The 57671-nt window shown below is 61.7% G+C and carries 49 protein-coding genes (1 of these 49 running past the window's edge); 23 read left to right on the plus strand and 26 right to left on the minus strand.

Going from position 1 to position 57671, the window contains the following annotated elements; genetic code table 11:
• Positions 1–85: 85 nt before the first annotated feature.
• The 8 genes from AC3WRD_RS18410 to AC3WRD_RS18445 form a co-directional block, all read right to left on the minus strand.
• On the minus strand, positions 86–1615 hold the full coding sequence (locus AC3WRD_RS18410; protein ID WP_096822287.1) for a DHA2 family efflux MFS transporter permease subunit: 1530 nt from the start codon (positions 1613–1615) through the stop codon (positions 86–88).
• An 81-nt stretch (positions 1616–1696) separates the two neighbouring features.
• The gene (locus AC3WRD_RS18415) at positions 1697–2899 is read right to left on the minus strand and encodes an HlyD family secretion protein (protein WP_102621752.1); all 1203 of its coding nucleotides are present in this window, start codon (positions 2897–2899) and stop codon (positions 1697–1699) included.
• A gap of 15 nt (positions 2900–2914) precedes the next feature.
• Complete coding sequence (locus tag AC3WRD_RS18420) at positions 2915–4384, minus strand: efflux transporter outer membrane subunit (protein WP_102621751.1); 1470 nt, start codon at positions 4382–4384, stop codon at positions 2915–2917.
• The gene (locus tag AC3WRD_RS18425; protein WP_096822290.1) at positions 4374–4856 is read right to left on the minus strand and encodes a MarR family winged helix-turn-helix transcriptional regulator; all 483 of its coding nucleotides are present in this window, start codon (positions 4854–4856) and stop codon (positions 4374–4376) included. The genes AC3WRD_RS18420 and AC3WRD_RS18425 overlap by 11 nt, the downstream gene beginning before the upstream one ends.
• Before the next feature lie 155 nt (positions 4857–5011).
• Complete coding sequence (locus tag AC3WRD_RS18430) at positions 5012–6334, minus strand: hypothetical protein (RefSeq protein ID WP_102621750.1); 1323 nt, start codon at positions 6332–6334, stop codon at positions 5012–5014.
• Between the two features lie 118 nt (positions 6335–6452).
• On the minus strand, positions 6453–10127 hold the full coding sequence (locus AC3WRD_RS18435; protein WP_102621749.1) for a translocation/assembly module TamB domain-containing protein: 3675 nt from the start codon (positions 10125–10127) through the stop codon (positions 6453–6455).
• On the minus strand, positions 10124–11851 hold the full coding sequence (locus AC3WRD_RS18440) for an autotransporter assembly complex protein TamA (protein ID WP_096822293.1): 1728 nt from the start codon (positions 11849–11851) through the stop codon (positions 10124–10126). Before AC3WRD_RS18440 ends, AC3WRD_RS18435 begins: the two co-directional genes overlap by 4 nt.
• 66 nt (positions 11852–11917) lie before the next feature.
• Positions 11918–12568, minus strand: a complete 651-nt coding sequence (locus AC3WRD_RS18445) for a GNAT family N-acetyltransferase (RefSeq protein WP_085732178.1) — start codon at positions 12566–12568, stop codon at positions 11918–11920.
• A 174-nt stretch (positions 12569–12742) separates the two neighbouring features.
• Between AC3WRD_RS18445 and xthA the strand changes: the two genes are divergently transcribed.
• Both xthA and AC3WRD_RS18455 read left to right on the plus strand, forming a co-directional pair.
• A complete protein-coding gene (gene xthA, locus AC3WRD_RS18450) occupies positions 12743–13555 on the plus strand; it encodes an exodeoxyribonuclease III (protein ID WP_096822294.1) in 813 nt (270 codons plus the stop codon).
• Between the two features lie 115 nt (positions 13556–13670).
• Positions 13671–15005: a substrate-binding domain-containing protein gene (locus AC3WRD_RS18455; RefSeq protein WP_102621758.1), complete on the plus strand. Its 1335-nt coding sequence runs from the start codon at positions 13671–13673 to the stop codon at positions 15003–15005.
• Between the two features lie 165 nt (positions 15006–15170).
• On the opposite strand, the gene AC3WRD_RS18460 is transcribed toward AC3WRD_RS18455, so the two are convergent.
• On the minus strand, positions 15171–16400 hold the full coding sequence (locus tag AC3WRD_RS18460; RefSeq protein ID WP_102621748.1) for an acyl-CoA dehydrogenase: 1230 nt from the start codon (positions 16398–16400) through the stop codon (positions 15171–15173).
• A gap of 176 nt (positions 16401–16576) precedes the next feature.
• On the opposite strand from AC3WRD_RS18460, the gene AC3WRD_RS18465 reads away from it, so the two are divergent.
• The 5 genes from AC3WRD_RS18465 to AC3WRD_RS18485 all read left to right on the plus strand — a co-directional run bounded on the left by AC3WRD_RS18465 (position 16577) and on the right by AC3WRD_RS18485 (position 20792).
• Positions 16577–17521, plus strand: a complete 945-nt coding sequence (locus AC3WRD_RS18465) for a LysR family transcriptional regulator (protein ID WP_102621747.1) — start codon at positions 16577–16579, stop codon at positions 17519–17521.
• Between the two features lie 55 nt (positions 17522–17576).
• Positions 17577–17978 (plus strand): MerR family transcriptional regulator, encoded by a 402-nt coding sequence (locus tag AC3WRD_RS18470; RefSeq protein ID WP_007951507.1) that lies wholly within the window; start codon positions 17577–17579, stop codon positions 17976–17978.
• Positions 17979–18007: 29 nt separating this feature from the next.
• The gene (locus tag AC3WRD_RS18475; RefSeq protein WP_007951509.1) at positions 18008–18907 is read left to right on the plus strand and encodes a hydroxymethylglutaryl-CoA lyase; all 900 of its coding nucleotides are present in this window, start codon (positions 18008–18010) and stop codon (positions 18905–18907) included.
• Between the two features lie 1071 nt (positions 18908–19978).
• Positions 19979–20344: a DUF6124 family protein gene (locus AC3WRD_RS18480; RefSeq protein WP_096822297.1), complete on the plus strand. Its 366-nt coding sequence runs from the start codon at positions 19979–19981 to the stop codon at positions 20342–20344.
• Positions 20345–20432: 88 nt separating this feature from the next.
• The gene (locus AC3WRD_RS18485; protein WP_102621746.1) at positions 20433–20792 is read left to right on the plus strand and encodes a DUF6124 family protein; all 360 of its coding nucleotides are present in this window, start codon (positions 20433–20435) and stop codon (positions 20790–20792) included.
• Positions 20793–20891: 99 nt separating this feature from the next.
• On the opposite strand, the gene AC3WRD_RS18490 is transcribed toward AC3WRD_RS18485, so the two are convergent.
• Positions 20892–22589 carry an AMP-binding protein gene (locus AC3WRD_RS18490; RefSeq protein WP_102621745.1) on the minus strand — a complete coding sequence of 566 codons (1698 nt, stop codon included), beginning with the start codon at positions 22587–22589 and terminating at the stop codon, positions 20892–20894.
• Between the two features lie 201 nt (positions 22590–22790).
• Between AC3WRD_RS18490 and AC3WRD_RS18495 the strand changes: the two genes are divergently transcribed.
• From AC3WRD_RS18495 to AC3WRD_RS18510, 4 genes are read left to right on the plus strand one after another with little or no spacing between them, the layout of a single operon-like run.
• Positions 22791–23954, plus strand: a complete 1164-nt coding sequence (locus tag AC3WRD_RS18495; protein ID WP_102621744.1) for an isovaleryl-CoA dehydrogenase — start codon at positions 22791–22793, stop codon at positions 23952–23954.
• Positions 23955–23966: 12 nt separating this feature from the next.
• Positions 23967–25574, plus strand: a complete 1608-nt coding sequence (locus AC3WRD_RS18500) for a carboxyl transferase domain-containing protein (protein ID WP_074689008.1) — start codon at positions 23967–23969, stop codon at positions 25572–25574.
• A gap of 13 nt (positions 25575–25587) precedes the next feature.
• Complete coding sequence (locus AC3WRD_RS18505) at positions 25588–26403, plus strand: gamma-carboxygeranoyl-CoA hydratase (protein WP_096822302.1); 816 nt, start codon at positions 25588–25590, stop codon at positions 26401–26403.
• Complete coding sequence (locus AC3WRD_RS18510) at positions 26403–28352, plus strand: acetyl/propionyl/methylcrotonyl-CoA carboxylase subunit alpha (protein ID WP_102621743.1); 1950 nt, start codon at positions 26403–26405, stop codon at positions 28350–28352. The genes AC3WRD_RS18505 and AC3WRD_RS18510 overlap by 1 nt, the downstream gene beginning before the upstream one ends.
• A gap of 39 nt (positions 28353–28391) precedes the next feature.
• Here AC3WRD_RS18510 and AC3WRD_RS18515 read toward each other — a convergent pair whose 3' ends face one another.
• Positions 28392–29048: a LexA family protein gene (locus tag AC3WRD_RS18515; protein WP_102621757.1), complete on the minus strand. Its 657-nt coding sequence runs from the start codon at positions 29046–29048 to the stop codon at positions 28392–28394.
• Between the two features lie 129 nt (positions 29049–29177).
• On the opposite strand from AC3WRD_RS18515, the gene AC3WRD_RS18520 reads away from it, so the two are divergent.
• The 3 genes from AC3WRD_RS18520 to AC3WRD_RS18530 all read left to right on the plus strand — a co-directional run bounded on the left by AC3WRD_RS18520 (position 29178) and on the right by AC3WRD_RS18530 (position 32492).
• Positions 29178–29516, plus strand: a complete 339-nt coding sequence (locus tag AC3WRD_RS18520; protein ID WP_096822304.1) for a DUF6124 family protein — start codon at positions 29178–29180, stop codon at positions 29514–29516.
• A 467-nt stretch (positions 29517–29983) separates the two neighbouring features.
• Positions 29984–31135: a M14 family metallopeptidase gene (locus AC3WRD_RS18525; RefSeq protein WP_096822305.1), complete on the plus strand. Its 1152-nt coding sequence runs from the start codon at positions 29984–29986 to the stop codon at positions 31133–31135.
• A 148-nt stretch (positions 31136–31283) separates the two neighbouring features.
• Positions 31284–32492: an MFS transporter gene (locus AC3WRD_RS18530; RefSeq protein WP_102621742.1), complete on the plus strand. Its 1209-nt coding sequence runs from the start codon at positions 31284–31286 to the stop codon at positions 32490–32492.
• Positions 32493–32501: 9 nt separating this feature from the next.
• On the opposite strand, the gene AC3WRD_RS18535 is transcribed toward AC3WRD_RS18530, so the two are convergent.
• On the minus strand, positions 32502–33047 hold the full coding sequence (locus AC3WRD_RS18535) for a cytochrome b (protein ID WP_096822307.1): 546 nt from the start codon (positions 33045–33047) through the stop codon (positions 32502–32504).
• Entirely contained in the window at positions 33044–34138 is a 1095-nt protein-coding gene (locus AC3WRD_RS18540) for a catalase family peroxidase (RefSeq protein ID WP_102621741.1), read from the minus strand. The genes AC3WRD_RS18535 and AC3WRD_RS18540 overlap by 4 nt, the downstream gene beginning before the upstream one ends.
• A gap of 157 nt (positions 34139–34295) precedes the next feature.
• Here AC3WRD_RS18540 and AC3WRD_RS18545 point away from each other — a divergent pair, with 157 nt between their 5' ends.
• Both AC3WRD_RS18545 and AC3WRD_RS18550 read left to right on the plus strand, forming a co-directional pair.
• Positions 34296–34802, plus strand: coding sequence for an RNA polymerase sigma factor (locus AC3WRD_RS18545; RefSeq protein ID WP_102621740.1), 507 nt, complete (start codon positions 34296–34298; stop codon positions 34800–34802).
• On the plus strand, positions 34799–35551 hold the full coding sequence (locus AC3WRD_RS18550; protein WP_102621739.1) for an anti-sigma factor family protein: 753 nt from the start codon (positions 34799–34801) through the stop codon (positions 35549–35551). The genes AC3WRD_RS18545 and AC3WRD_RS18550 overlap by 4 nt, the downstream gene beginning before the upstream one ends.
• 5 nt (positions 35552–35556) lie before the next feature.
• On the opposite strand, the gene AC3WRD_RS18555 is transcribed toward AC3WRD_RS18550, so the two are convergent.
• The 7 genes from AC3WRD_RS18555 to AC3WRD_RS18585 form a co-directional block, all read right to left on the minus strand.
• The gene (locus AC3WRD_RS18555; RefSeq protein ID WP_096822311.1) at positions 35557–36528 is read right to left on the minus strand and encodes a Csu type fimbrial protein; all 972 of its coding nucleotides are present in this window, start codon (positions 36526–36528) and stop codon (positions 35557–35559) included.
• Entirely contained in the window at positions 36525–38882 is a 2358-nt protein-coding gene (locus AC3WRD_RS18560; RefSeq protein ID WP_102621738.1) for a fimbria/pilus outer membrane usher protein, read from the minus strand. Before AC3WRD_RS18560 ends, AC3WRD_RS18555 begins: the two co-directional genes overlap by 4 nt.
• Before the next feature lie 108 nt (positions 38883–38990).
• A complete protein-coding gene (locus AC3WRD_RS18565; protein ID WP_102621737.1) occupies positions 38991–39773 on the minus strand; it encodes a fimbrial biogenesis chaperone in 783 nt (260 codons plus the stop codon).
• A gap of 23 nt (positions 39774–39796) precedes the next feature.
• Positions 39797–40297, minus strand: a complete 501-nt coding sequence (locus tag AC3WRD_RS18570) for a Csu type fimbrial protein (RefSeq protein ID WP_102621736.1) — start codon at positions 40295–40297, stop codon at positions 39797–39799.
• A 4-nt stretch (positions 40298–40301) separates the two neighbouring features.
• On the minus strand, positions 40302–40838 hold the full coding sequence (locus tag AC3WRD_RS18575; RefSeq protein WP_102621735.1) for a Csu type fimbrial protein: 537 nt from the start codon (positions 40836–40838) through the stop codon (positions 40302–40304).
• A 19-nt stretch (positions 40839–40857) separates the two neighbouring features.
• Complete coding sequence (locus tag AC3WRD_RS18580; protein WP_102621734.1) at positions 40858–41391, minus strand: Csu type fimbrial protein; 534 nt, start codon at positions 41389–41391, stop codon at positions 40858–40860.
• Between the two features lie 86 nt (positions 41392–41477).
• The gene (locus AC3WRD_RS18585; protein ID WP_102621733.1) at positions 41478–41987 is read right to left on the minus strand and encodes a Csu type fimbrial protein; all 510 of its coding nucleotides are present in this window, start codon (positions 41985–41987) and stop codon (positions 41478–41480) included.
• Between the two features lie 297 nt (positions 41988–42284).
• Between AC3WRD_RS18585 and zapE the strand changes: the two genes are divergently transcribed.
• Positions 42285–43415, plus strand: a complete 1131-nt coding sequence (zapE, locus tag AC3WRD_RS18590; protein ID WP_102621732.1) for a cell division protein ZapE — start codon at positions 42285–42287, stop codon at positions 43413–43415.
• A gap of 63 nt (positions 43416–43478) precedes the next feature.
• Positions 43479–44792 (plus strand): protein kinase, encoded by a 1314-nt coding sequence (locus AC3WRD_RS18595; protein ID WP_102621731.1) that lies wholly within the window; start codon positions 43479–43481, stop codon positions 44790–44792.
• A gap of 56 nt (positions 44793–44848) precedes the next feature.
• On the opposite strand, the gene AC3WRD_RS18600 is transcribed toward AC3WRD_RS18595, so the two are convergent.
• A complete protein-coding gene (locus AC3WRD_RS18600; protein WP_007951538.1) occupies positions 44849–45553 on the minus strand; it encodes a YebC/PmpR family DNA-binding transcriptional regulator in 705 nt (234 codons plus the stop codon).
• 219 nt (positions 45554–45772) lie between these two features.
• Here AC3WRD_RS18600 and AC3WRD_RS18605 point away from each other — a divergent pair, with 219 nt between their 5' ends.
• Positions 45773–47179 carry a type VI secretion system Vgr family protein gene (locus tag AC3WRD_RS18605; RefSeq protein ID WP_102621730.1) on the plus strand — a complete coding sequence of 469 codons (1407 nt, stop codon included), beginning with the start codon at positions 45773–45775 and terminating at the stop codon, positions 47177–47179.
• A gap of 3 nt (positions 47180–47182) precedes the next feature.
• On the opposite strand, the gene AC3WRD_RS18610 is transcribed toward AC3WRD_RS18605, so the two are convergent.
• Together AC3WRD_RS18610 and AC3WRD_RS18615 are read right to left on the minus strand one after the other, a co-directional pair.
• Positions 47183–48574 carry an FAD-dependent oxidoreductase gene (locus AC3WRD_RS18610; RefSeq protein ID WP_102621729.1) on the minus strand — a complete coding sequence of 464 codons (1392 nt, stop codon included), beginning with the start codon at positions 48572–48574 and terminating at the stop codon, positions 47183–47185.
• Between the two features lie 73 nt (positions 48575–48647).
• Positions 48648–49973: an MFS transporter gene (locus AC3WRD_RS18615; RefSeq protein WP_102621728.1), complete on the minus strand. Its 1326-nt coding sequence runs from the start codon at positions 49971–49973 to the stop codon at positions 48648–48650.
• Between the two features lie 270 nt (positions 49974–50243).
• Between AC3WRD_RS18615 and AC3WRD_RS18620 the strand changes: the two genes are divergently transcribed.
• The gene (locus AC3WRD_RS18620) at positions 50244–51143 is read left to right on the plus strand and encodes a LysR family transcriptional regulator (RefSeq protein ID WP_102621727.1); all 900 of its coding nucleotides are present in this window, start codon (positions 50244–50246) and stop codon (positions 51141–51143) included.
• Here AC3WRD_RS18620 and AC3WRD_RS18625 read toward each other — a convergent pair.
• Positions 51113–51973, minus strand: a complete 861-nt coding sequence (locus tag AC3WRD_RS18625) for a LysR substrate-binding domain-containing protein (protein ID WP_102621726.1) — start codon at positions 51971–51973, stop codon at positions 51113–51115. The two genes, AC3WRD_RS18620 and AC3WRD_RS18625, sit on opposite strands and share 31 nt — an antisense overlap.
• 113 nt (positions 51974–52086) lie before the next feature.
• Between AC3WRD_RS18625 and AC3WRD_RS18630 the strand changes: the two genes are divergently transcribed.
• From AC3WRD_RS18630 to AC3WRD_RS18640, 3 genes are all read left to right on the plus strand, one after another.
• Positions 52087–53196 (plus strand): 2-aminoethylphosphonate--pyruvate transaminase, encoded by a 1110-nt coding sequence (locus AC3WRD_RS18630; protein ID WP_096822325.1) that lies wholly within the window; start codon positions 52087–52089, stop codon positions 53194–53196.
• A 57-nt stretch (positions 53197–53253) separates the two neighbouring features.
• On the plus strand, positions 53254–54081 hold the full coding sequence (gene phnX / locus AC3WRD_RS18635) for a phosphonoacetaldehyde hydrolase (protein WP_102621725.1): 828 nt from the start codon (positions 53254–53256) through the stop codon (positions 54079–54081).
• Positions 54082–54271: 190 nt separating this feature from the next.
• Complete coding sequence (locus AC3WRD_RS18640) at positions 54272–54826, plus strand: cytochrome b (protein WP_096822327.1); 555 nt, start codon at positions 54272–54274, stop codon at positions 54824–54826.
• Here the strand turns inward: AC3WRD_RS18640 and AC3WRD_RS18645 are convergent.
• Positions 54823–55731 (minus strand): 1-aminocyclopropane-1-carboxylate deaminase/D-cysteine desulfhydrase, encoded by a 909-nt coding sequence (locus AC3WRD_RS18645; protein ID WP_102621724.1) that lies wholly within the window; start codon positions 55729–55731, stop codon positions 54823–54825. The genes AC3WRD_RS18640 and AC3WRD_RS18645 overlap by 4 nt on opposite strands.
• Before the next feature lie 41 nt (positions 55732–55772).
• Positions 55773–57671, minus strand: the 3' portion of a protein-coding gene (locus AC3WRD_RS18650; RefSeq protein WP_102621723.1) for an oxidoreductase. 138 nt of this gene lie beyond the right edge of the window; 1899 of the gene's 2037 nt are visible here — the last part of the coding sequence; its start codon lies beyond the right edge, outside the window; the stop codon is at positions 55773–55775.

Raw genomic sequence — 57671 nt, forward strand, 5'->3', positions numbered from 1 at the left:
TGGACGCTCCGCGTCCGCTTCGGCATGGGACGCGGAGCGTCCCGGGCTGCATTCCCACGCAGAGCGTGGGAACGATCTCGCCGACTCAGTGACCGCTGGCCGCCGGGCCTGCCTTGGCAGCAAATGGCGGCTTCGCCAGCCAAACAATCAAGATCAACCCCATGAACCCCCACCCCAGCAGCGTGAAGTAATCCACGGTGGAGAGCATGTACGCCTGACTCGTCAGCACATGATCAAGCTGCGCATACGCCGGATTGCCCGCCCCGCCCAGATTGTTCAGCGCTTCCCGGGTCGCCGGCTCATAGGTGCTGATGCTTTCACTCATGTAGGCATGATGCTGATCCGCCCGGCGAATCCAGATCCAGGTCGTCAGCGACGCTGCAAAGCTACCGCCCAGTGTCCGCAGGAACGTCGCGAGACCGGCGCCATCGGCAATCTGGCTTGGCGGCAGATCCGACATCAGGATGCTCAGGGTCGGCATGAAGAACAGCGCCACGCCGATGCCCATGAACAGTTGCACCAGCGCGATGTGCTGGAAGTCCACTTCGTTGGTGAATTCGGCGCGCATGAAGCAGCTCAGGCCGATCGCCAGGAACGCCAGCCCGGCCAGCAGGCGCAGGTCGAACTTGTGCGCGTACTTGCCGACAAACGGTGACAGCACCACCGGCAGAATACCGATCGGCGCTACCGCCAGCCCGGCCCAGGTCGCGGTGTAGCCCATCTGGGTCTGCAACCATTGCGGCAGGATCAGGTTGATGCCGAAGAAACCGGCGTAACCCAGCACCAGCACCAGCGTGCCGATGCGGAAGTTGCGGTGGGCGAACAGGCGCAGATTGACCACCGGATGCTGGTCGGTCATCTCCCAGATCACGAACACCGCCAGCGCAATCACCGAAATGGCCGCGCCAATGATGATGAAGTTCGATTCGAACCAGTCCAGGTCGTTGCCCTTATCGAGGATCACCTGCAAGGCACCGACGCCGATGATCAGCGTGATCAGCCCGACGTAATCCATCGGCTGACGGCTGGTGACCACCGGGCGTTTCGCCAGTTGCGAACGCACCACCATCACCGCGAACACGCCAATCGGCACGTTGATGAAGAAGATCCACGGCCAGCTGTAACTGTCGGTGATCCAGCCGCCGAGAATCGGACCGGCAATCGGCGCCACCACCGTGACCATCGCCAGTAACGCCAGGGCCATGCCGCGCCTGGCGGGCGGATAGACCGCGATCAGCAGCGTCTGGGTCATCGGGTACAACGGCCCTGCCACCAGCCCTTGCAGGACACGGAAGCCGATCAGTTCAGGCATCGAGGTGGAAATACCGCAGAGGAACGAGGCCAGCACAAACAGCATGGTGGCCCAGAGAAACAGCTTCACCTCGCCGAAACGCCGGCTCAGCCAGCCGGTGAGCGGCAGCGCGATGGCGTTGCTCACGGCGAACGAGGTAATGACCCAGGTGCCCTGCTCCGAACTCACGCCAAGGTTGCCGGAGATGGTCGGCAGCGCCACGTTGGCGATGGTGGTGTCGAGCACTTGCATGAAGGTCGCCAGCGACAGGCCGATGGTGCTGAGCAACAGGCTGGGCGGCGAAAAAGAGGCGTTATTGCTCATCGCGAATCCTTTGGAGCTGAATTTTTTGGAGCGAGGGCAGGCGCCGCGCCCGTCAGGGAGCGCGGCGAAAGGATTGGCGAATCAGCGTTGCGCGGTCTTGCTGACCGCAGCGCTGTTGTCGTGGATCAGTTGCGCGATCATCGCGTCGGCTTCACCCAGTTGGCGGTCGTAGACGCTGGTGCTGAACGAAGCCTGTTGCGGCGGCTGCTGGGCCAGTACCGGGCCGCTCTGGTCATGCAGGTTGACCTCGACATTGGTCGACAGACCGACGCGCAGCGGGTGCTTGGCCAGTTCTTCGGCATTGACGTGAATCCGCACCGGTACTCGCTGCACGATCTTGATCCAGTTACCGGTGGCGTTCTGCGCCGGCAACAGGGCGAAGGCGCTGCCGGTGCCCGCACCGAGGCTGTCCACGGTGCCGCTGAATTTCACGTCGCTGCCGTAGATGTCGGATTCGATGTCCACCGGTTGGCCGATGCGCATGTCACGCAGCTGGGTTTCCTTGAAGTTGGCGTCGATCCACAGCTGATCCAGCGGAATCACTGCCATCAGCGCGGTGCCCGGCTGCACGCGCTGGCCGAGTTGCACGGTGCGTTTGGCAACGTAACCGGTAACCGGCGCGATCAGCGTGCTGCGAGCGTTGGTCAGGTAAGCCTGACGCAGATCGGCAGCGGCCGACATCACGTCCGGGTGCGACGACACCACGGTGTCATCGACCAGTGCGCTGGTGGTTTTCAGTTGCTGCTGGGCGTTGGCCAGGGCGTTTTGCGCCGAGGTCAGGTCGTCGCGAGCGTGGGACAGTTCTTCCTGGGAAATCGCGCCGCCGGCGGCGAGGTTTTTCCGGCGGTTGTAGTTGTCCTGGGCTTTCTGCACGTTCGCCTGTTGCGCGTTGACCTGGGCTTTCATGCCGTCAACGTTGCTGTACAGGCCGCGAACCTGACGCACGGTGCGCGCCAGTTTGGCCTGGGCACTTTGCAGACCGACTTCGGCGTCGTTCGGGTCGAAGTTGATCAGCACCTGACCTTCGTGAACCAGATCGCCGTCGTCAGCACCAATGCTGACCACGGTGCCGGTCACCAAAGGGGTGATTTCAACGACGTTGCCGTTGACGTAGGCGTCATCGGTGCTTTCGTTCCAGCGCCCGACGAATTCGTGATACGCCCAGACGCCGGCACCGGCGAGGGCAACCACAACGGCCAACACCACCAGCATCACTTTGCGTTTGCGCGGATTGCCGGTGTCGGGGGTGTTGTCTTGAGCTTGAGTGTTTTCGGCAGTGGCCATGACAAATACCTTGAATTAGTTGTGCGTGGTGGCTGGGCTGGCGTTGGCGGTGGTCAGGGTTTGCCCCTGAAAGCCGCCACCCAGCGCTTGCATCAGTTGAATCGACAGGTCGATCTGCTCGGCATTCAGGTTGGCCAGCTGACGCTGGGCCTGCAGCAATTGCTGCTCGATGCTGAGCACGTCCAGGTAGTTGCCGATGCCGGAACCGTAACGCTGGACCACGGTGTTGTAAGAATCCTGGGCAATGTCGGTCGCGTGCTGCTGGGCGCCGATCTGCCGGCCGATGTCACGCAACTGGTTGATCGTGTCGCTGACATCGCCCAAGGCTTTCACCAGGCTTTTGTTGTACTGCGCCACGGCCAGGTCGTAGTCGGCGTCGCGTGCATCGAGGTTGGCGCGCAAGCGTCCACCGTCGAAGATCGGCAGCGAAATGGTCGGAGCGATGTTGAAGAAGCGGCTGGCGGACCCGAACATCGCGTCACCCAATAACGATTCGGCACCGGCGGACGCCGTAAGGTTCAGGTTGGGATAGAAGCGGGTCTTGGCCGAGTCGATGTCCTTGCTCGCGGCCTCGACACGCCAGCGCGCGGCGACCAGATCCGGGCGACGACCCAGCAGTTCCGCCGGCAGAACAGACGGCAGCGCTACGGCACTGGCTTGCAGGACTTTCGGTCGGGCGATTTCGTTGCCGCGATCCGGGCCTTTGCCGAGCAACACGGCCAGAGCGATTTTGGCACTGTTCAGGCGCTTTTCGGCGTCGATCAGGCTGGCTTCGGAGCTGGCTTCCAGGCTTTGGGTCTGCTGGAACTGGTACTGGCTGTCGATCCCGGAGCTCAAACGGCGCTGGCTCAGATCGAGCATCTGCTTGGTGCGCTTGAGATCTTCGGTCGCCAGGTCATAAACGATGTGCGCCTGACCCAGATCGCTGTAGGCCCGGGCCACGTCGGCGGCGAGGGTCAGTTGCGCGGCCTGACGGTCGACTTCAGCCGCGCGAGCCTGGCCGAGTGCGGCTTCCCAGGCGTCACGCTGACCGCCCCAGAGGTCGAAGTTGTAATTGAAGCCGGCGCTGATATTGCGCGTAGTGGCGTAGGCGTCGCCCTGCCCTCGCGGGTCCTGATCCTTGGCCAGGCGCGAGCGCGTAATGCCGGCGCTGGCGTCGAGGGTCGGGTAGCGCTCGGCATCGGCGGCATATGCAGCGGCGCTGGCCTGATGGGCGCGGGCGTCGGCGATCTGCATGTCCGGGCTGTCGTGCAGGGCTTCGCGGATCAGACCGTCGAGCTGCGGATCGCCGAGGCTGGTCCACCAGTCGCTCTTCGGCCAAGCGGCCTGGGACAGAGTGACGCCATTGAGCGATTGCCCGGTTTTCAGGGTTTTCGCATCGAGGCTGGCGCCTTGGGTATCGAGGCCACTGTAGTTGGCGCAACCGGCGAGGATCATCGCCGACAGCACCAGTGTCAGGCTGCTGCGCAAGGTTTTACCGCTCATTGTGTTCACCTAACCGCTGGATGGTGATCGGGTCACCGGCCGCCAGCAAAATTTTCTTGAGGATGTATTCCAGGGTTTTCAACTCGTCCGGGGTCACGGCGCCGGCCAGTTCGTTCATGGCGTCGGCACCGATGTGCGGCAGGCGATCGGCCAGTTGCTGGCCTTGTTCGGTGAGTTTCAGTTGCACCTGACGGCGATCGCCTTCGCTGCGTTGGCGAATCAGGAAACCTTTCTGTTCCAGGCGGTCGAGCATGCGGGTCATCGAACCGCTGTCCAGCGACAGGTGCCGGCACAGCTCGGCCGGGGTATCGACGCCGAACTGGGCCATGATGATCAACACCTTGAACTGCGCGGCAGTGATGCCGTGGGGTTCCATGTGGGTGTCGATGATCTTGTCCTTGAGCAAGGCCGCACGGCCGAGCAACAGGCCGAGATGGCAATGCTTGAATTCGTCGGGGGTGAAATGCTTCATGTGCTCACCTAATAACTGCCTAGGCAGTGAATGTATGTCGAGATGTTACTGCCTAGGCAGCGAATGTCAACGTAATAGTTAGGTTGCTTTGTAATTGGCGGATAAATGGCTGGGCGAGCGTGGCTGAACTAGGGCGCATTGCACGCCGATTACGCTCAAGATTTGTCAGTGGGATGATTCATCGATGGCGGCTGAACGGGATGAACTTCGCGCCCACGCAACGCGGTCGCCACATACCCGCAGGCGCGCCTGGCTCCCGCGTAAATGCCGTGCCAGCCCGGCGGCGCCGGCTCGATGGCGGCATGCAATGCCAGCGCATAATCGAGCACCAGCCCGGGCGTCCAGGCCATCGCCTCGGCGCGCTTGCGCACCTGGGCCGCGACCCAGAATTCCGGGCTGATGATGACCCGGGCAAAATCCAGCATGCTCGAATGGCCCCGGTTCATCGCGCCTTCCAGCGCCGCTTCCAGGCTATGCGCGACGGCACTCGAACAATTGCGGCTGGTGAGGTTGTAGGTGGTGTCCTGCCGATAATCCGCCCAGAACGCCTGAAGCCGTGCGGCATCGTAGTGCCCGAAGCTGACCTGAACCGAGGACGGACACCAGTCGGCAACCTCGCTCGCATAATCCTGCAGAAACCTGCCTGGGACATCGTTGTTCGGTGTGGCCCGCAGCAACCGCACGAAATCCCCCGCCGAACGATCGATGTCGTCCAGCGGGTAATGGCTGATGTAAAGGTCCGGCCCACATTCCAGTGCCGCGTGGCCGGCGGAGATGACGCCGTTGATGTCGACTGCGGCGATATAACGGTTGAGCAGCCGGTTGCGCACCAGGGTGTCGTCAACGGTGCCGCTGGGGGTCCAGACATGGATGACCAACGCGTCACCGTAGGCCGGTTTGCACACCGGGGACGGCGTCACCGGCGTATGCCCGTTCTTGAACCGCAATGCCTGCTGCAACAAGGCACAGCCCGAGAGAAAGATGCTCATGCCAATGCAGAACGGCACCGTCCCCTTGTAAAGCGTCGGGTACGGTTCGAGGAGGAACAACGCGAAGCCAATCTCGAACAGCGCCACCAGCAGTGACACCTGCCAACCGACAAAGCGCACCACCACCGCAGCCGCCAGACGAAAACCGCCGTCGAGCAGAAAAGCCACACCGAACAGCACCGCGAGAATCACCCCAGCGACATGTTGCCGGTCGACGATCAGCAGCCCCAGCAGCAGAAAAGCCAGACCCCGCGCCCTGCGCAAAACCGCCGCGGTGCCAGCTTGCGGGGCCGGCACCAGCAGAATGATCAGGGCTTCGAGCAACAACAGATAGCCGAACACATGCAGCGGGAAATACAGAACGCCGTCCAGCGCATCGATGAAAATGGCCACGCCGGCCGCGCCCCAGACAACGCCGGTCAGCGCCAGTGCTGACCAGCGCCGGCGGACAAAGTCGTTACCGAGCAAGACCATACTCAAACGGACCATAGGCGCCCCCGGGGCGTTTCGGGCAGCCGCACTTTGCAGCCATCAAGCTGAGGTCAGTCTAATACATCAAAAAAGAGCCGGATCGTGGTGACACGATCCGGCTCTGTAGGAATGCGGTCTAGAAGTCCCGCTTGTAGAAGATATCCAGCGAACTGGCCACGCCGCTGGCGGCTTCCAGGTAGACCTTTTTGCTCAGCTTGTAGCGCAAGGCGATGGTGTTGGCCGGTTCGAACACGCCGACGCCGTAACGCAAGCTGAGCTTCTCCGAAATATTGCCGCTGGCCACCACGCTGGTGGTGTTGCCGCTGCCCTGGGTGTCGAGCTGGAAATCCTGAATCCCCAGGTCCTTGGCCAGACCGCTGGTGACCCCGGAACTGCCCATCAGGCCCAGACCGAGCGCCGCTTGCGCGAGCATGTTGTTGTCCTCGCCGGTGGTGCTCAGCGGACGCCCCAGCACCAGATAGGACAACGCCTGCTCCTGGCTCATCGCCGGCTCGGAGAAGATCTGCGTGGTCGGCTGCTCGGCGCTGCCGCTCAGGCGAATACCGGCGATCACGTCGTCGGTCTGGCGGATCGCTTCGATGTCCAGATACGGCTGATCGATCGGCCCGGCAAACAGCAGACGCGCGCGGCGTACCGTCAGGCGCTGGCCGTAGGCGCGGTATTTGCCGTCGTTGAGCCACAGCTCGCCGCGGGTGTCCAGGTTGTCGCCGATGTGCACATGACCTTGCAGGTTGGCGGTCAGGCCGAATCCGGCGAAGCTCAGCTTGTCCTCACCGACCACCACATCGATGTCCATCTTCATGGCCATCGGCGGTTTGCCCTCTTCGGTCTGCGCACCGACGATGATCGTGTCATCGGAGACTTTCACCGTCGATGGCGGCAGTTCGCGCACGGTGATTTCGCCTCTGGGCACCAGCACCTTGCCGGCAATCGCCAGCTCGTCGCCGGCCATGGAAATTTTCAGGTCCGGCGCCACTTCAAGCTTGGCGTAGGGTTCGACAGTGACCGGCAATTGCGTGCCCTTGAGCGCCAGATCCACCACCAGCGCCTGACCCCAGGCGACGTTGCCGCTGAGGCTGCCCTGCCCGGCCTTGCCGCTTTTCCAGCCGCCGTTCAATTGCACGGTTTCCCCGGCGATCACCGCTTGCAGTTGCAGTGCCTGCAATTCCAGCGGCAGTTCCGGGCCGGACACTTCGCCGTCACTGAGTTGCACAGTGCCGTTGACCAGCGGCGCAAGCAATCCGCCGGAAATCGTGCCGCTGCCGTTCAGGCGTCCGGTGAGTTTCTCGACCATCGGCACAAACGGCCGCGCCACCGACAGGTCCAGCCCGCTGAGGCGGAACGAGCCATTCAGCGGTTTGTTCTTCGGCAGCGGATTGAGCTGCGCCTGCACCATCAGTTCACCGAGCTTGCCACCGACGAAGTTGAGGTCGGTGTCGATGCGTTTCGGCGTGAGTTTGCTGGTGAGCTTGAGGGTCTGGTACGGGAAGTCCAGCCACTGATCCTTTTCCTTCATGCGCAAGGTGCCGCCGCTGGCATCGACGCTGATCTGGCCGTTCGGGCCGCTGGCCGGCAGGTCCAGTTGCAGGTCGGCATTGAGCTTGCCCTGCCAGGCGAAATCCTTGGGCAGCCACTGCGCCAGGCTTTCGATCGGGAATTGCTTGAGGTGGTAACGCAGCTTCGGTTCCGGCATCAACCGCTGGTCTTCGCCGCACAGGCTGGCATTGCCGGACATCCAGCAATGGGCGCCGAAGTTGATTTTGCCGTCGGCCAGACGTTCAAGTTTGGCCGGGTTTTGCAGCTTCCAGTCCTGACCGCCGGCCTGAATGTCGCCACTGGCCAGACGCCCGCGCCAGTTGCCTTTGTCCAGATTGCCGTCCAGGCCCAGCGCGAGTTTCAGCTTCGGCCCGAGCAGGTCGAGAGTGAGTTTCTGGCTTTTGATATCGCCCTGAGCGCTGGCGGTCAGGGTGCCCAGCGACGTGTCGCCGGCCTGAATGCCGCTGCCCTTCAAGTCGATTTTCGCCCGTTGCGCGCTGTCGAGGGTGGCGTCGAGGTTGAGGCTTTGCAGGCGATTGTCCTGGAACACCAGTTGCGAACCCTGCAGGTCGAGCTTGCCTTGCGGTGCTTTCAGGGTGCCGGCGACATCGACCCGACCGTTGATCTGCCCGCGCAGCTGCGGCCAGAGCTGGGCCAGACGCGGCAACTTGATGTCGATCTGCCCCGTGAGCTTCTGTTGCAGGCTGCCCTTGCCATTGATGCTGTTGTCGCCGAGGCGGATTTGCAGGGCATTCAGATTCCACTGTTCGCCCGCGCCGTCAGCCTTGGCTTGCAGCACCGCCGGTTGCCCGCGCAGTTTGCCTTTGAGGTCGAGGTCAGCGTTGAGGCTCAGGCGCTCGTTCTTCATTTCGCCCGTGCTTTTCAGTGGCCCGGCCAAGGTGCCCGGCAGCTCCGCCATCCAGTACGCCGGGTTGAGCGCGGACAACTCCAGCGCAGTGTCCCAGGCAATGCCGTCGGCGAACTGCACGTTCACATGCCCTTCAGCTTTGCCCTGCCCCGCTTCGAGTTTGAATTGCGGCAGGAAGATCTGTTTGAGATTGCCGCTGAACGGGCTGCTCAGGCTGAACGCCCCCGCCGGGCCATCCAGCGCGGCGGCGAAATTGCCGAGGTATTGGCCGTCGGTGTAGGAGACTTCGCCGGTGAACGTGCGCAAGGCGACTTGCGGCTCGTCGATCTCGGAATAGAGCCGATGCCACGGGAAATCCTGCCAATTGATGTTGGCCTGGGCGCTGAGGCCTTTGCTCCAATCGACATTGCCAGTGAGCTTGAGGCTTTGCTTGTCATTGGCCGTCAGGTCGAGGCCGGCGATTTGCGCACCCTTGGCGTCAACCTTGCCTTTGAGCAACAGCGCTACCGGGCCTTTATCGGCAGGCAACGTCGCATTGCCGAGCAATTGGTAACCGTTTTTCAGGTCGCCTTCGCCGGTCAATACCAGTTGATTGAGTTGCAGAGTGTCCGGCAGGTCGGCGCTCGGTTTGAACGCTTCCGAAGTGATGCGCACCTTGGCCGGCAGGTTTTCCGCCAGCGGTTGCAGCTCGCCAGTCAACTGGCCGTCGAGGTAGCCACGGCTGTCGGCGTGCAGGTTCAGGGTCTTGAGCAGATCGCCGTCGACTTTGAGTGCCAGCATCCATGGGCCGGTGCCCGGTGACGGCAGGGTCAGATCACCGGCGATGTTTAGCGGCCAGTTACCGGTGGGCTGCAACAGGCCGGACAGATTCAGGCTCAGGTCGTCGCGTTGCAGTTTCACGCTGTCGATCTGCATGCCCTTGGCAGTCCAGTGCGCCGCGAGTTGCAGGCCTTTGAGCTGTTCGCTGCCATTGAACAACAGGCTGCCGACCTGCACGTCACCCAGCTCGATGGCCACGGGCAATTGCAGATCCGGCAGTTTGATCGGACCGCTGTCGGTGGTTTCTTCACCGGGCGGGAATTGCAGGCTGACCTGATCGGCCTTGAGCTGTTCGATGCACAGCGTCATGCGCGTCAGGCACAGCGGTGACCATTCGAAGATCGGTTTGCTCAGCTCGACGCGGCTGCCGTCCTGCTGCCAGAGCAAATGATCGGCGCTCCACTGCCCTCCCAGGCGACCCTGAAAGTTGTCGACACTCAAACCCGGAACCAGCCCCAGCACCCACCGACTGCCGGCCTGCGTTCCGAGCACAGCGGTGATGCTCAATACAATCAGCAGCACCAGCGACAACAGCGCCAGAGCGGAAATCTTCAAACCACGCTTCACAGCTCAGGCCCCATGGAAAAGTGCAGCCGGATGCCGCCATCGTCGTCCAGCGCGTGAGCCAGGTCGAGGCGGATCGGCCCCACCGGCGAAACCCAGCGCACACCTATACCGACCCCGGTCTTGAGGTTCGGCAGTTCGAGTTTGTTGAAGGAGTTGCCTTGGTCGACGAAGGTCGCGATCCGCCATTTTTCAGCGATCGAGTATTGATATTCGACGCTGCCGGCAATCATGTAACGCCCGCCGATGCGGTCGCCCTCGGCGTTTTCCGGGGACAGGCTCTGATAGTCGTAACCGCGCACGCTCTGATCGCCACCGGCGAAGAAGCGCAGCGACGGTGGTACGGATTTATAACCGTTGGTGGCGCTGCCGCCGACCTGCACCCGCCCGAGGAAGCGGTGATTGTCGAACACCGTGGTCAGGCCTTTGATCAATGCGGTGCCATATAAAAGGTTGGTGTCCGAAGCCAGACCTTCCTTGGCCACCTTGGATTCAAACGTCAGGCGATAACCATTGTGCGGGTCGATGCGGTTGTCGCTCTTGAGGTAGGAATAGCTGACGCCGGGCATCAACAGGTTGCTGAGACCGGAGTCGTCGCCCAGTTGATATTCCTCACGCTGCCATTTCAGCGAAATCACCCGCTGCCAGCCGCTGGGCAACTTGCTGTGCCATTCCGGGCCGAAGGTCAGCAGTTTGCTCAGGGTGTCGGAACCGTCGATGTTTTCGTACTGATAACCACCGGCCCAGCGCAGTTTGTCGGTCAGCGGCGGGTCCAGCGGAATGTCATAGAACAGTCCGACGTTCTGCCGTGGCGCCGAGAGTTCGGCTTCCCAGCCGTAACTGTCGCCTTGCGGGTTGACCCAATGGCGAGTCCAGTTGGCCTTGATGCGCGGGCCAACGTCGGTGGAATAACCGAGACCCAGGCCCATGGTGCGCGGCTTGCGGGTTTCGAGTTTGACGTCCACCGGGATCACGTCGTTTTTCGCGGCGGTCGGTGCGGCGTCGACCCGCACGCCTTCGAAATAACCGCTCGATTGCAGGTCTCGATTGAGTTCGGCGATCAGCTCCGAGTCATACGGTTCGCCGGCCTTGAACGGCACCATGCGTTGCAGCAGGTCTTCGTCGAACGGCGTGTCGCCCGCGAAGCTGACTTTGCCCAGCGCATAACGCGGGCCGCTTTCATAGATCAATTCAACATCGGCGACCCCGGCGCGGGGATCGACCATCAATTTCTGGCTGGTGAAACGGCCACTGAAGAAGCCATAGCGCGACGCTTGATTCTGGATCAAGCGCTTGGCGTCTTCGTAACGACCATGGTTGAGCACGGCGCCGGGCTTGAGCACGTCGCTTTTCGGTACACGAAAGGCTTTGAGGGCGGCAGCGGGTCCGTCGACACGCACGGTGACATTGCGCAGGCGAATCGGCTCGCCGGGATCGATGTTCAGCACCAGGCGCGGTTTTTCGCCGCCCTTCACGTCACTCTCGATGTGCGGCTGGTAGTAGCCCAAAGCCTGGGCGGCCTTGCGCGCCTGCTCTTCGGCGCCGCGACTGAAGCGCTGCAAGGCTTCTTCGTCACGATCGCCGAGGCTGCCGATATAGCCTTCTATATTGGCTTTGAGTTCATCGTTGGACGGTTTGATCCGCACATCCAATTCACTTTGCGCCAGCGCCGCGCAGCTGGTTAACAGCATGAGCACGCCACTGGTAAATCTTCCTGGAAACTTCATAGGCGCGGATGCTATCACGGGCTTGGGAGCGTGATAGAACAGGAAATTTCCCAAAAAGTTCGATGGTTATCCCGTTGCAGTTTGTAACACCTGCGGGTTGGCGTGGAAAAACACGTGCTCGCGCACCGGTCCGACGGCGACTTCGCCGATTTCCTCATAGCCCTGACGCTTGTAAAACTCCAGGTAGCGCGGGTTGCCGGTATCGAGGATCACCCCTTGGGAGCTTTCGTCCACCGCGCACCAGTTGTGCACCGCTTGCAGCAGTTGTTCGCCGAAGTGTTTGCCCTGAAATTGTGGATGCACACCCAGCAGCGGCAGCATGTGCACCGAATCGGTCGGCACGCAGGCTTCAACGGCGGCGTGATATTCCAGATAACGCCGGGTGCAGCGGAAACCGGTGCTCAACACCATGCGCAGACGCCAGGCCCAACTCTCGGTGACACCCAGACGTCGTTGCGGCGGTGCGATCAGGGCGATGCCGATCAAGCGATCATTGACCAACAGGCCGATGGCCGGCAGATCCTGCAGGAAATGCTGTTTGACCAGTTCCCGCACCGTGGCGCGCACCCGTTGTTCGTAGCCCGGGCGCTCGGCCTCGAACAGATAAGCGAAGGTCGGCTCATGACGGTAAGCCTGATACAGCAAGGATCGCGCTTCACGGGAATAGCCGCGGTCGAGCATGTGGATGTCGGCGATGGCGGTCGAGGTTTCAGGCATGACGGTGATTCTCCCTGGACGGGACTCAACAGGCCCCGTTCTTGTTATACGAGCCTTGGGCTGAAGGGATCGTTCCCACACCCGAAAGACATTAGCAGCGCATATGGACTACCGCCACGCTGGCCCAGATCCTACATGTCAGCTAGCATCGCCCTTTTGCCAGGACTGCCGACCATGAAGATCGTTTCCTTCAACATCAACGGACTGCGGGCCCGCCCGCATCAGCTGGCGGCGCTGATCGAAAAGCATCAGCCGGACGTCATCGGCCTGCAGGAAACCAAGGTCCACGACGACCAGTTCCCGCTGGAAGAAGTGCGGGCCCTGGGTTATCACGTGTATTTCCACGGCCAGAAAGGCCATTACGGCGTTGCCCTGCTCTCGCGCCAGGAGCCGATTGCCGTGCACAAAGGCTTCGCCACCGATGAAGAAGACGCGCAGCGGCGCTTTATCTGGGGCACGTTCGCCGACGCCAACGGCGTGCCGGTGACGATCATGAACGGCTATTTCCCACAGGGCGAAAGTCGCGACCATCCGACCAAATTCCCCGCCAAGCAACGCTTCTACAGCGATCTGCAAGCGCTGCTGGAAAGCCAGTTCAACAATGAGCAGCCTCTGGTGGTGATGGGCGACGTGAACATTTCCCCGGAAGACTGCGACATCGGCATCGGCCCGGACAACATGAAGCGCTGGCTGAAAACCGGCAAATGCAGCTTCCTGCCGGAAGAGCGCGAGTGGATGGCCCGCCTGAAGAACTGGGGCCTGACCGACAGCTTCCGTCATCTGAACCCAGATGTTACTGACACCTTCAGCTGGTTCGACTATCGCAGCCGTGGTTTTGAAGACGAGCCGAAGCGTGGTCTACGCATCGACGTGATCCTGGCGTCCCATGGCTTGCTGCCACGGGTGAAAGCGGCCGGCGTGGACTATGAACTGCGCGGGATGGAAAAGCCTTCGGACCATGCGCCGATCTGGCTTGAATTGAGCTGACCAGCCTGAAGCAGAAGATCACAGCCAGCGGTTGTGATCTTCTGCCTTGTCATCTTTCAGAAACCTCACTGACTTAATCTCCCCGGCAATCCCCTTGGCTGCATTCGGTGCCGGCATGACCCTGCGCGTTCTGTTCGTCTTTCTCCTGAGTGCCTGGCTGCAGGTTTCGGCCGCTGCATTGCCCATTCCCGAGAACGGCCCGGTCCTGCGTATCCAGGGTTCCAACACCATCGGCGCGGCCCTCGGCCCGGCACTGGTGGAAGGCCTGCTCAAAGAACAGGGACTGTCAAAAGTCCACAGCGAAACCCCGGACACCGCCAACGAACAGCGAGTCGTCGGCCTGACGGCTCAAGGTAAACGGATCGTGGTGGAAATCGCCGCCCATGGCTCCAGCACCGGTTTCACGGCACTCAAAAGCAACAGCGCCGATCTGGCCGCCTCTTCTCGTCCGATCAAGGACAGCGAACTCGCCAGCCTGCAACCCCTCGGCGACCTGAAAAGCCCCGGCGCCGAGCAAGTCATCGCCATCGATGGCCTGGCGATCATCCTTCACCCCGCCAATCCGCTGAACCAATTGAATACCGAACAACTGGCGCGCATCTTCAGCGGCGAGGCGAAGACGTGGGAAGAACTCGGCGGCAAGGGTGGGACGATTCATCTGTATGCGCGGGATGATCAGTCCGGCACCTACGACACGTTCAAGGAACTTGTCCTCAGTCGTCGTGGGAAAACTCTGAATAATTCGGCGAAACGTTTCGAGTCGAGCGAGCAATTGTCCGACGCGGTCAGTGCCGATCCGCAAGCCATCGGTTTTATCGGCCTGCCCTATGTGCGCCAGGCCAAAGCCGTGGCGATTGTCGATGGACAGTCCCTGGCGATGTTGCCGCTGGCCAGCCTGATCGCCACCGAAGACTATCCACTGTCACGACGGTTGTTCTTCTATTTGCCACCCGACAGCCTGAACCCGTGGGCCCGGGCGTTGGTGGATTTTGCGCAAAGCCGTCAGGGCCAGGCGATTGTTGCGGCCAATGGCTTTATCGCCCAAACCGTGCACGCCATCTCGGTTACGCCGAATGCGCTGATGCCCGAGGGGTATCAATCCCTCAGCCGGCACGCCCAGCGTCTGACCGTGAACTTCCGCTTCGAAGAAGGCAGCGCCAGCCTCGACAACAAGGCCCGCCAGGATCTGGCCCGGGTGTTCGACTATATAAAGCACCACGAGAAGACCGACCGTGCAGTGACATTGGTGGGGTTCGGCGACGCCAAGGACGATCCGGCGCGGGCGGATTTGCTGTCGAAGCTGCGGGCGATGGCGGTACGCCGGGAGCTGGTGAAGAACGGCGTGGTGTTGCGCGAAGTGCGCGGATTTGGCGCGCTGATGCCGGTGGCGACCAACAGCGGGGATGAAGGCAGGATCAAGAATCGGCGGGTCGAGGTGTGGGTTTACTGAGCGTCGAACCAGTGATCGTTCCCACGCTCTGCGTGGTAACGCAGCCATGGACGCTCCGCGTCCACTGTGACGCGGAGCGTCACGGTATGCATTCCCACGCAGAGCGTGGGAACGATCACCGGCTTGACGCCTAGACGTGGGAACGATCAGGGGTGAAGTGCTGGATCAGCGCTCGCTACGCAGCATTTCCTTCGGCACGTACTTGCCGATCTCGAACTTGCCGATCGCCGCGCGGTGCACTTCGTCCGGGCCGTCGGCCAGGCGCAGGGTGCGCTGCATGGCGTACATGTAGGCCAGCGGGAAATCGTTCGACACCCCAGCCCCGCCATGGATCTGGATCGCCCGGTCGATCACCCGCAACGCGACGTTCGGTGCGACGACCTTGATCTGCGCGATCTCGCTCTTGGCAACCTTGTTACCCACGGTGTCCATCATGTACGCCGCCTTCAGGGTCAGCAGACGTGCCATGTCGATTTCCATCCGCGAGTCGGCGATCTTGTCGACGTTACCGCCCAGGCGCGCCAGCGGTTTGCCGAATGCAGTACGGCTCACCGAACGTTTGCACATCAGTTCCAGTGCGCGCTCGGCCATGCCGATCGAACGCATGCAGTGGTGAATCCGGCCTGGGCCAAGGCGACCTTGAGCAATTTCGAAGCCGCGTCCTTCACCGAGCAGGACGTTTTCGTACGGCACTCGCACGTTGTCGAACAGCACTTCGGCGTGGCCGTGGGGTGCGTCGTCGTAACCGAACACCGGCAGCGGACGGACGATCTTCACGCCGGGGGTGTCGACCGGCACCAAAATCATCGAGTGCTGGGCGTGGCGCGGAGCGTCAGGGTTGCTCAGGCCCATGAAGATCAGGATCTTGCAGCGCGGATCGCAGGCGCCGGAGGTCCACCATTTCTTGCCGTTGATCACCCACTCATCGCCATCACGCACGGCACGAGCAGCCATGTTGGTGGCGTCGGAGGATGCGACGTCCGGTTCGGTCATCGCAAACGCCGAGCGAATCTCGCCGCGCAGCAGCGGTTCGAGCCAGCGCTGTTTCTGCTCTTCGTTGGCGTAACGCACCAGCACTTCCATGTTGCCGGTGTCCGGTGCCGAGCAGTTGAACGGCTCGGGACCGAGCAGCGAACGGCCCATGATTTCCGCCAATGGCGCGTATTCGAGGTTGGTCAGGCCGGCGCCGAGCTCCGACTCAGGCAGAAACAAATTCCACAGTCCTTCAGCCTTGGCCTTGAGTTTGAGTTCTTCCATGATCGCGGTCGGCTGCCAGCGGTCGCCCTCGGCAACCTGCCGTTCGAACACGGCTTCGGCCGGGTAAACGTAAGTGTCCATGAACGCGGTCACGCGCTCACGCAGTTCTTGCACCTTGGGCGAATAAGCGAAATCCATGAGCAATTACCTTTTTTCGGCAGGTTGTTTAAGTCATGCAATCGATGCTAGAACAGCGTTGATAATTTACCTAGCCTATTCTCGGCGTGTATAAACATTCATCACCGATATATGATTGGTTGATTTTCCGGGCAGCCCTGACCTGTACCCTCCACCTATAACAAGAGAGCCGCGTAATGAATCTGAGCAAGGTCGACCTCAACCTTTTCATCGTCTTCGACGCGATCTACACCGAAGCCAACCTGACCCGCGCCGGGCAGATTGTCGGCATCACCCAGCCAGCGGTGTCCAACGCCTTGGCGCGGTTGCGCGAGACCTTCAACGACCCGCTCTTCGTACGCACGGCCCAGGGCATGGTGCCGACGCCCATGGCGCAGAACATCATCGGCCCGGTGCGCAACGCACTGTCGCTGCTGCGGGTGTCGGTTCAGGAAAGCCGCATTTTCAACCCCTCGCAAGCGGTAAAGACTTACCGCATCAGCATGACTGACCTGACCGAAGCGGTGATTCTGCCGCCGCTGTTCCAGCGCCTGCGTCGCCTGGCGCCGACGGTGATCATCGAAAGTTTCCTGTCCAAACGCCGGGAAACCACCAAGGAACTGGCCGCCGGGCGCCTCGATTTCGCCGTGGACGCGCCGCTCAACACCGACCCGCAGGTGCGCCACGTCAAGCTGATGGAAGACCGATACGTCTGCGCCATGCGCAAGGGCCATCCGCTGGCGACCAAGGAAAAATTCACCCTCGACGATTACCTGTCGCTGACCCACATTCATATTTCCAGCCGTCGCAGTGGTCTGGGCCATGTCGATCTGGCGCTGGGCAAGATGGGCATCCAGCGCAAGATCGCGCTGCGCTCGCAGCACTATCTGATGGCGTCCCAGGTGTTGCAGCAGACCGACATGGTGATGACCGTGCCGGAGCGTTTTGCCCGTCGCCATGACCTGCATGCGTTCAATCTGCCGGTCAACGATGTGCCACCCGTGGAAACCCATTTGTACTGGCACGAAAGCACCGATCAGGACCCGGCCAACCGCTGGATGCGCGAGCAGATGATCGAGCTGTGCCAGCAAGTGACAGCGCACGAGAAGAAGCTCGACAAGCTGCAGGCGCCCACCACTTGACGTAAACGTCAACCTGCCATTAGCTTAGCGCCAAGACCTTATTTCGAGCGCTTTCATGAGCAGCCAGACCTACAGCATTTCCGACCTCGCCCGCGAGCTGGACATCACCACCCGGGCGATCCGCTTCTATGAAGAACAAGGCCTGCTCAGCCCCGAGCGCCGAGGCCAGGAACGCATCTATTCGCCACGCGACAAGGTCAGCCTGAAGCTGATCCTGCGGGGCAAGCGCATCGGTTTTTCCCTGGCCGAGTGCCGCGAGCTGATCGAGCTCTACGACCCCTCCAGCGGTAACACCAAACAACTCAACAGCATGCTGGCGAAAATCAGCGAACGCCGGGAACAGCTCGAGCAGCAATTGCTAGACATCGAACAGATGAAGCTGGAACTCGACACCGCCGAAGAACGCTGTGTACAGGCGCTGGAGCAGACGCTCAAAAGTCAGCAAGTCGCGCAGTAGCCTCCCGATAATTACAACAGGTCAACGCCATGTCCCTCCCCTCCCAAGTACGCCTGATCGAAGTCGGCCCGCGTGACGGCCTGCAGAACGAAGCCCAGCCCATCAGCGTTGCCGACAAGGTGCAACTGGTCGACGCGTTGAGCGCTGCCGGCCTCGGCTATATAGAAGTCGGCAGTTTCGTCTCGCCCAAGTGGGTACCGCAGATGGCCGGCTCCGCCGACGTGTTCGCGCAGATCCAGCGCAAGCCCGGCGTGACCTATGGCGCGCTGGCGCCAAACCTGCGCGGTTTTGAAGATGCGCTGGCCGCCGGGGTCAAGGAAGTCGCGGTGTTTGCTGCGGCATCCGAAGCGTTTTCGCAACGCAACATCAATTGCTCGATCAGCGAGAGCCTGGCGCGGTTCGCACCGATCATGGAATCGGCGAAACAGCACGGCGTTACCGTGCGCGGTTACGTGTCCTGCGTGCTGGGTTGCCCTTATGAAGGCGAGGTCGCCCCGGAACAAGTCGCCATGGTCGCCCGCGAGTTGTACGCGATGGGCTGCTACGAAGTGTCGCTGGGCGACACCATCGGTACCGGCACCGCTGGCGCGACCCGCCGTCTGTTCGAAGTGGTCTCGAAGCAGGTGCCGCGAGAAAAACTCGCCGGCCACTTCCACGACACCTACGGCCAGGCCATGGCCAACATCTACGCCAGCCTGCTGGAAGGCATCGCGGTGTTCGACAGCTCGATCGCCGGCCTCGGCGGCTGCCCGTACGCCAAGGGCGCCAGCGGTAACGTCGCCACCGAAGACGTGGTGTACCTGCTCAACGGCCTGGGCATCGAGACCGGTATCGACCTCGACGCCTTGATTGCTGCCGGCCAACAGATCAGTGCCGTGCTGGGTCGCCCAACCGGTTCGCGCGTGGCCAAGGCTCGTAGCGCACAGTGAGGGGATGGTGTTACCGCCGAGCGCGAAACGTGGGCACAAGCGAGTAACACGGAAACAAATTGTCTGGTTTTGCCTGAAGGAAAAATCCTTCAAAAATCTCAAACCCTTGATTTACAAGGGTTTTGAAAAGTTGGCACGGCTTCTGCTATCTCTATGGCATAACAAGAATAAAAAGCAGCAAACCAATAAAAATAAGACGTACCGACTCTGACATAACAAAAACAACACGGCAGAGACGCAGCTAACAGATTTTTTTGGAGAAGGTGTGCTTTTCAGGGTGTTCCTCGGAATGACCCGCAACCGGGCAGAGAACAATAAAACTACCTTCAGGTAGCTCCCGAATCGGTTGGATCGCCTAGCGAGAAAGCAGATCAGCGCTCAAAAAAATACGTTTGCTCTTGACCCCGGATGGGGGTCGCCAAAAACAGCGGTAAAGGGCCACGGTTGCCAAAAACAACAACAGACCGACCCTCAATAATAAAAAAGAGCACGCGACGACAAAATTAAAGGGGAGCTTCGGCTCCCCTTTGTGCTGTCTGGCGTTCTGAAATTGTCCGCGACGGATCTCCTCCCCCATCTCGATCTTCCTGTAAGCGCTCACTCGGCAAGATCTCAGTGAGGCAATTGATCTTGTGCCTCAACATCCAGCCCCCCCCATACAAGTAATCCCAACAAAAACACGGAGGGTTCACGGCTTTCGCTGTGTGTAAACACGACGCCGCATGCGCGTTTAAAGTACACGAACCGTTACGCCATAAGGGCTACAACACCTTGCGTCGTTGCCTACGCGTACGCCAGAATCCGCCGGCTTACGCGGCTATGGGGTGGGCTATATCGTTTCCCTGTCACTGAAAAACAGTGATCGGGTTTGGTAGCCCGTCTGTAATAGCTGTATGGCAACACCGTATCCAGTCCCTTTTGGGGGCTCGGTTTTATGGTGGTCATGCGTGGGGCTCATTCGTGAGCGCCGGGTTCCTATTGCAGCCGGTCTACCAACCCGCGTATGGCCGCCACCCATCGTTTGGTAGCGTGGGTGATGGCTCCTTGAAGTCTGCGATAGGAGTTACACGTATGTTCAAAGCCACACCAAACCCACCAGAAACCGATTCAATCCCCTACGACGCCGCACTCGAAGCCGAAAACATAAAAACGGCCACCGAGCGGGCGATCAATCATTACCTCGATCCTGGGGCGCAGAAGACGTCCAAGCCATCGCGCAAGCCCGGCAAGATCTATCTGGTCAATCCAACGGTGGATGACGAAACGCTACTGGTCGAAGCGTGCGAAACGCTGTCGTCGGCCAGTGACATGGCCCGGGATATTGGCGACACCGTCGATCCGTCGCAGCGCAAGGCGATGCAGATTCTGCAGCAGGTCATCATGCTGAGTGAGCTGCTGGTCAATCGTGTGCTGGATAACCATCACGTCTCGCGGTAGTGGCCGCCTCGGTGAGGGGCTTGTCCCCTCACTGCTTGGGCAGCCGTCGATAAAAATCCTCAAGCGACTCTGTCCGGAGTTCCAGCTGATGTCCAAGACCGTCATTCCACCGTTAGAAGATCCGGTGTCCCCGTATGAATTTCCTGATTCAAGAAAACTCCACGACGCGGCCGAACGCGCCCTCGACTATTACCTGACCCCCGCAGCCAAGATCATGGCCACGCCCTACACCCCAAACGACATGTTCATGGTCAACCCGCAAACCGACACGGAGTCCTTGCTGGCCAACGCCTGCGAATCCCTCGCGTCAGCCACGGTCATGCTCGGTGACTTTGCCGGCCTGCTGGAAGGGCCGAACCGCAAGACCCTGTTGGGCATTGCGCAAGTGGTGATGTTGGGTGAGTTGGCAGTGAATCAGGCGTTGGAAAATGTAGAAGCAAAGCAATAAGCGCCGCTTTCGAAGCCAGGGTCCGCGCCCTGGCTTCGAAGGCTCTGATCGATATAGAAAGTTGAAACTGTGGGAGCAACGCCCCCACAGATCTTTTCCTCAGCCCTCGTTACCGCGCAACTCCTCGATACTGATCTCGCGCATCCGGAACTTCTGGATCTTGCCGGTCACCGTCATCGGAAACTCCTCGACGAACTTGAAATGACGCGGCGTCTTGAAGTGGGCGATACGCTCCTTGCACCACGCTTGCAGCTCTTGTTCGGTGGCGCTGTGGCCGGGATGGAATTTGATCCAGGCGACGATTTCCTCGCCGTAACGCGAGCAGGGAATGCCGATCACCTGCACGTCCGCCACCGCCGGGTGGGTGAAAAAGAACTCTTCCAGTTCACGCGGGTAAATGTTTTCGCCGCCACGAATGATCATGTCCTTGTTGCGGCCGGCGATGCAGACGTAACCCTCGTCGTTCATGCTCGCCAGGTCGCCGGTGTGCATCCAGCCTGCCGCGTCGATGGCTTCGGCGGTGGCATTCGGGTTGTTCCAGTAGCCGAGCATCACGCTGTAGCCACGGGTACACAGTTCGCCGATGGTGCCACGTGGCACCGGGTTGCCGGCCTCGTCGATGATTTTGCTTTCGAGTTGTGGCTGGGTGCGGCCGACGGTGGTGACGCGCAGTTCCAGTTCGTCAGATGGCCCGGTCTGCAGGGACACGGGGCTGGTTTCGGTCATGCCGTAGGCGATCTGCACTTCGCTCATGTGCATTTCGTTGATGACCCGGCGCATCACTTCGATCGGACAAGTCGCGCCGGCCATGATCCCGGTGCGCAGGGTCGACAGGTCGAATTCGGCGCGCTGCGGCTGATCGAGCATGGCGATGAACATGGTCGGCACGCCGTACAGCGCGGTGGCTTTTTCTTCAGCCACGGTGCCCAGGGTCAGCAGCGGATCGAAGGCATCGTTGGGATAAATCATGGTGCTGCCGTGGGTGATACAGCCCAGGTTGCCCATGACCATGCCGAAGCAGTGATACAGCGGAACCGGGATCACCAGGCGATCGGCGGCGGTCAGGCCGAGGCTTTCGCCGACCATGTAACCGTTGTTGAGGATGTTGTAGTGACTGAGGGTCGCGCCCTTGGGGAAACCGGTGGTGCCGGAGGTGTACTGGATGTTGACCGGTTGATCGAAGTGCAGGCTGTCGCTGCGTTCACGCAATTGTTCTGGAGAGACACTGGCGGCCAGATCTGCCAGTTGCGACCACGGGAGAAAACCCGAAGGCGGCTGGGGATCGAGGCTAATCAAGCCGCGCAGCTCCGGCAGGCGCTCACTGCGCAGTTCGCCGATGGATTGCTCGGCCAGCTCCGGCAGCAAGCCTTGCAACATGCCGTGATAGTTGGAGCTCTTGAACGCGCCCGCGCAGACCAGCCACTGGCAACCGGATTGCTTGAGCACGTATTCCAGCTCGGAGCTGCGGTAGGCCGGGTTGATGTTGACCAGAATCACGCCGATCTTTGCGGTGGCGAACTGAGTGATGCACCACTGCGCGCAGTTCGGCGCCCAGATGCCGAGCCGGTCACCGGCCTGCAAACCCAACGCCAGCAGGGCTCTGGCATGCACGTCCACCGCGTCGGCCAGTTGCCGCCAGGTGTAACGCTGCTGCTGATGGCGCACCACCAGCGCCTCGCCGTCCGGGTACTGCGCGACGGTCTCGTCGAACTTCTGCCCGATGGTCATCGCCAGCAAGGCTTTGTCCTGGGAACCACGGGTGTAGCTGCGCTGCGGGTTTGCACTGGGTTGATCCATGACGACCCCTATTGTCTTTATTAGTGGGTGTTGGACCGGAGCCATATGAGCTCCGACCATTCAGAACTGGCCCTACTCTCGCTCAAGTTGACGTTAACGTAAAGGGTGATTGACAGCCATTCGTCACAGGCTTACGTTAACGTAAAGGTGAGAACTGAAACGCCCTTCTCCCCGCCCTACAAAAAAGCCAAAAGGTGACCCATGAGCTACCCATCCCTGAACTTTGCCCTCGGTGAAACCATCGACATGCTGCGCGATCAGGTTCAGTCCTTTGTCGCCAAGGAGGTCGCCCCGCGCGCCGCGCAAATCGACAGCGACAACCTGTTCCCCGCCGATCTGTGGCGCAAGTTCGGCGACATGGGCCTGCTCGGCATCACCGTGCCGGAAGAGTACGGCGGCGCTGGCCTGGGTTACCTGGCGCACGTCGTGGCGATGGAAGAAATCAGCCGTGGCTCCGCTTCCGTGGCTTTGTCCTACGGCGCCCACTCCAATCTCTGCGTGAACCAGATCAACCGCAACGGTAACCACGAACAGAAATCCAAATACCTGCCAAAACTGATCAGCGGCGAACACGTCGGCGCACTCGCCATGAGCGAACCGAACGCCGGTTCCGACGTGGTCTCGATGAAACTGCGCGCCGAAAAACGCGGTGACCGCTACGTCCTCAACGGCAGCAAGACCTGGATCACCAACGGCCCCGACGCCAACACCTACGTGATCTACGCCAAGACCGACCTGGAAAAGGGCCCTCACGGCATCACCGCGTTCATCGTCGAGCGCGACTGGAAAGGCTTCAGCCGCAGCAACAAGTTCGACAAGCTCGGCATGCGCGGTTCCAACACTTGCGAGCTGTTCTTCGACGACGTCGAAGTGCCGGAAGAAAACATCCTCGGCGTGCTCAACGGCGGCGTGAAAGTGCTGATGAGCGGCCTCGATTACGAGCGCGTCGTGCTGTCCGGTGGCCCGACCGGGATCATGCAGTCGTGCATGGACCTGATCGTGCCGTACATCCACGACCGCAAGCAGTTCGGCCAGAGCATCGGCGAATTCCAGCTGATCCAGGGCAAGGTCGCCGACATGTACACCCAGCTTAACGCCAGCCGCGCCTACCTCTACGCCGTGGCCCAGGCCTGCGAGCGCAACGAGACCACGCGCAAGGACGCCGCCGGCGTGATCCTTTACACCGCCGAACGCGCCACGCAAATGGCCCTGGACGCAATCCAGATTCTCGGCGGCAACGGTTACATCAACGAATTCCCGGCCGGCCGTCTGCTGCGTGACGCCAAGCTGTACGAAATCGGTGCCGGTACCAGTGAGATCCGTCGCATGCTGATCGGTCGCGAACTGTTCAACGAAACCCGCTAAACGGAGCTGTCCATGGCTATCCTGCATACCCAGCTCAACCCTCGTTCAGCGGAGTTCGCCGCCAACAGCGCGGCGATGCTCGAACAGGTCGACGCCCTGCACACCCTGCTTGCCCAAGTGGCTCAGGGTGGCGGCGCGAAAGCTCAGGAACGTCACACCTCGCGCGGCAAACTGCTGCCGCGTGAGCGGATCAACCGCTTGCTCGATCCAGGTTCGCCGTTTCTGGAAATCAGCCAGTTGGCCGCCCACGCCGTGTATGGCGAAGACGTGCCGGCCGCTGGCGTGATTGCCGGCATCGGCCGCGTGGAAGGCGTCGAGTGCATGATCGTCGCCAACGACGCGACCGTGAAAGGCGGTTCGTACTACCCGCTGACCGTGAAGAAACACCTGCGTGCCCAGACTATCGCCCAGCAGAATCGCCTGCCGTGCATCTATCTGGTGGACTCGGGCGGCGCCAACCTGCCGCGCCAGGACGAAGTGTTTCCGGATCGCGAGCACTTCGGGCGGATCTTCTTCAACCAGGCCAACATGAGCGCCATGGGCATTCCGCAGATTGCGGTGGTCATGGGCTCGTGCACTGCGGGCGGCGCGTATGTGCCAGCGATGGCCGACGAAGCGATCATGGTGCGCAATCAGGCGACGATTTTCCTCGCCGGCCCGCCCTTGGTGAAAGCTGCGACCGGTGAAGTGGTCAGCGCCGAAGACCTCGGCGGGGCCGATGTGCACTGCAAGACTTCCGGGGTCGCCGACCATTACGCCGAAAGCGATGAGCACGCCCTCGCCCTCGCCCGCCGCAGCGTCGCCAACCTCAACTGGCGCAAGCTCGGCGAAGTGCAGCAGCGCGCGCCGATTGCGCCGCTGTACGCCAGCGACGAGTTGTACGGTGTGGTGTCGGCGGACGCCAAGCAACCGTTCGATGTGCGCGAAGTGATTGCGCGACTGGTCGACGGTTCGGTGTTCGATGAATTCAAGGCGCTGTTCGGTACGACGCTGGTGTGCGGTTTCGCCCATCTGCACGGCTACCCGATCGCGATCCTCGCCAACAATGGCATCCTGTTCGCCGAAGCCGCGCAAAAAGGCGCGCACTTCATCGAACTGGCCTGCCAGCGCGGGATTCCGCTGCTGTTCCTGCAGAACATCACCGGCTTCATGGTCGGCCAGAAATACGAGGCCGGCGGCATCGCCAAGCACGGCGCGAAACTGGTGACCGCCGTTGCCTGCGCCAAGGTGCCGAAATTCACCGTGATCATCGGCGGCAGCTTCGGCGCCGGTAACTACGGCATGTGCGGGCGGGCCTACGATCCGCGCTTCCTGTGGATGTGGCCGAACGCGCGGATCGGCGTGATGGGCGCCGAACAGGCGGCCGGCGTACTGGTCCAGGTCAAGCGCGAGCAGGCAGAACGCAGCGGCCAGGCGTTCAGCGCCGAGCAGGAAAGCGAGATCAAGCAACCGATTCTCGACCAGTACGAAGAGCAGGGTCACCCCTACTATTCCAGCGCACGGCTGTGGGACGACGGCGTCATCGACCCGGCGCAGACCCGCGATGTGCTGGCCCTGGCCTTGTCCGCGTCGTTGAACGCGCCTATCGAACCGAGCCGCTTCGGCGTGTTCCGGATGTGATCGGGAGAACCTCATGAGCGACTTCAACACCCTCGAATTACAGAGCGATCCACGGGGTTTCGCGACCCTGTGGCTGAGCCGCGAAGAAAAGAACAACGCGTTCAACGCCGAGATGATCCGCGAACTGATCCTGGCTTTGGACAAAGTCGCCAGCGACGCCAGCCTGCGTTTCCTGCTGGTGCGCGGACGCGGCAAACACTTCAGCGCCGGCGCGGATCTGGCCTGGATGCAGCAATCGGCCGAACTCGATTACCACACCAACCTCGACGACGCCCGGGAACTGGCGGAGCTGATGTACAACCTCGCCAAACTGAAAATCCCGACCGTGGCCGTGGTGCAAGGCGCGGCGTTCGGTGGCGCGCTGGGTCTGATCAGTTGCTGCGACATGGCAATTGGCGCCGATGACGCGCAGTTCTGCCTGTCGGAAGTGCGCATTGGCTTGGCGCCGGCGGTGATCAGCCCGTTCGTGGTGCAAGCCATCGGTGAACGTGCGGCGCGGCGTTATGCGCTGACGGCCGAGCGTTTTGGCGGCCAACGGGCGCGTGAAATTGGATTGCTCTCCGAAAGCTATCCGGCGGCCGAGCTTGAACAGAAAGTCGAACAATGGATCGACAACCTCCTGCTCAACAGCCCCGCCGCCATGCGTGCCAGCAAGGATCTGCTGCGTGAAGTCGGCAACGGCGCCCTGACCCCGGCCCTGCGTCGCTACACCGAAAACGCCATCGCCCGCATCCGCGTCAGCCCGGAAGGCCAGGAAGGCTTGCGGGCCTTTTTGCAGAAACGCCCACCGAGCTGGCAAGCCGCAACCACCACCAAGGAGCCGCGTTGATGAGCGCACCTGTTCTCACCACCCTGCTGGTGGCCAACCGTGGCGAAATCGCTTGCCGGGTGATGCGCACCGCAAAGGCACTGGGCCTGACCACCGTGGCCGTGCACAGCGCCACCGACCGTGAAGCGCGGCACAGCCGTGAAGCGGATATCCGCGTCGATCTGGGCGGCAGCAAAGCGGCCGACAGTTATCTGCAAATCGACAAACTGATCGCGGCGGCCAAGGCCAGCGGCGCCCAGGCGATTCATCCGGGTTATGGTTTTCTTTCGGAAAACGCCGGGTTTGCCCGCGCCATCGAAGCGGCGGGCCTGATCTTCCTCGGCCCGCCGGCCTCGGCCATTGATGCGATGGGCAGCAAATCCGCCGCCAAGGCTCTGATGGAAACGGCCGGCGTGCCGCTGGTGCCGGGTTATCACGGTGAGGCCCAGGATCTGGACACCTTCCGCGATGCTTGCGAGCGCATCGGCTATCCAGTGCTGCTCAAGGCCACTGCCGGCGGTGGTGGCAAGGGCATGAAGGTCGTTGAAGACGTCAGCCAACTGGCTGAAGCGCTGGCTTCGGCCCAGCGTGAAGCGCAGTCGTCGTTCGGCGATTCGCGGATGCTGGTGGAGAAATACCTGCTCAAGCCGCGTCACGTGGAAATCCAGGTGTTCGCCGATCAGCATGGCAACTGCCTGTATTTGAATGAGCGCGACTGCTCGATTCAGCGCAGACACCAGAAGGTCGTTGAGGAGGCACCGGCACCGGGGCTGAGCCCGGAGTTGCGCCGGGCCATGGGCGAAGCGGCGGTACGTTCGGCGCAGGCTATCGGTTACGTCGGCGCCGGCACGGTGGAGTTTTTGCTGGACGCTCGCGGCGAGTTTTTCTTCATGGAGATGAACACGCGGCTGCAAGTCGAACACCCGGTCACCGAGGCCATCACCGGCCTTGATCTGGTGGCCTGGCAGATTCGCGTCGCCCGTGGCGAAGCGTTGCCGATCACTCAGGATCAGGTGCCGCTGAACGGGCATGCGATTGAGGTTCGGCTGTATGCGGAAGATCCGTCGAATGATTTTCTGCCGGCTACCGGACGCCTCGATCTGTATCGCGAATCCACCGTTGGGCCGGGGCGTCGCGTTGATGCGGGCGTTGAGGAAGGCGATGAGATTTCGCCGTTTTATGACCCGATGCTCGGCAAGCTGATTGCCTGGGGCGAGGATCGTGAGCAGGCGCGGTTGCGGCTGCTGAGCATGCTCGATGAGTTCGCGATTGGCGGGTTGAAGACCAACATCAACTTCCTGCGGCGGATTATCGGTCATCCAGCATTTGCATCCGCCGAGCTGGATACCGGGTTCATTCCTCGCTATCAGGAACAGCTACTGCCAGCGCCTGTCGCGCTGAGCGATGAATTCTGGGATGCGGCGGCGCAGGCTTTTGCGCAGAGTTTGCCGGGGATGACTCGGGAAGATGATCCGGCCTCGCCTTGGGCGCTTCACAGCGGCTTGCGCGCGGGGTTGCCACGTGAAATCACTCTGCATTTAAGTTGCGAGGGGCAGGATCGGGCGCTCACGCTCGGTGCTGGCGGCAATGCAAAATTGATCGGCGAGCAACTGGTGATCGAGCGCGATGGTTTGCGTCGTCAGTTGCGTGCGATTCGTCGTGGAGAGGTTCTGTATCTGCAATGGGACGGCGAGTTGCGACGCATTGAAACGTACGACCCGATCAGCGCTGTCGAAGCCAGTCACAGCCATCAGGGCGGTCTGACTGCACCGATGAACGGCAGCATCGTGCGAGTGCTGGTGGAGGCCGGGCAATCGGTTGAGGCCGGCGCTCAACTGGTGGTGCTGGAAGCGATGAAGATGGAACACAGCATCCGCGCCCCCCATGCCGGTGTGATCAAGGCGCTGTATTGCCAGGAAGGCGAAATGGTCAGCGAAGGCAGCGCGCTGGTCGAGCTGGAAGAGGCTTGAAAGGTGGATCGATCCTACACATTGTGAGGATCGATCTGACTAGTACTTGGCCGATGCCTGAACCACGACACCGATAATTCGGCACTCGTCGGTAAACACGGCTTTCGGCCAGGTCGGATTGAGCGGCATCAGGTAACGCTGGCCGCCCTCTTCGATCAGTTTGCGGAAAATCGCTTCATCACTGTCCTGCCACTGGGCGATCACCAGTTTGCCGGGCTCCGCCTCCACCGCCGGATCCACCAGGATCAGCATCCCCTCGCCGATGCTCTGCCCGGTTGGTGCGGTCATCGAGTTGCCCATTACCGTGAGCCAGAACGCCGGGCCTCGGGCATGGTAATCCGTCAGTTCGAAACGTCGCTTGTCCTTGCCGCTCGAATACGCCGGTTGGGCTTCACGGGCCTCGATCGGGGTTTTCCAGTCGCTGACCGGATAGCGGAAGTAAGGGTTGTACTTCTGCGCCAGAGGCATTTCGTCGTCCTTGTCGACTTGCGGTTCGCGGATCACTACCGCGACTTCGAGAAACTCCATGCCCAGCGCTTTCAGCACGCGGTTCATCTGCGTGATGCCGGGCTCACGGCGTTTGTTCAGCCAATGGCCGATACCGCCCTGAGACATGCCGACGCGCTCGCCGAGTTCGACTTGAGTGACATTGAGTTCACTCATTTTGGCCTTGACCAACTCAATCCATTTATCCATGTGCGGCACCATACGTGCCCGTCCCGGGCCATCAAAACACATATTGTAGTATTTAAATTCTGGTCACAAATACTCTAGGTACTATTCTTGGGTCACGGATTTGAATCGACCAAGGAGTGACCTTTCACCATGAACATCACCAGCAAAGACCTGCCCGACCTGCAAATGGACACCACCTTCACGTCTGCGCAAGGTTGCGCCGCTGCGCAGCGGGCATTGGACTATTACTTGAAACCGGCTGTGTCAGAACCGGATGTGGAAGAACGTTTTTTCGGCGTGAACAGCAACCTGAGTGGCGAAGAATCCCTGGTCCACGCCTCGGATTTGCTGCGATGTGCAGCGGCCACGGCATTCAAGGCAGCAGACGGCTTGCAGGGTGTCAGTCGGGATTTGGCTTTTTCGGTCGTGCACATGGTGGACATGGCACGAGCGATGGTCGATCACTCGCTCGATGGCGGTGTTCGCTGAAGACGGACGGGAAAGAATTTTCCAATCGCGCAGATAAAAACGTTTGACTTGCAAATGATAATGATTATTATTGCAAGCAGCTGGTCGCGAGATCAGTCGATGGACCAGAGACCTTAGGTCGGTCTTCTGGACTATCTCCTCATCAGGCTAATCACGGTTTTTGACCCGGCTTTTTGCCGGGTCTTTTTTTTGCCAGTTTTCTGGCTTGTGGCTTCAGGCTAATGAAGTCTTTGGGTGCTGCAAATTCGATGGCGCGGATAATATCAAAAGAATATCGCTTGGCAAGAGAACCCCGCCCGCGTTAGGGAAAAGTAATGCCAATTAGCACTTGAGAATCAATCGCACAGCTACTAAGCTGCATCCGCGTCATGGAGGACGCCCCCCGCCACACCCCGCAATTTCCCTCGGTTTCACCCCTGTCTTGCGTGTAAAGTAGCCGCCATAAAAATCATATTCAGGAACCGATTATGACCGTGGCCAAATCTTCGTTCGACATCAGCGCCAACTTCGACAGCGGCAACATCCAAGTCATCGACATCAGCAACCCGCTCAGCCCGGTTCTGGCGATTCGGCCAGATACCCGCAGCGCCCACTTCCAGTGGTTCCACTTCAAGGCCAGCGGCCTGCATGTTCATCAGGAACATTGGTTCCGCCTGGTCAACGCCAGCCAGTCCTCCTACAACAAAGCCTGGACCGGCTATCAGGCCGTCGCTTCCTACGACCACGTCAACTGGTTCCGCATTCCGACCCAATTCGAAGGCGACAGCCTGCGCTTCTGCCTTGAAGCCGAGCAGACTCACGCCTGGTTCGCCTACTTCGAACCCTACAGCCGTGGCCGTCATGACTGGCTGATCGAGCAAGCGCTGACCAAGGCCGGCACCGAACTATTGGCCACTGGCAAGAGCGTCGAAGGCCGTGACATTCAACTGCTGCGCAAAGGCACTGGCGCCGAAGGCCGTCGCAAGATCTGGATCATCGCCCAGCAGCATCCGGGCGAACACATGGCCGAGTGGTTCATGGAAGGCGTGATCGAGCGTCTGGAGCATCACAACGATCCAGTGCTGAACAAACTGCTGGAAAGTGCCGATCTGTACCTGGTGCCGAACATGAACCCGGACGGTGCCTTCCACGGCCACCTGCGCACCAACGCCATGGGGCAGGACCTGAACCGCGCCTGGCAGAACGCCAGTCAGGAAGTCAGCCCTGAAGTCCTTTTCGTACAGCAGCAAATGGAAAAGTACGGCGTCGATCTGTTCCTCGACGTACACGGCGATGAAGAAATCCCCCACGTGTTCACTGCCGGCTGCGAAGGCAATCCGGGCTACACCCCGCGGATCGAGAAACTCGAAGAACACTTCCGCAGCCACCTGAAACACACCACCAAAGACTTCCAGACCAAGTACGGCTACACCCGCGACGAACCGGGTCAGGCCAACATGACCCTGGCGTGCAACAGCGTCGGCCAGAAGTTCGACTGCCTGTCGCTGACCCTGGAAATGCCGTTCAAGGATCACGATGACGCACCGAACCCGCTCACCGGCTGGTCGGGCCAACGCTCGAAACAATTGGGCAAAGACGTGCTGACCACCATCGCCGACATGGTCGACACCCTGCGCTGATCCCCCCTGTTTTTTGCCACATGAAAGATCGCAGCGAGTCTGCGATCTTTTTTTTGCGCTGCACTTTTACCCAATCAGGTTGCAAAACAAAACCAGATTACCTACCGTCAATCCAGTTTTAATTTAAAACCTGAAAAGGAACCGGGACATGAAAGCTCAAACACTCGGCAGCGGCGTGGTGTTGCTGTTCGCCATTGCCTGCGGTCTGGCGGTGGGTAACGTGTATTACGCTCAACCGCTGTTGGATGCCATGGCCGAAGCCTTCAACCTGTCGCCCGCCAGTATCGGCATCGTCATCACGCTGACCCAGGTCGGCTACGGCGTCGGGCTGATACTGCTCGTGCCGCTCGGCGATCTGCTCAACCGTCGGCGCTTGATTGTCACGCAAACCCTGTTGTCCGCCGCGGCAATGCTGATGATCGCGCTGGCAACCAGCAGCACCTGGCTGCTGATCGGCATGACCCTGACCGGTCTGCTCGCCGTCGTCACTCAAGTGCTGGTGGCCTATGCCGCAACCCTGGCCATCCCGGCGCAACGCGGACGCGTCGTCGGCGTCATCACCAGCGGCATCGTGGTCGGCATTTTGCTCGCGCGCACTGTGGCCGGCGGGATGGCGGATCTGGCCGGTTGGCGGGCGATTTATCTGTTGTCCGCAGGGCTGACGCTGGTCATGGCGTTGCTACTGTTTCGCGTACTGCCCAAGGACGAGAGCCCGCAACCGGCAACATCCTATACAGCGCTGATCGCCTCGGTGTTCCGGTTATTCCAAGAGGAACCGATACTGCGACAACGGGCGATTCTGGCCCTGTTGACCTTCGCCAGCGCCATGGTCCTGTGGACGCCGATGGTGCTACCGCTCGCCGCCCCGCCGCTGTCGCTTTCCCACAGTGAAATCGGATTGTTCGGACTGGCCGGCGCGGCTGGCGCACTGGCGGCTGCAAGAGCTGGGCGCTTGGCGGATAGAGGGTTCGGCCAATGGGTCAGCGGCCTGTCCTTGCTGCTGATGCTCGGCTCATGGCTGCCGATTGCCTTTACCCAATCCTCGTTGTGGGCACTGCTGCTCGGCGTAATCACCCTGGATCTGGGCCTGCAAGCTGTGCACGTCACCAGCCAGAGCATGATCTACAGCGTCCGCCCGCAGGCACAAAGCCGACTGACCGCCGGCTACATGCTGTTTTACTCGATTGGCAGCGCCGTGGGCTCCATCGCCTCGACCGCCATGTACGCTTGGGCGGGATGGCCGGGTGTCTGCTGGTTGGGTGCCGGAATCAACATGGTCGCGTTGTTGTACTGGTGGCGAACGCTCGCACCGCAAAAACGTGGCGAGCAGACTTGCTCCCTCGCCACGCCAGATTAACGTCCGTGGTCAGTCGCGACTCCGTCCCCGCAGCATGCTGTCGAGCACCTCGTCACGGCGCACCCAACCATGGAACAGCGCCGCCGCCAGGTGCAGCAACACGGTCAGAAACAACAGATACGCCAGATAACCGTGTGCCTTGCGCAACAGCGCAAACACCTGGGCATCCGCCGGCAGGATCGACGGCAATTGCAACGAATGGCCAAGCATCACCGGATCCCCCGCCGCGCTGATCATCGCCCAACCCAGCAGCGGCAACACCAGCATCAGCGCGTACAACAACACATGCGACGCCTTGGCCGCCATCACCTGCCAACCCGGCAAGTCCTCCGGCAGCGGCGGCTGACGCGTGCCCAGTCGCACCAGAATGCGCACGATCACCAGCAACAGGATCGCGATACCCAGCGGTTTGTGCAGGTTGATCAGCCATTCATGCCGCGCCGATACCGAGGTCACCATGCCGGCACCGATAAACAGCATGGCGATGATCATCAGCGCCATCAGCCAGTGCAGCAGTCGCGCCAGCGGATTGAAATGCGTCGGTGGCGTTCTCATGGGCGAGCCTCCTGTTTGGCGGCGGGCAGTTGGCTGACTTCGCTGGTGCGACGCAGGTAGGAATCGGCGTAACCGGCTGAACGAGCGGCGAGCAGCGGGTCGTCGGAACCTTCAATCCCGGCGGGCAGGACCAATGGGTCGTAGTTGATGTCACGGCATTCGCCGCTGAGCTGCGGCTGAGTCTTTTCCAGCACCAGGGTGCCGGCGTTCAGCACTTTGCGACCGGCAGGCCAGGCCTTGCTCGCGTCGTTCACCGGATCGTCGGCGTTGGCCAGGGTGATGTTCAACTGAAAACGCAGCGGTCCTTCGGCCAGGTGTTGCACCAGATCCTTCTCCAGAAAGTCGCTGCCCTCCGGCGCCGTGGCCCCGGCGGGATCCTGCGCCAATGGCGTCATGCTCCAGCGCACGGCTTGCTTCTTGCCACTGGCATCGACCAGATAGAACGCGTTGACACTGTTGTAGGTTTCCGTGACATAGCTGGCCGAAGGCTTGGCACCCTTTATCCAGGTCAGGAACGGTACGGCTTCCGGGTGCGAGGCAAAGAACGCCGGGACCTTGGTCGGGTCCGGTTTGCCGGTCGCCGGATCCGGCGATTGCGCCTGCTGCAATTGATAGAACGCCTCGGGCGTGCCGACCGGGAACACCGGCATGCTGTTCATCCCGGTACGCCACTGCTGGCCGTTGGCCTGAGTGAAACGCAGCGCCAGGCTGCGAATCGGTACGGCGCTGTCCGGTGCATAAGGACTGCCCGCCGGCAACGCAAATCGCCCGACCACCGATGTGCGTGGCTCGTTGAACACCTGCGCAACGGAGAACGGCCGCGCTTCACCGCTGCTCTCGAAATGTCCGATCACGCACACGCCCTTGGCGTGGTTGCGGCGAAACCCGGGATGCACGCCGTTGTTCTTTTCCAGCACATCGACCAACGCTTTTGGCGTCAGGCGTTGTGGGTCAAACGAGCCATGAACGTAGGCAAACGCCCCGGCCACTGCTGCGACCACCACGGCGATACCGCCAAGACGCAACACCAGGCTCGCGGCACTCAGTGGCGGGCGTTGTGGCCCGCCGGGCGGTGAGCTGCGATCAACCATGAAAGACTCCAGGGCCATCGGCCACAAGTAGGAAGAATCAGCAAGACGCACGCCATCAGGATTTATTCCACGGCCCGGTATTTATTTTTCCGAGCGTGGAATAACCTCGAATGCCGGGCGTCTTCCTAGTCCACAGCGTAGTGACTAGCAGAACTTCATGAGCGAATTCGACGAACAACTGAGAGAAATCATTCCCAGATTGCGGCGCTTTGCTGTGTCGTTGACGCGCAACGGCAGCAGCGCCGATGACCTGGTGCAGGCCAGCCTGGAGCGAGCCCTGTCCAGTTGGGGCGACAAACGCGCCGAGGGCGATCTGCGCGCGTGGCTGTTTTCGATTCTGTATCGCCAGTTCCTTGATGCGCACCGACGCTCTCGGCGCTACGCGCGGATGCTCGAATTCTTCACCGGCCGCGATGACGCCGAACCCTCGGTAGAACGCACCGTGATTGCCCAATCGACCCTGCAAGCCTTCGATCGCCTGCCCACCGAGCAGCGCGCCCTACTGCTGATGGTGTCAGTGGAAGGCTTGACCTATAAGGAGGTCGCCGAGATCCTCGACGTCCCCACCGGCACCGTGATGTCGCGCCTGTCCCGCGCCCGCCAGGCTTTGCGCCAGCTCAGCGACGGCGAAATCAGCAGCCCTTCCTTGCGGATACTCAAATGATCAGCCTGCCCCCCAGCGAGCGTGATTTGCACGCCTACATCGACCACCAGCTCAGCGACGCCGACCGGCGTGTGCTGGAAAACTGGCTGGCCAGCCACCCCGACGACGCTGCGTTGATCCGCGCCTGGCAACAGGATGCCCAGCACCTGCGCGCCGCCCTCGGTGGCGCCCTGCAACAACCGGTCAACCCGGATCTGGACCCGGCACTGATCCGCCAACGGCTCAAGCATCGATCGCGCCGACAATGGGCCAGTGCAGCCGTGTTGCTGATAGCGGTCAGCATCGGCGGTATCAGTGGCTGGCAAGCCCGGGAAATGACCTTTGTACGCACGGTTGCGCCCATGACCGATGCCTTGCAGGCGTACCGTTTGATCGCCCAGCAAGGGATTCTGCCGGCGGACTACAAGGTCGGCGGCGAAGGTGACATGCAGCGTTGGCTCGACCGTTACTTCACCCAGGCCAATCGCCTGCCGGACCTGACGGCGGCGGGTTTCCGACCGGTCAGCGGTCGCCTGCTGAGCACTGAAGAAGGTCCGGCGGCGATGGTGATGTATGAGGATCGCGCCGGGCACAAAGTGAGTTTCTACGTGCGCCCGCCCGGGCCGAAAAACACCTTCCTGCCACGCGGTAGCCGACTCGACGGGGATTTGCAGGCCGAATACTGGTCCGGCGAAGGTTACAACTACGCGATGGTCAGCCCGACCGACACCCCGGCAGCGCAGCTCCTCAAGCAGACCGTGCGCTTCTGATCGGATCAGAAGCCGACATCCAGTACCACGTTGTCCAGATAGGTGCCGGCGGGCGGCGTGGTCTGATCGGTGTAGATCTTCGCGTTGTAGTTGAAGATCTGGCTGCCGGTGCCCAAACCATTGCCAGGATTGACCTCGGCATCGCTGCTGGCCCGTCGCTCCGCACCGACACTGCCCCAGCGAGTGGTGCCGGCGCTTTTGAAAATGTCGTAGGCCAGGTAATTGCTGCCGGAAATCATTCGTCGTCGACCGCCGACACTGACCGCGTTCTGCCCATCGTTCAAACCCACGGTATAGGCGCTGCCCTTGGTGCAGGCCAGGTTGATGGTCTGACCGGTCACCGGGGTAAACGCACTGATCACCGGAGCGCTGCCGAAGGCGATGTTGGGCGCAGTGATGGTGCAATCGTTGGCCACGGTCAGGTTCACCGTCAACGTCGTGGTGCCGCTACCGATATCGCGCCCCAGACACACCGAGCCGATGCCAATCCCGGAGCAGTAGTTCCAGTTCCAGAAAATGCTCAGGGTTTCGGTATACACCCCGGCTGCTACGTTGCTGCCGATGGTGGTGCCGAAGTACAGCGGCACGGTTTTCGGCACCGTGCCACCGAGCAATCCGAGCGCATCGATGATGCCGTTGCGGGCGAAGTCGTAGGCCGTGCCGCGGGTCAGCGGATAACTGGTGCTGTTGTTGGCGTAGATCGTGTAGCCGATGACGTCGCCGGTCGGCCCGAGCAAACCACTCTGGGTCGAAGTCACCGTGGCCCAGAAGTGGTCGCTGGTGCTCAGCAAGGACAGTAGCGAGCCCGTACAGCTCAAACCACCGTTCAACGTGGAACTGGGTTGCGAGGTCGTGCGAACTGCAATCGAACTGATCGTGCCGAACGCGGCCGGTGTGGTGGTGACCACCGAACACAGCGCCTGCGCCGCCCCCGGCAACGTCAGCACCAGCCACAGACAGAGCCGCACCCTCGTCATTGGCACACCAACGGACCGATCAGCGGCACCTGATCCTGTTGCAGATCCACATTGAACTGCGCCTGACAGGTCTTGCCATCCGCCAGGGTCACCCTTAATGAGTTCTGTGCTTGCAGGTTTTCCAGATAGACCAGCCCATCCCAGCCCACCACCGTCCGCGCGCCGCTTTCCTCGTGCAATACGCCGCTGCCCAGCGGCAGTTCCTGCTGCTGCGCATCCACCAGCACGATGCTCGCGGCAATCACCCGGCTCAGCGGAAATTCCAGCAGATAACCGCTGCCACGGCGCACGGCAATGCGCTGTTCGACATTCGGGCTGCGCACGTTGGCCGGCAAGTTCAACGGATCGATTTCGTATTTGCCGCGGTAGTAGGCACTGCTCCACGGCACCAGCAAGTGGCCGTTGCGATCCGTCTGACCGACCTGCTGGTTCTCGTAACGCACCGGAACATCCGCATAACCATCGGTACTGACCACCACGAAGGCATCGTCGATGCGGTTGGCCGCAAACACTTGATGATCCATCCACACTAGCGATCCGCTGGCATCGGCCCAGCGGGTTTCCGCATCCGAGGTGCCGTAGACACCGGCCTGCAACTGCACCGATTGCAGACGCCAAGTCACATCGGCCTGACGGTAATCAGGCCCGTCGCCGTTGGCATAACCGAGATTGAAACCTACCCCGCCCTGGGACGGCACAGCACGGCTGTAGTTGACGCGTTGTTGCGTCTGCCCGGTCTTGCTGCGCTCGCTGCTGATGGCCAGGCTGCCGCGCAGGTCGAACGGGATCACCAGTTGCGCCTGCACCGCCCAGTTGGCATCGCCGATTTCGCGGTTGGCCGACAGGTAGAAACTGCTGTTGTGCCATAACGGCTTGCTCCAGCTCAGGTTGAGCAACCGCGTGCGGGTTTCGTCCGCCGCCCGAATATCGAAGTAGCCGACACCCAGACTGCCCCAGCGCTCAAGGTTCAGGCTCAGGGTTGCCTGCTCGCTGCGTTTGCTGAGGCTGGTGTAAGGACTGTCGACCACCGTGAGGTCGGCGTACTGGTCGCGGCGTTGCAACCGTTGCCAGGAAAAGCTGAAACGCTGGGCGCTGTACTGATAACCGAGACTGAGTTGCTGACCACCGTCACCGTCAAAACGGCTCTGGCTGATCGCACTGTTGAGGACCCCGAAATTGCCCAGCCGCAGATTGCCACCGAGCCCGCCGAGGGTCAGTGAATCGGCCGCTTCGGCGTGGCTTTCCAACGTGAAGCTGTCGCTGATGCCATAACGCAGGCTGCCCGACGTCACGCCCGGCCCGTAGCTGAAATCCTTCAACCCGTAATCACGTCGCAGCGTACCGGCGCTGACCGAGAAATCGCTCAAGCCCTTTTGCAACAGGCTGCTGGTGACATAGAAAGGCACGGTGGTCGATACCTGCCGACCCAGCGCATCGGTGGTCACCACCACGGCTTCGCCCGCACCGTTGATGAACGGAATGTTGGTCAGCGTGTACGGCCCCGGCTGCAAATCGGTGCTGCTGGACTTGTAGCCATTGATGAACAGGTCCACCGAGGACGGCACCGCCGCTTCACCGGCGAACTGCGGCAACGGGTAGGTCACCAGGTCCGGGCGCACCGCAAAATCCCGGGAGAACTGCACGCCGCCCAGACGCACCGAGCTGCTCCACGGCAAGGCGCCGCTGACCACGTCCCCCGCCTCGTAGGTCAGCATCCGCTCATCATCGGAGAAGCGCCATGTGGTGTCGTAGCGCAGATACCCGTTGCTCAGCGTGCTGACCGAATCCCCCGACAAGGTGCGCCGGTACTGCCCGGTGTTGGACAGCGTGCCCCAACTGTCGAACACCCGCACCTCGTTCCATGCCGCCAGATAAGTCCCGGCGTCATCGGTGTCGTTGAGGTACAGGTCATAGTTGAACAACGCGCCGAAACTGCTCAGCGCCGGGGTGCGCGGGTAGACCTGACGGTTACCGATGAATTGCTCCGGCAGCCAGTCCGGCGGCACGTCGAGCAGCAGTCGCTGGCTGACGCTGTCGTAGTCGCTGTGCAGCCCCGGCAGACCATCGAGATCGACTTCAGCCCCCGCACTCTCGGGCAGTTTCATACCGGTGTCACGCAACACACTGGCCGGCAGGAACAACCGCCCGCCGCGCTGCTCCACCGCCACCACCCGACCGGTATTCATCTGGTTGACCACCAGTTCCAGAAACAACTGAGCATCGCTGACGGCCTCCATGCCGCTGGGAGGCGGCGGCAGTTCGCCGGCCCCGGATGGATGAATGAACATCAGGCAACACGCGCCGGTGACAAGCCACAACGGACGCTGAATACGGCGAGCCCATCCCGGACTCATTAGCGTGTTTCGTCCGTCAATGGACTGGTTCCTCCTGAAACCGCTGTTGCCCGCCGGCCAATCGCTTGCCTGGCGGCCCCGCACTACCCGACCCGCAGGCCGCCATCGCTACTTCGCCGGAGCGATGCTCTGCACTTGTGCTGCGCCATTGATCCGTCCCGCCAGTTCCCCCGCCACAGGTCCCGGCGCCGGCCAGCGCATCACCGCGCCGGGCAAGACATAACCCAACAGCCCTTCCGCCAGCGGCTTGCTCTGCCCGCCCTGCTTGAGCGCAACATCGGTCAAGCGCGCATGCACCGCGCCCTGATTGCGCACCTCCACATAAGGCCGGCCATCCACCGCCACCGTGCGCCAGCTCAATTGCGGCAGGCCGATGCCTTTGGGATCACGCTGACGGGTCGTGTCTTCCTTGCTCCACAGCCCCGCGCCGTAGGCGAACAGGGGCACCGAATAGCGCATCTGGAAGCGGATCGCGGCGGCGGTTTTCCCGGCGTCGGCGGCAGGAGGCTGGGCCGAGGGAATTTCGTCGATGATGATCCGGTAGGCCAGTTCCTGGCCGGGCGGGACTTCCCTGGTCCGGGTCAGGCGCACCAGTTGCTTCTGCCCCGGCTCGATCTTCGCCACCGGTGGACTGCCGATCACGTCACGCTGGTTCTGGTATTGCTCCTGGAAACCGTTCTGGCTCCAGCCGAACACGCGGATCTGCAGGTTGGCGGTTTCGCTGCCACGATTCTCCAGCCACAGCGCACTGGCCTGCTGATCGGCTTCGAGCACCGGATCGATCGGCCAGATCAGCACCGAACTGGCCGCCTGCGCCTTGACCGCAGCGAACAGAGCCCACATCAACATCGCGCAACGCACGAGCCATGGCCGTGACGTGATAAACCCCATAAACCCGCTCCTTGTGCCTTGCATCACCACGACAGCTGCACCTGCAACACGTCGCTGTATGTCCCCCCAGGCTGATTGCCCGGCAATTGCACCTGACCGTAGATCGGCAGGCTGATGTTGTTGGCGTCGCTATAGGCCACCGCCACGGTCTGGCCGATGCCCAGACTCTGGCTGTAGGCCGCATCGCGAAACAGCGCATACGCCACCTTCGCACTGCCGCCACTGATCTGCATGCGTCGCCCGCCGCTGTTGTACTGACCACCATCGACCGTCATGTTCAGCGTCACCCCCGGCGTGCATTGCAACTGCACGCCACCGCTCAATGCCACTTGCACCGTGCCGGTGGCCAGGGCGGAACTCGAGCCGAAATTCAGCCCGCCATAGTTCGACACGCCCCCCACCACCAGGCAGCCCGGTGTGATCGTCGCGCTGACCTGAAAGCTCTGGCTGGTCACCGCCGCCAGCGGCAACGGCACAGCCCCCGCGCACAGCACCAGCAGCGCCGCACAGCCATGCCGGCCCATGGCACTAGAACGTCAGTTCAACGGAAATGGTGTCGGTGTAAGTGCCCGCCGGCAGGCCGGCCTTGCCCACCGCCTGACCGTAGATGTTCACGGTCTGCGCCACACCGGTGCTGGCGGCGAGGTTGATCACGCCGTCGATGGCCAGCAATTGCGAGTGCCCGGCATCGGTGTACAAGTCGTAAGGCACGTAGTTGGCGACACCGTCGTACAGCGCGCGGGTGCCGCCGGGCGACAACCCGTCATGGGCACCGGCCCGCACCTTGACCGTCGGCGTGGTGCCGGCAGAGCAGAGAATCGACAACGCCCCGCCACCGCCGCCCAGCACTTGCCCGGTGGCCGTGGTGAACAGGCTGTTGGCGGTGCCGAAGTTCAAGGCACCGAAGTTCAGACCGGAGGACCCGCCGGAACCATTGACCTGGCAACTGCTGATCAGGATCAGGCTGGAGGTGATCTGACCGGTGACCGTGGTGGCGGCGTTGACGCTGGAGGCCAGCGTCAGGCCGAGCAACGACAAACCTATCCTTGATGCAATCGTACGCATGGTGTCCTTCCTCTACGGTTTACCAATCGAGCGTCACCGTCAGGGTGTCGGTGTAGACACCTACCGGTACCGCACGGGTGTTCGCCACCACCGAGCCAAATACCGGGATGGGTATCTGCGCGCCGCTGGTGACAGCGAAATTGTGTTGTTGGCCGATGCTGTAACTCTGGCTGCCCGAGGCATCGAGAAACAGTTGATAGGGAATGGTCTGGCGACCGTTGCTCAAGCGCCGGGTGCTGCCGTCGCCATGGGCGCCACCGTCGATGGTCACGGTGAAACCGGTCACTGAAGGATTGCAGGCCACGTTGAGCCGGCCGCTGCTGTCATTGGCCAGGCTGGCCTTGATCGGCGCATTCCAGGTCGGGCCCTGCTGGCCGAAATCGAGCTTGCCGAAATCGCCCACCGGGCTGGCGATGCTGGACGAATTGGTCACCTCGCAGCCGGCGATCAGAATCAGCCGCGCATGAATCTGCCCGTTGATCGCGGCTTGCGCGTCCTCGGTGAGCAACAGCAATGCGCCTGTGGCGACTACCAGCCAGTGCTTGCCTGTCATTGCGTCCCTACTCCTTCTGATCCTTCAGCATCACTCGACCTCTGCGTTCGTCATTGAACGTCGATTTCCTGTTGCATCCGGCTCGATCACCAGGTGACCGTTACCTTGACCAGATCCGAATACCGGCTGACACGCGGAACTTCGGCCATCCGCTCGATCCGCCCATACAGCGGCAATTCAACCGAACCGCTGTCCGGCACCCTCCCGGTGACCGGCACGTCCACCACCAGCGGCACTCGCCGCGCGGCGTCCTGATACAAACGGTAAGGAATGGCTTTGCCACCCGCCTCGCCTGCCATGTAGCGCACTTCGCCCGTCCCGCCGTGCAGGCCGCCATCGACGCGCAACTGATACGGCGTGTCCGGGTTGCATTCCAGGCGCGGCAATCGCGAATTGATCAGCGCCGCCCCGAGCGACCCGGCCGGATCGTCGAGGCGCGCCGTGCTGCCGAAGTCGAGCACGCCCAGTTGCTCGATACCGGCTTCGCGCTGCTGACTGATCAACTGGCAACCCCGCTGCACATCGACGCGCACTTCAACCTGCAAGTCAGCCGCCTGCACCGTTGTTGCGAACCCGCCCAGCAATGCCCAGACCATCCCTGCATTCACTGCCCGTTCCTTGATGGCGACAGCGTCTGTGTCGTTACAGTGTTTCAGGTTAGCAACGGACGCCGATTGCGCCAGTCGATTGGATCCACTGATCGGGCGGGATTTGTTTCGAAAGATTGGCGATCCGGCACGCCAGGACGCTGAAAAAACCTGTACGCGCCGCAGAATGCTGTCCAGAAAAGTCGCCGGCCGATAAAGCGCAGTGGAAGGAAAACTATCCGTCTGGTTACACTACGCCGCCGCGCTCGGGGGGAGCCGGCCTGACGATGACGGAGTGACCTCACCGTGCCCGCCCGACCGCCCGAACGTTCGCGTCTGTCACAACGCCTTTCAGGATTACGCCGCTTGTTCGGCAAGCGAAACCTGGCCAGTGCCGGCCATTGCGCCAGCGCCCAGTCGATTCGCGATTATTTCCGGCACAAGGCCCATGGCCAGGGCTACACCCTCAGTCACAGCCAGCAGCGGGTGATCGACTGCATGGCACAGCAGGCCGGCCTGTTGTTCGGCCCTTCGGCGCAAACCCCGCCCAGTCTTTACCTGCACGGCGCCGTCGGGCGCGGCAAGAGCTGGTTGCTCGACGGTTTTTTCCAGGCGTTGCCGATCCAGCAGAAACAGCGCCTGCACTTCCATGAGTTCTTCGCCCGCCTGCACCAGGGCATGTTCAGGCATCGCGAGCAGGACGACGCCCTCGGCGCCACCCTCGACGAGTTGCTGCAGGACTGCCGGGTGCTGTGTTTCGACGAGTTCCATGTGCATGACATCGGTGACGCGATGCTCATCACCCGCCTCTATAAAGCCCTGTTCCAGCGCGGAATCCTGCTGTTGGTGACCTCCAACTATCCGCCGGAAGGACTGTTGCCCAACCCGCTGTACCACGCGCGGTTCAAACCGGTGATCGACCTGATCAATGCCCGCATGCAGGTCATGGAAGTCGGCGGCCCCCACGACTACCGCAGCCAGGCGCGCAACCACGCGCATCAACTGTTCACCCAGGGCCATTACGTTTGGCCGGCCACGCCGGCACAACGTCTGGCACTGGACTTGCCACCACGCGATACCGCGCCGCAGCCGTTAGCGGTCGGCAACCGGGTTTTACAGGCGCGTCTGTGCACAGGCCGCCGCGTCGCCTTTACCTTCAATGACCTTTGCGAGCAGCCCACGGCCGTGATGGATTACCTGGAGCTGTGCCGGCGCTTCGACCAGTGGATCATCGATGAACTGCCGGAACTGGACGCATGCTCGATTGCCGTCCAGCAGCGCTTCATCAACCTGATCGATGTGCTCTACGATCAGGACAAACACCTGACGCTGCTCGGGCAGTTGCCTCTGCACGAAAGCCTGGCCGGCAACGCCATTGACCTGGCCCGCACCCGCAGCCGGCTGGGGCAATTGCCGGAAGTGCGTGAACCGGCCTGATTTGCCGTTATCATGCCGCCCATTCCCGGCGTCACTGCGCCCTCTTTGATAGCGACCCATTACATGCACACCCTTGCTCAATTGCGCGCCGGCGAACTGTCGGGCATCACCCGGCTGGACCTGGTCGAAGGCTTGACCGAGTTCCCACCCGAGATCTTCGACCTGGCCGACACGCTGGAGGTGCTCAACCTCAGCGGCAACGCGCTGAGCAGCCTGCCGGACGACTTGCATCGCCTGCGCCATCTGCGCGTGCTGTTCTGCTCCGATAACCGGTTCACCGAACTGCCTGAATCCATGGGTCAGTGCCAGGCACTGACAATGATCGGCTTCAAGGCCAACCGGATTGTCCAGGTCTCCGGCACCGCCCTGCCACCGCGCTTGCGCTGGCTGATCCTGACCGACAACCTCATCGAAACCCTGCCCGCCGAACTGGGCGAGCGCCCGCTCCTGCAAAAACTCATGCTCGCCGGTAACCGTCTGCGCGCGCTGCCGCCATCGTTGAGCCAGTGCCATCGACTGGAGCTGATCCGCATCGCCGCCAACCAGCTGACAGAATTGCCGCAATGGCTGTTGACCCTGCCGAGCCTGACCTGGCTGGCCTACGCCGGCAACCCGCTGGAAACCGAGGCCGACGCCGCCGCACTGGAAGCCACGCCGCTGATCGATTGGTCGACCTTGCGTCTGGAGCAACGGCTGGGCGAAGGCGCATCCGGGGTGATTTCCCGTGCGGTGTGGCAGCCGGCCGGCCAACCGGAGCACTCGGTGGCGGTCAAACTCTACAAGGGCGAAATGACCAGCGACGGCTCGCCGTTGCATGAGATGAACGCCTGCATCACGGCCGGGCTGCACCCGAACCTGATCCGGGTCGAAGGCCGCATTGGCAATCACCCCGATGGCCAGCAAGGGCTGGTGATGCAACTGATCGATCCGAGCTATCGCAACCTCGCCGCCTTGCCGAGCCTGGCCTCCTGTTCGCGGGATATCTACACCGATGACTGCCGGTTCAGTGCCGATGTCGCCTTGCGCATCGCCCGGGGCATCGCTTCGGTCGCCGAGCATCTGCATGAACAAGGCATCACCCATGGCGACCTCTATGGGCACAACATTCTGTTGAACGATCAGGGCGACTGTCTGCTGGGGGACTTTGGCGCGGCGTCGTTCCATGCCACCACGGACAACCTGGAAACCCGCGCACTGCAACGCATCGAAGTGCGAGCGTTCGGGATTTTGCTGGGGGAATTGCTGGCACGCATCGACTCGGGTCTGAGTGCGGATCGGCGTGAGGTGCTGGAGGCGCTGGAACAGCGCTGCTGTCAGCCGGATGTGCTGGCGCGACCGGGATTCAGTGAGGTTGTGCAGCAGCTGGAAGCGTTGTAGCCGCTACACCGCCATCGCGAGCGAACTCGCGATGGCGGCATCATTGACGCAGCGGATCAGCCGGCCAGGCCGACGAACATGTCCTGCACGTCGTCGTGGTTGTCGAGGCCTTCGAGGAACGCTTCGACTTCAGCCATCTGCTCGTCGCTCAGGCCGCTGACCGGGTTCTTCGGCTGATAGCCCAGCTTGGCCGACAGCACGGTGAAACCTTGCTCAGGCAGGGCTTTCTGCACCGAATCCAGGTCGGTCGGATCGGTCAGGAACAGGGTTGCGCCCTCTTCGCCCGGCTCGAAATCCTGGGCACCGGCTTCGATCGCGGCCATTTCCGGATCGGCGTCCGGGGTGTCCGGCGAGGCTTCGATCATGCCGACGTGGTTGAAGTCCCACGCTACCGAGCCGGAAGCACCCAGTTGGCCCTTGCGGAACGCCACGCGGATTTCCGCCACGGTGCGGTTGATGTTGTCGGTGACGCACTCGACGATCAACGGAACCTGGTGCGGAGCGAAACCTTCGTAAGTCACGCGATGGTACTGAACGGTCTCACCCAGCAGGCCCGCGCCTTTCTTGATCGCGCGGTCCAGGGTTTCCTTGGGCATCGAGGCTTTCTTGGCCTGTTCGACCACCAGACGCAGGTGTGCGTTGGTGGCGGTATCGGCACCGTTGCGGGCAGCGATGGTGATTTCTTTCACCAGTTTGCCGAAGATCTTGCCCTTGGCGTTGGCTGCCGCTTCTTTGTGTTTAACCTTCCACTGTGCGCCCATTACTCACTCTCTTGATCTGTGGCGCCGAGACATCTATTGGCCGACGCGTGGCGCCAAGTTTATACGGCCTAAAGTCGGCAATCGACCAAAAATTCCGTCACGTGTCGACATCTTCTACACACCTTGTAGGGCGATTCTGAAAAACCGGTTTGTCATGACCATTTCGCACTGCGGTTTCGTACCCTCTGTAGCCCGTATGACCCGACAGAGCCCGTCCGAATGCTCAATGACAAGGAAAGTCCCTTTACGCTGACCCTCCTCGAGGGTGGCCTGTGCCTGCCGGTACTGCGCTTCAGCGGCCATGAAGGCCTGAACCGGCCCTATCGTTTCGAGATAGAAGTCCTTGGCCTGGCCCCGGCCCTCGCCCCCGCCACCCTGTTGCATCGGTCGGCCTTCCTGCAGTTGAATGAAGGTCATGGCCTTCACGGCACCCTTCATAGCGCCAGTTGCGAACATCGCGGTACCCATCGGATCGGTTACCAAGTGGTGCTGGTGCCGCACCTGCAGAGATTGGAGCAGCAGCCCAGGCGCCGGGTGTTCACCCGGTTGAGCGTGCCGGACATTCTCGAAAGACTGCTCACCGAACATCGCCTGCCCGCACACGGTTACCGGCTCGACCTGACGGTGGGACACTATCCACCGCGTGCGTTCTGCATCCAGTACGACGAGACCGACCTCGCACTGTTGCATCGACTGTGCGAGGAAGAAGGCATCCACTATCACTTCGAGCACCGGCCGGATGGCCATGTCGTGGTGTTCGCCGATGACAGCCTGAACCTGCCGCAGCCCCCGACACCCGTGCCCTTCAATCCAGAGAACGATGCTCGATCCCCCGCCCTCAGCACGCTATTCCTGCGTCACGACGCCGTCACGGCGCAGGTGTCACCCACCGTCCGTGAACGCGGGCAACCGAGCAACGACGATGAGGCGGCCAATCACGCGGCGACAGGCGTCATCCCCCTGCGAGGATTCCCGCCCTCCGGGCAACGCCACGCCGATCAACGCAGCCGTCGACAGCTGGAACGCCAGCGCTGCCAATACCGCTGCATTCAGGGTCGCAGCGATTGCACGCAATTGCTCAGTGGCCATCTGTTGCAGGTTACGGATCATCCGGTGGGTGCGTTCAACGAGCAGTGGCTGATCACCGAATTGCGCCATCAGGGGAAGCAGCCGTCGATTCTCGAGCCGATGTCCACGCCCCGCCGTTATCACAACGATTTCACTGCACAGCCCTGGTCGACGGAGTATCGCCCGCCGCTGCGGCAACCGCGCCCGAGCATTCCGGGCTATCACCCGGCGCAAGTGTTGGGCTCGCCCGGGCAACCGCCGCAGCTGGACGATCTGGGCCGAATCGCCATCCGTTTATGGCCCGCGCTGGCACGGAACGCCGACGGTGACGGGTTATGGCTGGCGATTGCCATGGTCGGTGCGGGCGGCCGGATCGCCAGGGAAGCGCTGCCGCGTGCCGGCAGCGAGGTGTGGGTGAGTTTTCTCGACAGCGATCCGGATCGACCGATCCTGTGCCTGGACGTCAGCCAACCTCGTCCGGCGCGCAAAACCCCGGAACCGCACGACAACGGCTTGTTGCTCGACTGGCTGCTCAATCGCACCCCACCTTCGCCCTGACGTTCAACCCTTGTCAGCCTTGCCGGCGGCGGCGGCGAATTTCGCCAGGCGTACATCGAGGTGCCGAGGTCGCCGCCCGTGATCCTCGGCGCGCTCCTTGCGGCGAATGGCGTTGCGCACCATCAGCGAACCGAGATAGCGGATAGGCTCAGGCGGAAAGTAACCCAACGGCCCGTTGACCAGCGGCGAACGCGTCCACGGGTTGTCGAGACCTAGCACCAGCGAGGCGAGAATCTGCCCGCCCATGTGACACGGTCCGACGCCGCTGCCGGAGTATCCGAACCCGTAGAACACGTTGCCGCTGGCACTCATCTGGCCGAAAAACGGCAGGCCGGTGACCGAACGATCCGACGGGCCATTCCACGTTGCGTCGACCTTCACATCGGCGAAGGCCGGGAAAAAATCGTCGAGGCTGCGCTTGAGCAACCCGGCGTAAGGCGATGGTTGATCAAACACCGGCAGCATCCGCCCGCCGTAAGCGAAGGTGTTGCCGCCTTTGCCGAGCATGATCCGGCCGTCCGGGGTGTTGTGGTAGTAGTGAACGAAAATCCGCGAATCAAGCACGGTCACGCCGCTTGTCAAGCCGATTTCCTGCAACAGCTCCGGACGCGGCTCGGTGATCAGCATGTCGCTGGAGACAATCGCCACGCTGCGTTCGAACTGCGGGAATGCACGGGCCATCCAGGCATTCATCGCCAGCACCACGCGGTCGGCGACCACACTGCCGCTGGCCGTCTGGAGACGCGCCGGACGCCCTTCCTCCAGTCCCGTCATTGCAGTGTTTTCGTGGATTTTTACGCCCAGTTGCAATGCTACTCGCCGCAGCCCACGCACCAGCTTGCCCGGCTGCACACTGGCGGCAGCCGGCGAGAACCAGCCTTCCAGATGCTTGTCGGAACCGGCCATGCGCTGAACATCGGCAACCGGACGTTGGGTGAACGAGTTGATACCGTTGCGCTCAAGCGCCGCAATCACCGCATCGGTCGAACCGCATTGCGCACGATTGGTGGCGGTGTAAAGCGTACCGTCCAACCGGTAATCGGCATCGACACCGTACTGCTCGCAGAACTCGCCGATGGCGTGAATGCTGCGCTCGGACTCCTTGACCAGCCGCACCGCCTCTTCGACGCCGAACAGCCGCTCCAGGGTGAAATACTTCGCCGACCACGACAGCGCACAACCACCGTTGCGCCCACTGGCGCCGGCACCGCAGATGTCGGCCTCGATCAGGAGCACCTCGATTTCGGGGTTCTGCTGCTTGAGCCTGATCGCCGTCCACAACCCGGTGTAACCGCCACCAACGATGCACACGTCGGTGCGCACTTCGCCTTGCAGCGGTGGGCACGGTTCGGACGAATCGAGTTGCAAGGCCTGCTCCAGCCAAAACGGTCTCATGAAATTTCTCCAGTCAGTCGGCCACGGCACAGCCTGCCGCGAATGCCGCAGCAGGCCGCGAGGCAGGGATTGTTCAGTTACGCAGGGGTTTGATCGTCAGGGCCCGATTGGGCACGTAGGCACGCGGTTCCATGACGCCGACCGGGCGGCTGTTCCAGTGTGGAATCAGCACCAGCGCCGAGAACAGCGCACAACCGGCGAACACGATGAACACCGTCACCGAATCGAAGTAGCCCGGCAGCAAACCACCGAGCACCGCACCGACCGAGCCGCAGCCGTTGACGAATCCGGCGGCGGTGGCGCCGGCCTTGGCCTTGCCGAAATCGATCGCGGCCGCGCCGCTGATCATCGAGTCCGGGCCGTACAGGGTCAGGCCCATCACGAACAGCAGCGCCACCACCAGCATCACGCTGCCGGTGTGCAAGGCGCCCATGAACAGCGCCAGGGTTACGGTCAGCGCCAGCAGGCTCAGTACGCAGGCCGGCATGCGTCGGGCGCCGAACAGTTTGTCCGAGGCCATGCCGATCATGATCGGGCCCAAAAGACCTGCCAGTTCAAACGAGGTCGGAATGATCGCCGCGCCGACCTTGCCCACGGTGGGCATCTGCTCGAAGACGATCACCGGGCCCCACAACAGAATCGCGTAGCGCGCCGGTTTCAGCAGAAAGTACGCCAGTCCCAGCACCAGCACCGTGCGGTTACGGAGGATTTCCTTGAGCGGTTCCCAGACGCTGAGTTTGCTGTTGGCTTCGGCTTCCTCGGCACTGATGACCGGCTCCGGTTCCACCGCCGGCAGGCCGACATCTTCAGGTTTGTTGCGCTGAAAGATGAAGAAAAACACCGCCACCGCCGCGACCACCGCCGCACTGGAAATGAACGCCGCGTGCCAGGTGCCGACCAGCGTGTACGCCCACCAACCGGCGAACGGCGACGCCACCAATCCACCAAAGGCGTAGCAGGAACTCCACAACCCGAGCACTCGCCCGCGCTGTTCCGAAGGAAAAAAACTGCCGAGGTTCTTGCACAACCCCGACCAGCCGGTGGACTGCGCCAGGCCCTGAATCAACATGCAGGTGGCGAAGATCGGCAAGGTCGCAAAACTGCCCATCACCAACGCCGCCGCAGCGGAAATAAGCAACCCACCGAGCACCACGACCCTTGGACCAAAGCGGTCGGCGAGCATGCCCCAGGTGAACTGGCCAATGGCGTAGGCCGCCAGGTAAATCGCGTCGAGGTTGGCCATGGCCATTTTGTCGAGCATGAAGGTGGGGTCTTCGGCGATGCCCAGTTTGGCCACCGAAAAGGCTTTGCGGGTGAAATAGAACGCGGCGTAAGCGAGCCAGGTGACAGCGAAGATCTGCATGCGCCAACGCGCAAGGGTGCCGATGTGCTTGTTCATTGTGGTTCTGACCTCAGGGTGTGAGTGTGCCGGCAGAATCGTTAAGTAAACGCCTGTGTTTTTTATTGTTGAGCACTGCGATATCACCCCGTCCCTTCGGCGATACCGGTCAGATGAGTCCTGGTGTTGCACGCACAGGCTCATGGCCAGCGTCGCTGCCCGACCGGGCAGTCAGCGTTGGCGTGAGCCGATCAAAGCAATTACTGTTTAATAAATAAAATCGATTTATCGTATTTCACACATAAGCTCAGCTTGTTAATGGAGTCTGCGATGTCTGTTTCCCACGCCCAGCTCAAAGCCTTTCACGCCGTGGCCGTGCACGGAAGCTTCACCAAGGCCGCCGAGCGGCTTTATCTGACGCAACCGGCGATTTCCGATCAAGTGCGCAAGTTGGAAGAACGCTTCGGCGTGTTGCTGTTCCATCGCAACAAACGCTCGGTGCGCCTGACGGATCTGGGCGAACGCCTCCTGGCAATCACCCAGCGCCTGTTCGTGGTCGAGGCCGAAGCCCAGGAGTTGTTGCAGGAATCCCAGGCCCTGCAGACCGGCAGCCTGATTCTGGCCGTGGATGCGCCGGTACATGTGTTGCCGCAGATCGCCCGGTTCTGCGAGCGCTACCCAGGGATCAGCGTGAAGATCGAAACCGGCAACACCGATGAATCGCTGTTTCGCCTGTTCAACTATCAAGCCGATCTGGCGCTGCTCGGGCGCGATGTCAGCGATGAACGCCTGCTGTGCGTGCCGCTGCGCAACGATCCGATGGTGGCATTCGTCTCGCGCCATCATCCGTGGGCCGAGCGTGAATCGATCTGCCTGGAAGATCTCGACGACACGCCGCTGGTGCTGCGCGAACACGGCTCGGTTACCCGCCAGACCCTGGAAGAAGAAATGGCCCGCGCCGGATTCCGCATCCGCCCGGCGATCCAGGTCGAAGGCCGGGAAGCTGCGCGGGAAGCGGTGGTCGTGGGGATTGGCGTGGGCGTGGTGTCGGCGGCTGAGTTTGGTGCGGACTCACGGGTTTGTGCGCTGCCGATCACCGATTGCACCCGGCGCTTGACCGAGACATTGGTGTGCCTGCGGGAGCAGAGTTCGCGTCGGGTGGTGGCGACGTTTCTCGAGATGGTGCACGAGAGTCTTGTTCAGACCGGCGCCAATCCGAAAAACGCCTGAATCAAGCGCAACTCCCGCCGCCGCTCCACGCAGCCGATCATGTGCCGATTGACCAGCCCCTCGCCGGCAATCGGAATCGCCACCACCCGCGGGTCATGGCTGACTTCTACCGATGACACCACGCCAACCCCCAACTCAGCCGCCACCGCTTCCGTCACCGCCTCGCGGCTGTCGAGTTCCAGCAACACCCGTGGATTGACCGACGCCTGCGCACAGGCCTGATCGAAGGTGCGTCGGGTAATCGAACTCGGCTCGCGCAAGACCATGATCACCTGATCCAGCTCCTTGAGCCTGACTTCGCCACTGCGCTTCGCCCACGGATGCCCGGCCGGCACCAGTGCGCAGATCCGCGATTCGCTCAGCGCTTGCAGGTGCAGGCCCTTGCGCGGCTCGACTTCGGTCAGCACCGCCACGTCCGCATGTTCGGACAACAACGCCGCCAACGTTTCCTGAGCGTTGCCCAACCGCAGGTTCACCGTGATCCCGGGGTACCGTGCCCGCAGGCTGGCGAGCATCGGCATGACCATGTGCGGACCGTCCGCCGCCACCTCAAGTCGCCCGGTGAGCAACTGCCGGTTGGCTTCAAGCAGCGCCTGGGCCTCTTCGGCCATGCCGAACATCGCCCGGGTGATCGCCGCCAGTTTGGTGCCCTCCTCGGTCAGCTCGACCCGGCGTGCCGTCCGTCGCAACAGCGTGATCTGGTAATGCTCCTCCAGCGCCTTGATGTGCCCGGTGACCGCCGGCTGGCTGATGAACAGGCGTGCGGCGGCACGGGTGAAGCTGCCTTCCCGGGCCACGGCGTCGAAGGCGCGGAGCTGGAACAGGTTCATGAATAACCCTCACTGATGGCTGGCATAACAACAAACAATTTGATTGATGATCCGCCGAATTGCAACGTATGCCCCGTAGCTTCATCCCACAGCGCTATCGCGAGGACACACGAATGAGTACTGCCGCACCCATCCTGCTCACTCCCGGCCCGTTGACCACCTCGGCCCGCACCCGCCAGGCGATGATGGTCGACTGGGGTTCATGGGATGATCGCTTCAACCAATTGACCGCCAGCCTGTGCGAGCAACTGCTGGCCATCCTCAACGGCGCCGACAGCCACCACTGTGTGCCTTTGCAGGGCAGCGGCACCTTCGCCGTCGAAGCCGCGATCGGCACCCTCGTCCCCCGCGACGGCAAGGTGCTGGTGCTGATCAACGGCGCCTACGGCAAGCGTCTGGCGAAAATCTGCGAAGTGCTCGGCCGCTCGTTCAGCACCTTTGAAACCGCTGAAGACGAACCAACCACCGCCGCCGACGTCGACCGCCTGCTGCGCGCCGACAGCGACATCACCCACGTCGCGCTGATCCACTGCGAAACCAGCACCGGCATCCTCAATCCACTGCCGGAGATCGCTCAGGTCGTCGAGCAACACGGCAAACGCCTGATCATTGATGCCATGAGCTCGTTCGGCGCCTTGCCGGTGGATGCGCAAAAAGTCCCGTTCGATGCACTGATCGCCGCTTCCGGCAAATGCCTGGAAGGCGTGCCGGGCATGGGCTTCGTGTTTGCCCGCAAGGAATCCCTGGCCGCTGCCGCCGGCAACTCCCATTCGCTGGCGATGGACCTGTTCGACCAGCACAGCTACATGAAGAAGACCGGCCAATGGCGCTTCACCCCGCCAACCCACGTGGTCGCGGCGCTGCACGAAGCGCTGCTGCAATACAACGAGGAAGGTGGCTTGCCGGCACGGCATGCGCGTTACGCCGCCAACTGCCAGGCGCTGATGGAAGAGATGGGCAAACTCGGCTTGCGCAGCTTCCTGCCCGCCGCCATCCAGGCACCGATCATCGCCACGTTCCATGCACCAAAGGATCCGCGCTACCAGTTCAAGGACTTCTACGAACGGGTCAAGGCCAAGGGATACATCCTCTACCCCGGCAAGCTGACCCAGGTCGAAACCTTCCGCGTCGGCTGCATCGGCCACGTCACCCCGGCGCAGATGCGTGAAGCCGTCTCGGCAGTGGGTGAAGTGCTGCGCGAGATGGAAGTGCTCGACATCTGATTCATCCGGCCCGCTCCCCCATTTGAATTGCATTGCCCACTCAGGAATTTGATTGCCATGAACTACAACAACCCAAGCAAACTGCAAGCCGCCATCCTCGACTGGGCCGGCACCGTGGTCGATTTCGGCTCTTTTGCACCGACCCAGATCTTCGTCGAAGCCTTCGCCGAATTCGACGTCCAGGTCTCCATCGACGAAGCTCGCGGCCCGATGGGCATGGGCAAGTGGGATCACATCCGCACCCTGTGCGACCAGCCGCAGGTTGCCGAGCGCTATCGCAAGGCGTTCGGCCGTACCCCGACCGATGACGACGTCACCGCGATCTACAACCGTTTCATGCCGCTGCAGATCGAGAAAATCGCCGAGCACTCGGCGCTGATTCCCGGCGCACTGGAGACCATCACCAACCTGCGCCAGCAAGGGATCAAGATCGGTTCCTGCTCGGGCTATCCGAAGCAAGTGATGGACAAGGTCGTGGAACTGGCCGCCAGCAACGGCTACATCGCCGACCACGTCGTGGCCACCGACGAAGTGCCGAACGGCCGCCCATGGCCTGCTCAAGCGCTGGCCAACGTGATTGCGCTGGGCATCGACGATGTCGCCGCCTGCGTGAAGATCGACGACACCGTGCCGGGGATTCTTGAAGGTCGTCGTGCCGGGATGTGGACCGTGGCGCTGATCTGCTCCGGCAACGCTTTGGGCCTGGATTACGAAGGCTACCGCGCACTGGGCAGCGACGCGCTGGCCAGCGAACGCAAGCGCATTCACGCGCTGTTCGAAGGTTCGCGTCCGCACTACATGATCGACACCATCACCGATCTGCCGGAAGTGATCGCCGACATCAACAAGCGTCTGGCCAACGGTGAAATGCCGCAAAGCAGCTGATAACGCAGCCTGCGGCAAACAGAAACGCCAGTGTCTGCGCGACACTGGCGTTTTTTTATGGGCAAACCCCTGATTTCGCGCAATGAAAGAGTTTTTAGACACGCGCAAATCGGCCAAAGCGGATTACAGTTAAAGCATGCCGTCGCTCAAGAACGGCACGTTTCGACCCTGATCCGTGAGGAAATACCGTATGCCGTGGACAAGTTCCGAATCACGCTACAGCACCGTGTCAGTCCTGTTGCACTGGTTGATGCTGGTGTTGTTGGTGCTGGTGTATGCCAGCATGGAATTGCGAGGCATCTTTCCCAAGGGCAGTGGTGGCCGCTCGCTGATCCGTGAAGCGCATTACATGCTCGGCCTGACCGTGTTCGTGCTGGTGTGGTTTCGCCTGCTGGCCCGCAGCATCGGCCCGGCACCGAAAATCTTCCCGGCTTCACCGCAATGGCAGACCGCACTGGCCCGACTGATGCACTGGGCGCTGTACCTGTTCATGATCAGCATGCCGATCCTTGGCTGGCTGATTACCAGCGCCGAAGGTCATCAAGTGATGTTCTACGGTTTCGACCTGCCGTTGCTGGTGCAGGAGGACAAAGCCTTCGCCAAGCAGGTTGAACACTGGCACGTGTTGATCGGCAACATCGGCTACTGGCTGATCGGCCTGCATGCTCTGGCGGGGCTGTATCACCATTATGTGGTGGGCGATAACACACTGCTGCGGATGATGCCCAAGCGCAACCAGGTTTAGCCATCGAATCCACGCCGGCCCTGCAAGCCGCCGGTGTGGATGAAGATCAGTCGCGTTCCACGGGCAAAGCGGCCCGCCTCGATCTGCTGTTTGAGCGCCAGCAAGGCCTTGCCGGTGTACAGCGGTTCGAGGGGAATGCCGCTGGCCAGTTCAGTCTGTGCGATGAACTCAAGCAACGGCGCATCGACTTTGGCGAAACCGCCACGGCTGGCGTCGATCAGTTCGTAGCCTGCGATGTCACCGACAATCGCCTCGACGTTGGCCGCGACGCCGTGATCGTCGGGTACGGCCATGGCGCCATACACCGGGTGTGTACCCGCCTCCGCCAGAACCAGTCCCGCGAGCGTGGTGCCAGTGCCACACGCCAGCCACCAACCGTCATGGTCGTCCCAGCCGAGCTTGCCCATTTGCTCACTGACCTGATCCTTGAGTGATGCGCAACCCAGCGCACCCGGTAATCCCCCGCCACCTTCGGGCACCGGATGCAGCGTCGGATATTGCGCCAGCCACGGCTGCCAGAATCCCGGCTCGTGCCGCGCCCGATAACCACCAAAACCGAGCCAGTGCAGCTGCATGCCGAAGCCCTGCAGATCCCTGACCGTCGGCGTGTCCTGCGGATGCCCGCGAAGCAAACCGACCGTTGCGAATCCCAAGCGCTTGCCCGCCGCAGCCAGTGCATGCAGATGATTGGAGTGCGCACCGCCCAGGCTGATGATGCCTTCGGCGCCCGCACGATCAGCGGCTTTGAGATGTTCGACGAGTTTGAACCACTTGTTGCCGCTGATCAGCGGGTCGATCCGGTCCAGACGCAGAATCGCGACTTCAATGCCGGCGGCAGTGAGCCAGTCCAGATGAAGGGGTTCGAGGGGGGCTGGGGCCAGCCAGTCGGTGGGAGGCAGAAACATGAAGGCCGGCTCTGTGCAAAGAGCCGGCATTCTAGGGTGGATCAGAGCTCGGCGGCCAGACGCGAACCCTGATTGATCGCACGCTTGGCATCCAGCTCGGCCGCCACATCGGCGCCGCCGATCAGGTGCACGTTCTGCCCGGCTGCCACCAGCCCTTCTTGCAGCTCGCGCAGCGGATCCTGGCCAGCGCAGATGACGATGTTGTCCACCGGCAGCACTTGCGGCTCGCCGGTTTCACCGATGCGGATATGCAAGCCTTCGTCGTCGATCTTCAGGTACTCGACGCTGTTGAGCATCTGCACCTGCTTGTTCTTCAGACCGGTGCGGTGAATCCAGCCGGTGGTCTTGCCCAGACCGTCGCCGACCTTGGACTTCTTGCGTTGCAGCAGGAACACGTCACGGGCCGGTGCATGCGGTGCAGCCTTGATCCCGGCCACACCACCACGGGCCTCGAGGTGGGTGTCGATGCCCCACTCTTTCCAGAACGCAGCGCGATCCTGACTGGTGGCCACACCTTCATGGACGAGGAATTCCGACACGTCGAAACCGATACCGCCGGCGCCGATCACCGCCACCCGTTTACCGACCGGTTTGCGCTCGAGCAGCACATCCAGATAGCTCAACACCTTGGCGTTCTCGACACCCGGAATCGCCGGCAGGCGCGGCGCAATGCCGGTAGCAAGAATGACTTCGTCGTAACCACCCTCGACCAGTTTTGCCACGTCGACGCGGGTGTTCAAGCACACCTCGACGTTGGTGGTCTGCAATTTGCGTTTGAAGTAGCGCAGGGTTTCGTAGAACTCTTCCTTGCCCGGCACACGCTTGGCGACGTTGAACTGACCGCCGATTTCACTGGCCGAATCGAACAGCGTCACCTGATGCCCGCGCTCAGCGGCAACAATGGCGGCAGACAGACCGGCAGGGCCGGCACCGACCACGGCAATCTTCTTGATCTGCTTGACCGGCAGGTAATTGAGCTCGGTCTCGTGGCAGGCACGCGGGTTGACCAGGCAACTGGTGAGTTTGCCGCCGAAGGTGTGATCGAGACAGGCCTGGTTGCAGCCGATGCAGGTGTTGATTTCGTCGGCGCGGCCTTCGGCGGCCTTGTTGACGAAGTCCGGGTCGGCGAGGAACGGCCGCGCCATCGACACCATGTCAGCATCGCCTTCGGCGAGGATCTGCTCGGCAACTTCCGGGGTGTTGATGCGGTTGGTGGTGATCAGCGGAATATTAACCGAGCCACGCAGCTTGGCCGTGACCTTGCTGAACGCCGCACGCGGCACTTTGGTGGCGATGGTCGGGATCCGCGCTTCGTGCCAGCCGATGCCGGTGTTGATGATGGTCGCACCGGCCTGCTCGATGGCTTTGGCCAGGGTGACGATTTCTTCCCAGGTGCTGCCGCCTTCCACCAGGTCGAGCATCGACAGACGGAAGATGATGATGAAGTTCGGGCCGACCGCTTCACGCACCCGGCGAACGATTTCCACCGGCAGGCGCATGCGGTTTTCGTAGCTGCCGCCCCAGCGGTCGGTACGGTGGTTGGTGTGGGCCGCGAGGAACTGGTTGATGAAGTAGCCTTCGGAACCCATGATTTCCACGCCGTCGTACTCGGCGGTCTGGGCCAGTACCGAGCAGGTGACGAAATCGCTGATCTGTTTCTCGATACCTTCCTCGTCCAGCTCTTTGGGCTTGAACGGGTTGATCGGCGCCTGGATTGCGCTTGGGGCCACCTGTTTCGGACTATAGGCATAACGGCCGGCGTGGAGGATCTGCATACAGATCTTGCCGCCCGCCTCGTGCACGGCACGGGTGACGATGCGGTGCTTGAGCGCTTCTTCCTCGGTGGTCAGCTTGGCTGCACCGGAGTACACGCCGCCCTCGTCGTTCGGGCCGATACCGCCGGTCACCATAAGGCCAACGCCGCCACGGGCACGTTCGGC

The sequence above is a fragment of the Pseudomonas sp. FW215-R2 genome (genome assembly GCF_058789255.1).

Bases quoted from the DNA above. Each gene is read 5' to 3' on its own strand.
- AC3WRD_RS18455 (WP_102621758.1), top strand. From the start codon at position 13,671: ATGACCCTGCGCGTTCTGTTCGTCTTTCTCCTGAGTGCCTGGCTGCAG.
- AC3WRD_RS18470 (WP_007951507.1), top strand. From the start codon at position 17,577: ATGAGCAGCCAGACCTACAGCATTTCCGACCTCGCCCGCGAGCTGGAC.
- AC3WRD_RS18520 (WP_096822304.1), top strand. From the start codon at position 29,178: ATGAACATCACCAGCAAAGACCTGCCCGACCTGCAAATGGACACCACC.
- AC3WRD_RS18545 (WP_102621740.1), top strand. From the start codon at position 34,296: ATGAGCGAATTCGACGAACAACTGAGAGAAATCATTCCCAGATTGCGG.
- AC3WRD_RS18505 (WP_096822302.1), top strand. From the start codon at position 25,588: ATGAGCGACTTCAACACCCTCGAATTACAGAGCGATCCACGGGGTTTC.
- AC3WRD_RS18420 (WP_102621751.1), bottom strand. From the start codon at position 4,384: ATGAGCGGTAAAACCTTGCGCAGCAGCCTGACACTGGTGCTGTCGGCG.
- AC3WRD_RS18460 (WP_102621748.1), bottom strand. From the start codon at position 16,400: ATGGATTTCGCTTATTCGCCCAAGGTGCAAGAACTGCGTGAGCGCGTG.
- AC3WRD_RS18410 (WP_096822287.1), bottom strand. From the start codon at position 1,615: ATGAGCAATAACGCCTCTTTTTCGCCGCCCAGCCTGTTGCTCAGCACC.
- AC3WRD_RS18495 (WP_102621744.1), top strand. From the start codon at position 22,791: ATGAGCTACCCATCCCTGAACTTTGCCCTCGGTGAAACCATCGACATG.
- AC3WRD_RS18630 (WP_096822325.1), top strand. From the start codon at position 52,087: ATGAGTACTGCCGCACCCATCCTGCTCACTCCCGGCCCGTTGACCACC.
- AC3WRD_RS18515 (WP_102621757.1), bottom strand. From the start codon at position 29,048: ATGGATAAATGGATTGAGTTGGTCAAGGCCAAAATGAGTGAACTCAAT.
- AC3WRD_RS18510 (WP_102621743.1), top strand. From the start codon at position 26,403: ATGAGCGCACCTGTTCTCACCACCCTGCTGGTGGCCAACCGTGGCGAA.
- phnX (WP_102621725.1), top strand. From the start codon at position 53,254: ATGAACTACAACAACCCAAGCAAACTGCAAGCCGCCATCCTCGACTGG.
- AC3WRD_RS18620 (WP_102621727.1), top strand. From the start codon at position 50,244: ATGTCTGTTTCCCACGCCCAGCTCAAAGCCTTTCACGCCGTGGCCGTG.
- AC3WRD_RS18560 (WP_102621738.1), bottom strand. From the start codon at position 38,882: ATGAGTCCGGGATGGGCTCGCCGTATTCAGCGTCCGTTGTGGCTTGTC.
- AC3WRD_RS18570 (WP_102621736.1), bottom strand. From the start codon at position 40,297: ATGGGCCGGCATGGCTGTGCGGCGCTGCTGGTGCTGTGCGCGGGGGCT.
- AC3WRD_RS18575 (WP_102621735.1), bottom strand. From the start codon at position 40,838: ATGCGTACGATTGCATCAAGGATAGGTTTGTCGTTGCTCGGCCTGACG.
- AC3WRD_RS18540 (WP_102621741.1), bottom strand. From the start codon at position 34,138: ATGGTTGATCGCAGCTCACCGCCCGGCGGGCCACAACGCCCGCCACTG.
- AC3WRD_RS18485 (WP_102621746.1), top strand. From the start codon at position 20,433: ATGTCCAAGACCGTCATTCCACCGTTAGAAGATCCGGTGTCCCCGTAT.
- AC3WRD_RS18585 (WP_102621733.1), bottom strand. From the start codon at position 41,987: ATGGTCTGGGCATTGCTGGGCGGGTTCGCAACAACGGTGCAGGCGGCT.
- AC3WRD_RS18535 (WP_096822307.1), bottom strand. From the start codon at position 33,047: ATGAGAACGCCACCGACGCATTTCAATCCGCTGGCGCGACTGCTGCAC.
- AC3WRD_RS18555 (WP_096822311.1), bottom strand. From the start codon at position 36,528: ATGACGAGGGTGCGGCTCTGTCTGTGGCTGGTGCTGACGTTGCCGGGG.
- AC3WRD_RS18525 (WP_096822305.1), top strand. From the start codon at position 29,984: ATGACCGTGGCCAAATCTTCGTTCGACATCAGCGCCAACTTCGACAGC.
- AC3WRD_RS18530 (WP_102621742.1), top strand. From the start codon at position 31,284: ATGAAAGCTCAAACACTCGGCAGCGGCGTGGTGTTGCTGTTCGCCATT.
- AC3WRD_RS18480 (WP_096822297.1), top strand. From the start codon at position 19,979: ATGTTCAAAGCCACACCAAACCCACCAGAAACCGATTCAATCCCCTAC.
- AC3WRD_RS18440 (WP_096822293.1), bottom strand. From the start codon at position 11,851: ATGAAGTTTCCAGGAAGATTTACCAGTGGCGTGCTCATGCTGTTAACC.
- AC3WRD_RS18610 (WP_102621729.1), bottom strand. From the start codon at position 48,574: ATGAGACCGTTTTGGCTGGAGCAGGCCTTGCAACTCGATTCGTCCGAA.
- AC3WRD_RS18490 (WP_102621745.1), bottom strand. From the start codon at position 22,589: ATGGATCAACCCAGTGCAAACCCGCAGCGCAGCTACACCCGTGGTTCC.
- AC3WRD_RS18645 (WP_102621724.1), bottom strand. From the start codon at position 55,731: ATGTTTCTGCCTCCCACCGACTGGCTGGCCCCAGCCCCCCTCGAACCC.
- AC3WRD_RS18445 (WP_085732178.1), bottom strand. From the start codon at position 12,568: ATGCCTGAAACCTCGACCGCCATCGCCGACATCCACATGCTCGACCGC.
- AC3WRD_RS18605 (WP_102621730.1), top strand. From the start codon at position 45,773: ATGCTCAATGACAAGGAAAGTCCCTTTACGCTGACCCTCCTCGAGGGT.
- AC3WRD_RS18565 (WP_102621737.1), bottom strand. From the start codon at position 39,773: ATGGGGTTTATCACGTCACGGCCATGGCTCGTGCGTTGCGCGATGTTG.
- AC3WRD_RS18600 (WP_007951538.1), bottom strand. From the start codon at position 45,553: ATGGGCGCACAGTGGAAGGTTAAACACAAAGAAGCGGCAGCCAACGCC.
- AC3WRD_RS18640 (WP_096822327.1), top strand. From the start codon at position 54,272: ATGCCGTGGACAAGTTCCGAATCACGCTACAGCACCGTGTCAGTCCTG.
- AC3WRD_RS18595 (WP_102621731.1), top strand. From the start codon at position 43,479: ATGCACACCCTTGCTCAATTGCGCGCCGGCGAACTGTCGGGCATCACC.
- AC3WRD_RS18425 (WP_096822290.1), bottom strand. From the start codon at position 4,856: ATGAAGCATTTCACCCCCGACGAATTCAAGCATTGCCATCTCGGCCTG.
- AC3WRD_RS18500 (WP_074689008.1), top strand. From the start codon at position 23,967: ATGGCTATCCTGCATACCCAGCTCAACCCTCGTTCAGCGGAGTTCGCC.
- AC3WRD_RS18550 (WP_102621739.1), top strand. From the start codon at position 34,799: ATGATCAGCCTGCCCCCCAGCGAGCGTGATTTGCACGCCTACATCGAC.
- AC3WRD_RS18625 (WP_102621726.1), bottom strand. From the start codon at position 51,973: ATGAACCTGTTCCAGCTCCGCGCCTTCGACGCCGTGGCCCGGGAAGGC.
- AC3WRD_RS18465 (WP_102621747.1), top strand. From the start codon at position 16,577: ATGAATCTGAGCAAGGTCGACCTCAACCTTTTCATCGTCTTCGACGCG.
- AC3WRD_RS18615 (WP_102621728.1), bottom strand. From the start codon at position 49,973: ATGAACAAGCACATCGGCACCCTTGCGCGTTGGCGCATGCAGATCTTC.
- AC3WRD_RS18415 (WP_102621752.1), bottom strand. From the start codon at position 2,899: ATGGCCACTGCCGAAAACACTCAAGCTCAAGACAACACCCCCGACACC.
- AC3WRD_RS18475 (WP_007951509.1), top strand. From the start codon at position 18,008: ATGTCCCTCCCCTCCCAAGTACGCCTGATCGAAGTCGGCCCGCGTGAC.
- AC3WRD_RS18580 (WP_102621734.1), bottom strand. From the start codon at position 41,391: ATGACAGGCAAGCACTGGCTGGTAGTCGCCACAGGCGCATTGCTGTTG.
- AC3WRD_RS18430 (WP_102621750.1), bottom strand. From the start codon at position 6,334: ATGGTCCGTTTGAGTATGGTCTTGCTCGGTAACGACTTTGTCCGCCGG.
- xthA (WP_096822294.1), top strand. From the start codon at position 12,743: ATGAAGATCGTTTCCTTCAACATCAACGGACTGCGGGCCCGCCCGCAT.